General features: G+C 33.0%; 54 protein-coding genes and 1 other RNA gene (1 of these 55 running past the window's edge). 34 read left to right on the top strand and 21 right to left on the bottom strand.

Annotation, left to right across the window (positions count from 1 at the left end):
• The 5 genes from ACWGOQ_RS19445 to ACWGOQ_RS19425 all read left to right on the top strand — a co-directional run.
• Positions 1-3,052: the 3' portion of an RHS repeat-associated core domain-containing protein gene (locus ACWGOQ_RS19445; protein ID WP_452060162.1), read on the top strand. 1,115 nt of this gene lie to the left of the window's left edge; the window shows 3,052 of its 4,167 coding nt (coding positions 1,116-4,167); its start codon lies off the left edge, out of view; it ends in the stop codon at positions 3,050-3,052.
• A 21-nt stretch (positions 3,053-3,073) separates the two neighbouring features.
• Positions 3,074-3,583: a hypothetical protein gene (locus tag ACWGOQ_RS19440; protein WP_452060163.1), complete on the top strand. Its 510-nt coding sequence runs from the start codon at positions 3,074-3,076 to the stop codon at positions 3,581-3,583.
• Between the two features lie 10 nt (positions 3,584-3,593).
• A complete protein-coding gene (locus ACWGOQ_RS19435; RefSeq protein ID WP_452060164.1) occupies positions 3,594-3,767 on the top strand; it encodes a hypothetical protein in 174 nt (57 codons plus the stop codon).
• A gap of 108 nt (positions 3,768-3,875) precedes the next feature.
• On the top strand, positions 3,876-4,064 hold the full coding sequence (locus ACWGOQ_RS19430) for a hypothetical protein (RefSeq protein ID WP_452060165.1): 189 nt from the start codon (positions 3,876-3,878) through the stop codon (positions 4,062-4,064).
• Positions 4,065-4,077: 13 nt separating this feature from the next.
• The gene (locus ACWGOQ_RS19425; RefSeq protein ID WP_452060166.1) at positions 4,078-4,434 is read left to right on the top strand and encodes a hypothetical protein; all 357 of its coding nucleotides are present in this window, start codon (positions 4,078-4,080) and stop codon (positions 4,432-4,434) included.
• Positions 4,435-4,631: 197 nt separating this feature from the next.
• Here the strand turns inward: ACWGOQ_RS19425 and ACWGOQ_RS19420 are convergent, their stop codons facing one another.
• A complete protein-coding gene (locus tag ACWGOQ_RS19420) occupies positions 4,632-5,015 on the bottom strand; it encodes a hypothetical protein (RefSeq protein WP_452060167.1) in 384 nt (127 codons plus the stop codon).
• Between the two features lie 397 nt (positions 5,016-5,412).
• Here ACWGOQ_RS19420 and ACWGOQ_RS19415 point away from each other — a divergent pair, with 397 nt between their 5' ends.
• The 5 genes from ACWGOQ_RS19415 to ACWGOQ_RS19395 all read left to right on the top strand — a co-directional run bounded on the left by ACWGOQ_RS19415 (position 5,413) and on the right by ACWGOQ_RS19395 (position 9,193).
• Positions 5,413-5,568, top strand: coding sequence for an RHS repeat-associated core domain-containing protein (locus ACWGOQ_RS19415; RefSeq protein WP_452060168.1), 156 nt, complete (start codon positions 5,413-5,415; stop codon positions 5,566-5,568).
• Positions 5,569-5,756: 188 nt separating this feature from the next.
• A complete protein-coding gene (locus ACWGOQ_RS19410) occupies positions 5,757-5,918 on the top strand; it encodes a hypothetical protein (protein WP_452060169.1) in 162 nt (53 codons plus the stop codon).
• Positions 5,919-6,107: 189 nt separating this feature from the next.
• On the top strand, positions 6,108-6,506 hold the full coding sequence (locus ACWGOQ_RS19405) for a hypothetical protein (RefSeq protein ID WP_452060170.1): 399 nt from the start codon (positions 6,108-6,110) through the stop codon (positions 6,504-6,506).
• A 117-nt stretch (positions 6,507-6,623) separates the two neighbouring features.
• Positions 6,624-8,822, top strand: coding sequence for a sensor histidine kinase (locus ACWGOQ_RS19400; RefSeq protein ID WP_452060171.1), 2,199 nt, complete (start codon positions 6,624-6,626; stop codon positions 8,820-8,822).
• Positions 8,819-9,193: a response regulator gene (locus ACWGOQ_RS19395; protein WP_452060172.1), complete on the top strand. Its 375-nt coding sequence runs from the start codon at positions 8,819-8,821 to the stop codon at positions 9,191-9,193. The genes ACWGOQ_RS19400 and ACWGOQ_RS19395 overlap by 4 nt, the downstream gene beginning before the upstream one ends.
• Before the next feature lie 58 nt (positions 9,194-9,251).
• On the opposite strand, the gene ACWGOQ_RS19390 is transcribed toward ACWGOQ_RS19395, so the two are convergent.
• From ACWGOQ_RS19390 to ACWGOQ_RS19365, 6 genes are all read right to left on the bottom strand, one after another.
• Positions 9,252-10,604 carry a DUF5458 family protein gene (locus ACWGOQ_RS19390; RefSeq protein ID WP_452060173.1) on the bottom strand — a complete coding sequence of 451 codons (1,353 nt, stop codon included), beginning with the start codon at positions 10,602-10,604 and terminating at the stop codon, positions 9,252-9,254.
• Positions 10,605-10,623: 19 nt separating this feature from the next.
• Positions 10,624-11,073, bottom strand: a complete 450-nt coding sequence (locus ACWGOQ_RS19385; RefSeq protein WP_452060174.1) for a hypothetical protein — start codon at positions 11,071-11,073, stop codon at positions 10,624-10,626.
• Between the two features lie 62 nt (positions 11,074-11,135).
• A complete protein-coding gene (locus ACWGOQ_RS19380; RefSeq protein WP_452060175.1) occupies positions 11,136-13,616 on the bottom strand; it encodes an ATP-dependent Clp protease ATP-binding subunit in 2,481 nt (826 codons plus the stop codon).
• A 308-nt stretch (positions 13,617-13,924) separates the two neighbouring features.
• Positions 13,925-15,034: a DEAD/DEAH box helicase gene (locus ACWGOQ_RS19375; RefSeq protein ID WP_452060176.1), complete on the bottom strand. Its 1,110-nt coding sequence runs from the start codon at positions 15,032-15,034 to the stop codon at positions 13,925-13,927.
• 82 nt (positions 15,035-15,116) lie between these two features.
• Entirely contained in the window at positions 15,117-15,509 is a 393-nt protein-coding gene (locus ACWGOQ_RS19370; protein ID WP_452060177.1) for a hypothetical protein, read from the bottom strand.
• A 207-nt stretch (positions 15,510-15,716) separates the two neighbouring features.
• On the bottom strand, positions 15,717-16,607 hold the full coding sequence (locus ACWGOQ_RS19365; RefSeq protein ID WP_452060178.1) for a DUF72 domain-containing protein: 891 nt from the start codon (positions 16,605-16,607) through the stop codon (positions 15,717-15,719).
• A gap of 92 nt (positions 16,608-16,699) precedes the next feature.
• On the opposite strand from ACWGOQ_RS19365, the gene ACWGOQ_RS19360 reads away from it, so the two are divergent.
• From ACWGOQ_RS19360 to ACWGOQ_RS19350, 3 genes are all read left to right on the top strand, one after another.
• Entirely contained in the window at positions 16,700-17,437 is a 738-nt protein-coding gene (locus ACWGOQ_RS19360; RefSeq protein ID WP_452060179.1) for a LolA-like protein, read from the top strand.
• 74 nt (positions 17,438-17,511) lie between these two features.
• Complete coding sequence (locus ACWGOQ_RS19355) at positions 17,512-20,580, top strand: WD40/YVTN/BNR-like repeat-containing protein (RefSeq protein ID WP_452060180.1); 3,069 nt, start codon at positions 17,512-17,514, stop codon at positions 20,578-20,580.
• A 167-nt stretch (positions 20,581-20,747) separates the two neighbouring features.
• Positions 20,748-21,158 (top strand): glyoxalase, encoded by a 411-nt coding sequence (locus ACWGOQ_RS19350; protein ID WP_452060181.1) that lies wholly within the window; start codon positions 20,748-20,750, stop codon positions 21,156-21,158.
• Between the two features lie 81 nt (positions 21,159-21,239).
• On the opposite strand, the gene ACWGOQ_RS19345 is transcribed toward ACWGOQ_RS19350, so the two are convergent.
• Entirely contained in the window at positions 21,240-22,514 is a 1,275-nt protein-coding gene (locus tag ACWGOQ_RS19345; protein WP_452060182.1) for a tetratricopeptide repeat protein, read from the bottom strand.
• A 27-nt stretch (positions 22,515-22,541) separates the two neighbouring features.
• Complete coding sequence (gyrA, locus tag ACWGOQ_RS19340) at positions 22,542-25,088, bottom strand: DNA gyrase subunit A (RefSeq protein ID WP_452060183.1); 2,547 nt, start codon at positions 25,086-25,088, stop codon at positions 22,542-22,544.
• Positions 25,089-25,472: 384 nt separating this feature from the next.
• Between gyrA and ACWGOQ_RS19335 the strand changes: the two genes are divergently transcribed.
• The 3 genes from ACWGOQ_RS19335 to ACWGOQ_RS19325 all read left to right on the top strand — a co-directional run bounded on the left by ACWGOQ_RS19335 (position 25,473) and on the right by ACWGOQ_RS19325 (position 29,298).
• Positions 25,473-28,028 (top strand): ATP-dependent Clp protease ATP-binding subunit, encoded by a 2,556-nt coding sequence (locus ACWGOQ_RS19335; protein WP_452060184.1) that lies wholly within the window; start codon positions 25,473-25,475, stop codon positions 28,026-28,028.
• Positions 28,029-28,420: 392 nt separating this feature from the next.
• Positions 28,421-28,792, top strand: coding sequence for a hypothetical protein (locus tag ACWGOQ_RS19330; RefSeq protein WP_452060185.1), 372 nt, complete (start codon positions 28,421-28,423; stop codon positions 28,790-28,792).
• 89 nt (positions 28,793-28,881) lie between these two features.
• Complete coding sequence (locus ACWGOQ_RS19325; RefSeq protein ID WP_452060186.1) at positions 28,882-29,298, top strand: hypothetical protein; 417 nt, start codon at positions 28,882-28,884, stop codon at positions 29,296-29,298.
• 34 nt (positions 29,299-29,332) lie between these two features.
• Here the strand turns inward: ACWGOQ_RS19325 and rny are convergent, their stop codons facing one another.
• From rny to ACWGOQ_RS19305, 4 genes are all read right to left on the bottom strand, one after another.
• On the bottom strand, positions 29,333-30,898 hold the full coding sequence (rny, locus tag ACWGOQ_RS19320) for a ribonuclease Y (RefSeq protein WP_452060187.1): 1,566 nt from the start codon (positions 30,896-30,898) through the stop codon (positions 29,333-29,335).
• 55 nt (positions 30,899-30,953) lie between these two features.
• Positions 30,954-31,073: non-coding RNA, 6S RNA (ssrS, locus tag ACWGOQ_RS19315), on the bottom strand.
• 56 nt (positions 31,074-31,129) lie between these two features.
• Entirely contained in the window at positions 31,130-31,420 is a 291-nt protein-coding gene (locus ACWGOQ_RS19310) for a cell division protein ZapA (protein WP_452060188.1), read from the bottom strand.
• Positions 31,421-31,427: 7 nt separating this feature from the next.
• Complete coding sequence (locus ACWGOQ_RS19305; RefSeq protein WP_452060189.1) at positions 31,428-31,718, bottom strand: coiled-coil domain-containing protein; 291 nt, start codon at positions 31,716-31,718, stop codon at positions 31,428-31,430.
• Between the two features lie 178 nt (positions 31,719-31,896).
• Here ACWGOQ_RS19305 and ACWGOQ_RS19300 point away from each other — a divergent pair, with 178 nt between their 5' ends.
• The 5 genes from ACWGOQ_RS19300 (at position 31,897) to ACWGOQ_RS19280 (ending at position 40,197) form a co-directional block, all read left to right on the top strand.
• Positions 31,897-33,585, top strand: coding sequence for a M23 family metallopeptidase (locus ACWGOQ_RS19300; RefSeq protein WP_452060190.1), 1,689 nt, complete (start codon positions 31,897-31,899; stop codon positions 33,583-33,585).
• Positions 33,586-33,598: 13 nt separating this feature from the next.
• On the top strand, positions 33,599-36,061 hold the full coding sequence (locus tag ACWGOQ_RS19295; RefSeq protein WP_452060191.1) for a TonB-dependent receptor: 2,463 nt from the start codon (positions 33,599-33,601) through the stop codon (positions 36,059-36,061).
• Between the two features lie 312 nt (positions 36,062-36,373).
• Entirely contained in the window at positions 36,374-36,514 is a 141-nt protein-coding gene (locus ACWGOQ_RS19290) for a hypothetical protein (RefSeq protein ID WP_452060192.1), read from the top strand.
• Between the two features lie 91 nt (positions 36,515-36,605).
• Entirely contained in the window at positions 36,606-37,358 is a 753-nt protein-coding gene (locus ACWGOQ_RS19285) for a GLPGLI family protein (RefSeq protein ID WP_452060193.1), read from the top strand.
• Between the two features lie 163 nt (positions 37,359-37,521).
• The gene (locus ACWGOQ_RS19280; RefSeq protein WP_452060194.1) at positions 37,522-40,197 is read left to right on the top strand and encodes a carboxypeptidase regulatory-like domain-containing protein; all 2,676 of its coding nucleotides are present in this window, start codon (positions 37,522-37,524) and stop codon (positions 40,195-40,197) included.
• 2 nt (positions 40,198-40,199) lie between these two features.
• Here the strand turns inward: ACWGOQ_RS19280 and ACWGOQ_RS19275 are convergent, their stop codons facing one another.
• Entirely contained in the window at positions 40,200-41,348 is a 1,149-nt protein-coding gene (locus ACWGOQ_RS19275; protein ID WP_452060195.1) for a cysteine desulfurase family protein, read from the bottom strand.
• Between the two features lie 267 nt (positions 41,349-41,615).
• On the opposite strand from ACWGOQ_RS19275, the gene ACWGOQ_RS19270 reads away from it, so the two are divergent.
• Together ACWGOQ_RS19270 and ACWGOQ_RS19265 are read left to right on the top strand one after the other, a co-directional pair.
• On the top strand, positions 41,616-42,614 hold the full coding sequence (locus ACWGOQ_RS19270) for a hypothetical protein (protein ID WP_452060196.1): 999 nt from the start codon (positions 41,616-41,618) through the stop codon (positions 42,612-42,614).
• Position 42,615: 1 nt separating this feature from the next.
• Positions 42,616-43,629 (top strand): hypothetical protein, encoded by a 1,014-nt coding sequence (locus ACWGOQ_RS19265; RefSeq protein ID WP_452060197.1) that lies wholly within the window; start codon positions 42,616-42,618, stop codon positions 43,627-43,629.
• A gap of 3 nt (positions 43,630-43,632) precedes the next feature.
• Here the strand turns inward: ACWGOQ_RS19265 and ACWGOQ_RS19260 are convergent, their stop codons facing one another.
• Both ACWGOQ_RS19260 and ACWGOQ_RS19255 read right to left on the bottom strand, forming a co-directional pair.
• Positions 43,633-44,187, bottom strand: a complete 555-nt coding sequence (locus ACWGOQ_RS19260) for a DUF8465 domain-containing protein (RefSeq protein ID WP_452060198.1) — start codon at positions 44,185-44,187, stop codon at positions 43,633-43,635.
• The gene (locus ACWGOQ_RS19255; protein WP_452060199.1) at positions 44,184-44,405 is read right to left on the bottom strand and encodes a hypothetical protein; all 222 of its coding nucleotides are present in this window, start codon (positions 44,403-44,405) and stop codon (positions 44,184-44,186) included. The genes ACWGOQ_RS19260 and ACWGOQ_RS19255 overlap by 4 nt, the downstream gene beginning before the upstream one ends.
• 90 nt (positions 44,406-44,495) lie before the next feature.
• Here ACWGOQ_RS19255 and ACWGOQ_RS19250 point away from each other — a divergent pair, with 90 nt between their 5' ends.
• The 4 genes from ACWGOQ_RS19250 to ACWGOQ_RS19235 are packed head-to-tail and all read left to right on the top strand — an operon-like array spanning position 44,496 to position 45,804.
• Positions 44,496-44,786: a DUF2752 domain-containing protein gene (locus tag ACWGOQ_RS19250; RefSeq protein WP_458202845.1), complete on the top strand. Its 291-nt coding sequence runs from the start codon at positions 44,496-44,498 to the stop codon at positions 44,784-44,786.
• An 11-nt stretch (positions 44,787-44,797) separates the two neighbouring features.
• Positions 44,798-45,115 carry a CCC motif membrane protein gene (locus tag ACWGOQ_RS19245; RefSeq protein WP_452060200.1) on the top strand — a complete coding sequence of 106 codons (318 nt, stop codon included), beginning with the start codon at positions 44,798-44,800 and terminating at the stop codon, positions 45,113-45,115.
• Positions 45,116-45,132: 17 nt separating this feature from the next.
• Positions 45,133-45,495 (top strand): DUF2752 domain-containing protein, encoded by a 363-nt coding sequence (locus ACWGOQ_RS19240; RefSeq protein ID WP_458202844.1) that lies wholly within the window; start codon positions 45,133-45,135, stop codon positions 45,493-45,495.
• Complete coding sequence (locus ACWGOQ_RS19235) at positions 45,496-45,804, top strand: CCC motif membrane protein (protein ID WP_452060202.1); 309 nt, start codon at positions 45,496-45,498, stop codon at positions 45,802-45,804.
• 112 nt (positions 45,805-45,916) lie between these two features.
• Here ACWGOQ_RS19235 and rocD read toward each other — a convergent pair whose 3' ends face one another.
• The 3 genes from rocD to ACWGOQ_RS19220 all read right to left on the bottom strand — a co-directional run bounded on the left by rocD (position 45,917) and on the right by ACWGOQ_RS19220 (position 48,447).
• A complete protein-coding gene (rocD, locus tag ACWGOQ_RS19230) occupies positions 45,917-47,194 on the bottom strand; it encodes an ornithine--oxo-acid transaminase (RefSeq protein WP_452060203.1) in 1,278 nt (425 codons plus the stop codon).
• Positions 47,195-47,423: 229 nt separating this feature from the next.
• On the bottom strand, positions 47,424-47,810 hold the full coding sequence (locus ACWGOQ_RS19225; RefSeq protein ID WP_452060204.1) for a DUF6768 family protein: 387 nt from the start codon (positions 47,808-47,810) through the stop codon (positions 47,424-47,426).
• The gene (locus ACWGOQ_RS19220) at positions 47,800-48,447 is read right to left on the bottom strand and encodes an RNA polymerase sigma factor (RefSeq protein ID WP_452060205.1); all 648 of its coding nucleotides are present in this window, start codon (positions 48,445-48,447) and stop codon (positions 47,800-47,802) included. Before ACWGOQ_RS19220 ends, ACWGOQ_RS19225 begins: the two co-directional genes overlap by 11 nt.
• A gap of 32 nt (positions 48,448-48,479) precedes the next feature.
• Here ACWGOQ_RS19220 and rlmD point away from each other — a divergent pair, with 32 nt between their 5' ends.
• Genes rlmD through ACWGOQ_RS19205 form a run of 3 tightly spaced genes read left to right on the top strand, consistent with a single transcriptional unit; the run spans position 48,480 to position 51,126 of the window.
• Positions 48,480-49,889: a 23S rRNA (uracil(1939)-C(5))-methyltransferase RlmD gene (rlmD, locus tag ACWGOQ_RS19215; protein ID WP_452060206.1), complete on the top strand. Its 1,410-nt coding sequence runs from the start codon at positions 48,480-48,482 to the stop codon at positions 49,887-49,889.
• Between the two features lie 3 nt (positions 49,890-49,892).
• Complete coding sequence (locus ACWGOQ_RS19210; protein WP_452060207.1) at positions 49,893-50,408, top strand: DUF6452 family protein; 516 nt, start codon at positions 49,893-49,895, stop codon at positions 50,406-50,408.
• Complete coding sequence (locus tag ACWGOQ_RS19205) at positions 50,374-51,126, top strand: DUF6048 family protein (RefSeq protein WP_452060208.1); 753 nt, start codon at positions 50,374-50,376, stop codon at positions 51,124-51,126. Before ACWGOQ_RS19210 ends, ACWGOQ_RS19205 begins: the two co-directional genes overlap by 35 nt.
• A 24-nt stretch (positions 51,127-51,150) precedes the next feature.
• Here ACWGOQ_RS19205 and ACWGOQ_RS19200 read toward each other — a convergent pair whose 3' ends face one another.
• Positions 51,151-52,299: a THUMP domain-containing class I SAM-dependent RNA methyltransferase gene (locus ACWGOQ_RS19200; protein ID WP_452060215.1), complete on the bottom strand. Its 1,149-nt coding sequence runs from the start codon at positions 52,297-52,299 to the stop codon at positions 51,151-51,153.
• Between the two features lie 71 nt (positions 52,300-52,370).
• On the opposite strand from ACWGOQ_RS19200, the gene ACWGOQ_RS19195 reads away from it, so the two are divergent.
• From ACWGOQ_RS19195 to ACWGOQ_RS19185, 3 genes are read left to right on the top strand one after another with little or no spacing between them, the layout of a single operon-like run.
• Positions 52,371-53,102: an SAM-dependent methyltransferase gene (locus tag ACWGOQ_RS19195; protein WP_452060209.1), complete on the top strand. Its 732-nt coding sequence runs from the start codon at positions 52,371-52,373 to the stop codon at positions 53,100-53,102.
• On the top strand, positions 53,102-53,779 hold the full coding sequence (locus ACWGOQ_RS19190; RefSeq protein ID WP_452060210.1) for a ZIP family metal transporter: 678 nt from the start codon (positions 53,102-53,104) through the stop codon (positions 53,777-53,779). Before ACWGOQ_RS19195 ends, ACWGOQ_RS19190 begins: the two co-directional genes overlap by 1 nt.
• A 1-nt stretch (position 53,780) precedes the next feature.
• Complete coding sequence (locus ACWGOQ_RS19185; RefSeq protein WP_452060211.1) at positions 53,781-54,209, top strand: DUF4268 domain-containing protein; 429 nt, start codon at positions 53,781-53,783, stop codon at positions 54,207-54,209.
• Positions 54,210-54,221: 12 nt separating this feature from the next.
• On the opposite strand, the gene trhA is transcribed toward ACWGOQ_RS19185, so the two are convergent.
• Positions 54,222-54,848 carry a PAQR family membrane homeostasis protein TrhA gene (trhA, locus tag ACWGOQ_RS19180; protein ID WP_452060212.1) on the bottom strand — a complete coding sequence of 209 codons (627 nt, stop codon included), beginning with the start codon at positions 54,846-54,848 and terminating at the stop codon, positions 54,222-54,224.
• Positions 54,849-55,111: 263 nt separating this feature from the next.
• Between trhA and ACWGOQ_RS19175 the strand changes: the two genes are divergently transcribed.
• The gene (locus ACWGOQ_RS19175; protein ID WP_452060213.1) at positions 55,112-57,325 is read left to right on the top strand and encodes a tetratricopeptide repeat-containing hybrid sensor histidine kinase/response regulator; all 2,214 of its coding nucleotides are present in this window, start codon (positions 55,112-55,114) and stop codon (positions 57,323-57,325) included.
• Positions 57,326-57,671: the final 346 nt, after the last annotated feature.

Here is a 57,671-nt window from a genome sequence, read left to right as displayed (position 1 = left end):
GGATGAAGAAAATAGAGTGACTAAAGTAACTGCCAGACATCAGGGAGAAACAAGAACATTAGTACAATATACCTATAATGAAGAAGGTGATTTGACCGAAATAATTGATGCGTTAGATCAAGCAACAGTTATGGAATATGAAAGTCATCTGATGATCAAAAAAACAGATCGTAACGGACAAGCGTTCTACTGGAAATATGATGGAAAAAACACTGGCTCTCGATGTATAGAAACGTGGGGCGATCAAGGAATTCTGTCCGGAACTATTGAATACAACAAGGGATACAATATAATAACAAACTCATTAGATCAAGAAAGTATCTATTATTTTAATCAGCTAAATCTTTGTACACAGGTTACAGATCCTATGGGAAATCATATATTTCATGAATATACTCCGTATATGGAACCCTATCGTGATATAGATGAAGAAGGAAATATAACAGGATATAGTTATGACGAGCGCGGAAATTTAACGGGCTTACACCAACCGGACGGTTCCGTCATTGGATTTGTTTATGATGATAATGATAGATTGGTTCTTACTAAAGATCCTTCTGGAGGATCTGTTATAAAAACGTTTGATAATGATCGTTTACACGCCGTTATAGGGTTAGATGGAGGTGTAACTTCATTTGAATATAACGAGGAAGGATTGATTAGTGAAGTAAGAGATAATGCCGGAAACAGAACAAAACTGAAGTATGATGAAGATCATAACTTGCATAAACTTATCCTGCCCAACGGAGCAGAGTCCAACTGGGAATATGATCCTTGGGGAAGATGTTTGCACACCCAAAATGCTGAAAACCATCAACAACAATTCTTCTATGATGAATTAGATCGCATCTATCAAATAAGACAAGCGGACGCTAATATTATTAAGTTAACATACAATGCATATGATGAGGTGATCCAAACGATAGATCAAAAAAAGCGTGAAATCAACTTTGAGTACACACCTTTAGGAAGTCTGAAGATGCGAGAAGAAAATAGTGCCAAAGTGTATTTTGAATATGATACCGAAGAACAACTGAATACAATTACAAATGAACACAATGAGTTTTATCGATTTTCTAGAAATGAAAATGGTGAGATTGTAAGAGAAATTGGGTTTGATGGATTGACCAGAAAATATGATCGTGATCGTGCAGGAAAAGTACTAAAAATAAATCGCCCGGATGATAAATTTACAACATACGAGTATGACCTAAACGGAAGAATCACAAGAGCAGAATATAGTGATGGTACTTGGGAAACCTATAGCTACGACCTTAATGGAAATCTAACCGAAGCCGTTAATGAAAATAGCCGGGTACAACTAATTAGAGATAAGACAGGGCGTATTACTGCAGAGAACCAAGATGGACATCTGGTCGAAAGCGAATATGATGCACTAAGTAATCGAACTAATATTACCAGTAGCCTGGGAGCAAATATTGCCTTATCAAGAAATAAACTTGGACTCGTAGAAGAAGTTAGCGCAAGTAGTAGCTTCTCTCCTTCTCAAAAAGAGAAGTCCGATGAAGGCAGACAGAGAAATACCTGGAACGCGCAATTCTCTCATAACAGTCTGGGTATGGAAGTAGAACGCATACTTCCTGGTGGTATTTCCAATCATGTCGAATATGATCACGCTGGCAGACCTATACAACAGAAAGTGACTTCAAGTAACAGAGAAATGCGCCATCGTACTTATACCTGGAATGTCAATGACCGACTGACTAAAATGGTAGATGAACTAACCAAAGGTGCTGTTACTTACGGCTATGATGAGTTCAACAATCTGGCAAGCGCTCGATATGAAAATAAACAATTTGATTACAAATTACCAGATGAAGTTGGTAATTTATATAGAACTGAAGGCAAAGGAGATCGCAAATACGGAACCGGAGGTCAATTACTGGAAGCAGATGGCAACAAGTTTAAATACGATGCAGAAGGTAATTTAATTACCAAAATTACCAATAAAGGAAATTGGGATTATGAATGGTATGGTAACGGTATGCTGAAATCTGTTACTGATCCTAAAAATAAAGTAACTGAATTTGAATATGACGCACTAGGAAGACGAACCGCAAAAATCTCAGATAACAGCCATAGCGTGTCAAAGGCAAATAAGCAAATAACAAGATTCGTCTGGGATGGGAATGTACCGCTCCATCAATGGAATTATAGTCTTAACCAAAGACCAGAATTAGTAGTTGATGAATATGGTATGCTCAAGAAAAGTAAACCAGAACCTATTGAAAATTTAATTACTTGGGTATTTGATGAAGGCACTTTTAAACCTGCTGCTAAGATAACAACAGAAGACTCCTACTCTATTATAACAGATTACCTTGGTACTCCTGTAGAGATGTATAATAGTAAAGGCGAAAAAACCTGGCAAGTAGAGTATGATATTTATGGAAAAGTACGTAAACTTGTAAAAGGTTCTTTGGAAGATTGTCCGTTTAGATATCAAGGACAGTATGAGGATATAGAAACTGGATTGTATTATAACAGGTTTAGGTACTATGCGCCAGAGGAAGGAGTGTATACCAGCCAAGATCCAGTTCGATTAAGGGGAGGAATAAGCCTATATTCTTATGTTAATGATACTAATAGTTTAATTGATGTATTTGGACTTGCTGGTCAAAGATGGAAAGGAAAGACCAAGAAAGATGGAACACCTTATAAAAAACCAGGACCAAAAACTAAAGGCACAGGAGATCATAATGCTAAAATTTCAGAAATAATAGATAGAGAAAAAACTAAACCTGGAGTTGAGCATATTGGTGGTGGAGATTTGACAGAGATAACCTTAGATACCCAAGGTGGAGAAAAACCTTATCGTAGAATGGATGCCTCATTTAAAAATGCTGATGGATCGGTTTATCATATAAACGTAGGGCGAACATTAGAAGATGGCACAACTGGTATCAAAAGAGAAAGAGTAGCTATTGATGATGTAAAAGCTAAAGGTCATGATGTTAGTTTTGAGGGGTATGGTAAAGATTCTGATTATAGATCAAAACCTGGTAAAAAGATAAAAGGCGGATGCAATTAAATTATATATAATTTTATTAATATGTCATACATAAATTTAGTAATGTCATTTTCTGACTTTATTTCTTATACTTCTGAAATTTTAAATGAAAATAATGCTCGATTTTATATAGAAGAAAGAGATACAGATAACACCATAAATAAACACCAATTAAACAAGGAATATGCAATTGAAGAAAATCGAGATAAAAACCTAAATTTCTACATATCATTAGAAAATATTGCTGATCTCAAGTATAGCTTTTATAGCACTGAAGCTTCTAAATTTGCCATCGAAGGAACAGGAGGAAGAGTATCCAATAATAAAATTGAAAGAATTTCTTTAAGGCTAATTTCGAAAAAACCCGACAAAACAATTCGAAAAGTATTTAATTCAATAAAAAGGAAATTAAAAAAAGATGATTCCATAGGAATAGGAGTTAAAGGAGGCTCCTCCCTTCATGACAATTATTTTTATGAAAAATCACGTATAAATATGGAAATGGTTACAGATATGTTTAACGATAAGGCTCCAGTAATTGAAGTTTTATAATTAAATATGATTGAACTGTCAGAATCAGAACCTAAATCAACCAAAGGCAAATATTGCTATTATCAATGGAAGTTCAAGTACGGAAGCGGTTATGAAAGGAATTGATCCTTCAAAAGGAAGACCTAATCTAGACTTTAATCCTTCCAGTCAAGAAGGTTTTTATGTAACAAATGATCTAGCATAAGCACAATCTTGGGCAAGTAGAAAAGGTGGAGAAGTAATTCATTTTGATATCCCTGATAGTGAATTAGCCGAACTAAATATTAAAACTTTTGATGGAGCAACTGATGAATTGGCAGATACTGTTACTTCTGGAAGAAAGGGAACTCTAAATCATTCGTTTGATGGTATTGATGGACCTATGCTTGCTAATCCTAGAGGAGGAAAACCTAAACCAATAGGTCATCAATTAGCAATATTCACGGACAAAGCTGCTAAATTATTTGATAAACACAATAAAGGAAAAGTTAAGTGCAGTTAATCAAGTTTGGTTTATGAAAAACGATGATTTAAAATTTATAGATAACACAACCCAAGAGGAAGTCACATTTAATCTTCATACATTTTGTGAGATACTAAAAGGCTGTATTAATAAATATTGTAATGTACCTATTGAAGAAGCAGGTAAGTCTGTTGAAAATTGTAAAATATTCAAACCCCCTATTTCTTCCACTAATGATGTATATTTCTTTTCTCATGAACATCCTTATCATTGGGCTATGGTATGTTATTACGGAGATATGTATTGGGAAAATAATCCAAAATTGGTTGAAATACCCGAATCATATGATAATTGGGAGACAGAATTTATTAAGGAAAATAATCTGAAAGAAGAAGTTTTTATTTTTTAATAAAATTAATCAGTTATAACCAGCTCTGCAAAGTTTTCAACTTCGTAGCCGTATGAATAAGCGATAAGAAGTTAAAGAAACAGTTACAGAAATGTAGCTGTTTTTTTTTATAAGCAAGAATGTTTACTTTATGTATGAAAAGAAGCATTTATGCAACTTTTAGAATTTTACGAAAAAAACAATGATTTATATTAGTTCTAAATAAAATTATAGTGTAGCGATATTTTTTTATTGGTTAAATCCAAATCTTCTCTTATAGATTTTATCAGTTCAGTTAAGTGAATATCATGATCAAGATTTTTATCAATGCCTTCATCTTCATATTTTATCAAATTTTTTAAAATGTCTTCGCTTGCTATAATAAAAAGTTTATCCCTTGTAAAAACGTAATCGGCTAAACTTTTTTCGTTATTGTGTTCAATATTATTAGGTAACGCTTCAATATACTTGATATAATGCTCTTCTTTTAATCTTCTTGTTTGTAATAAAATACTGTTTTTGTTAGCTCTCCAAGCTCCTATCAGTGAAACTATCACGGCTGAAAGTGCTCCAACAATAGAAATCAATATACCTGTCTCCAAAATTATGTTTTTGATTAAAGATAACTAAAATCAGTTTATACTTCGAACGCAATGGCAGCTTCGGGCGAAGCTACGGGAGTATTGTACATAATACTGTTATAGCTCCTGACGAAGGAAGTGCGGGTATAACTCGTATTATGTACAATATCGAGGGAAAGGAAGCTGCAGTGACACAGAAGTTGTATTGCTTTTTCTGCAATGCATCTGGGTTGCTGCAGCGCAGAAAATATGCACACTTTTTATTTTACTTTTGAGAGAATAAAAACTATTTTTGAGAAAGTGAAACAAGACGTTCTTTGCTTTTTGTTGGCAAACTCGTGAGGAAAAGGTAAATCTTACCTCTGAATATCGTACAGGTTTTAGATATCAAGGACAGTATGAGGATATAGAAACTGGATTGTATTATAACAGGTTTAGGTACTATGCGCCAGAGGAAGGAGTGTATACCAGCCAAGATCCGGTTAGATTTAAAGGAGGTGATAGATTTTATAGTTACGTGCACGATACAAATGCTTGGGTTGATGTGAAAGGATTATGGGAGACGGCTTTATGAATGGTGCCAGTGCAAAAATTACTGCAGGTAATAATTCACAAGTTTTTAATAGTTCTCCTTCTGGACATGCTGAAATTAATGGAATGTAACTGTTTTTCCGCACCATCAATGGAATTATAGTCTTAATCAAAGACCAGAATTAGTAATTTATGAATATGGTATGCTCAAGCAAAGCAAAACATAACCTATTGAAATTTAATTACTTGGGAATCAAACCTACTGCTAAGATAACAGCTGAAGATTCCAACTCTATCGTTACCGAATATCTAGGGACACCGGTGGAAATGTATAATTCTAAAGGAGAAAAAACCCGGCAGGAAGCAGATGATATTTATGAGGTTAGAGTGTAAAAGGTCTATTAGAACTTTTTAGTGACCGAGTCAGAATATCGCGCTAGACTTTCAGGAGTTCGCTAAAGGCTTCTTTGACAGGCTGTACATTCAGTTATCAAGAAAGGATGTTGAGTAAGTTTTCTGTAGTAATATCTCATTTCATAATCTACAATTGTTATAGTATATTAGAGTACTAATTAACCAACAATGAAAAATCTAAAAATCTGTTATCTTTCTTCTTTATTGTATTTTATTTCGCTAAATGGAAGTGCTCAGGAAAAAACGACCACATATATTGAAACCGAAGCAGTAATACAAAAGATTAATTTCAAAATTAAAAGCCGTAGATCTTCTGCAACTGCAACGGTAGCTTATAAAACTTTAGAAGGAGATAGTCTAACAGGTACTGTAAAATTAGTTCATATCCCATTTATTGAACCGTTTGATGAAAAGGGCGATAGAATTACAATATTATACAACAAGGAAACTCCGCTCTTGCTTACCACAAAAAGTGTGTCTTTTTGGCAATCCTATGGATTGTATGTACTTATTGGGTTTGGTATCTTAATTCTGGCGTATAAATACCTTAAAAAATCACCAGATTAAACCTCCTCCTCCATCTTAACTAAAGCCTAGCAACGGCTAATTCTGTTGATGAAAATCAACGTTTCTAAATATGAATCATTTTTGTAACTTTAAGAGTAGAATTTTCTACCTAGATATATGGCATTTACAGCAGACGAATTTCAGTTTCTCGCAGATAAAACTTTGCTTTTTCTAATAGTCTTAGATAAAGAAGGAAAAGTATATAAAGCGAATAAGCGATGTGAAATTTTATTTTCATTACCAAAAAGTGAAATTATTGGTAAATCAATTGCTGATTTTATCATAGACGAGGATGAAAAATACTTTACTAAAGCTATTACAGAATTATGTGATAAAGTTTCTAAAATTAGTCAAACCTTTCGGTTTGGAACCATGGTATCCGATAAAGTACTATCAGTAAAATTTGATCTCGTTTATAATAAAGACCGTATTTATGCTTCGGGAATGGATGTCACTTTAGAAAATGAAGAACATAGTTTTTTAAAAACTCTTTCTAGATTAACAAAAACTGGCACTTGGCATTATGATCCTATAAACGACCAGTTATACTTTTCAAAAGAATGTTATCGATTACATGACCTTAAACCGGGAACCCCAATAAATATCGAACAGGCGTTACTATATTACCCTGAAGAATCAAGAGTACGTGTAAAAAGTTATTGGGACAACCTAATAAACTTTGGAACAGCATGTGATTATGTAGACCGGTTACTAACTAACACAGAAAAATGGGTGCGTGTTATAGGAGAACCAGTGTTCCACAACGGTAACGTAATATTTATAAATGGTAGCTTTTCTGATATTACCGAAGAGCATAATTATATAGAGCAATTAAAACATAATGAAGAAACAAAAAAACTAGCATTAAAAGGTATCCGATCAGGTCTATTTGATCATAATATTGAAAACAACACTGTCTTTTATAGCTTGGATTTTAGAAAAATGTTGGGTTTACCTCTCCATATTGATTTTGTCCCAGAAGAAATCTTCAGAAAAATGATCCATCCCGAAGATGCTGATCAAGCCCTTAAGCGACATCTTAGCAACCTATCAAAAAGTGGAAATCATTATTTTAACTATTATCGACTTAAACATCTGGACGGAGGGTATCGTCATTATGAAGTATACGGGTATAGGAAAAAGAATGAAAAGGAAGATACAATACGAATGATTGGTAACCTCATCGACGTTCATCAAAAAAAAATAAACGAGCAAACGATAGGAGAAAACCAAAGTCGACTGTTGGCAATGGTTAATAACGGTTTTGTTTATACCATTTTACTTGATATAGAAGGGAGAATAATAATGGCAGATGAACGTTCTATAGAAATTATAAAAAGAGATTTTGGTATAGATCCAAGGACAACTACATCACGCTTTATTGATGTTATGCCTGTTAATTTCAAAAACACTTTTGCTCATAAGTTTAATGAAGCATTAAAAGGAAATACAGTCGAAAAAGAAATTCAAAGAATAATGCATGAAGGTGGGATACAATGGTTGGAATCAAAATACACGCCTATTAAAAACCAAGAAGATCAGGTTAATGCAGTTCTTGTAAGTTTTCACGATATCACAGAACAAAAACTGGCGGAGCAAGTTATCAAAGAGGCACATGTAAAAGAACAAGAATTAAGCAGTCTGAAATCAAATATACTATCTAATTTTAGTCATGAGATTAGAACACCTTTAAATGGTATTATAACGATATGCAATATGATATTACTTGGAGAAGAAAATCCAAATGACCGTAAGAAATTGGCAGCTTATCTAAACGAAAGTAAAGAACGTCTTCTTGATACTATTAATAACCTATCGCACTTCAGTGAATTAGAAACAATTCAAAAAAACCTCAACTATGTTGAGGCGGATATTAATTATACGGTAGAAACTTCTTATCGAGAATATCGCCATTTTGCAAATTCCAAAAATCTTAAATATATCTTAGAATTAGACGAAAGTTGTCCTTCTGCTATGATTGATGAGGATATTTTCCATACTGCAATAAACAACATCATCCATAATGCCATCAAATACACCGATAAAGGAAAGGTATTAGTCAGGGTAAAAGAAAAAAAGAACAAAATTAAGATTACCATAAAAGATACAGGAATTGGCATTGAAAAAGATAATTTAAAGAAAATATTTGACCCTTTTATACAGGAAAGTATAGGGTTAAGTCGCAAGTATGAAGGTACTGGAATTGGCTTAAGCCTATCCAAAAGATATATAGAAATCCTAGGTGGAAAAATTAAAGTTATTAGTAAATTAGATCATGGAACTGAGTTTATCATTACAATACCTGAAAGTATATGAATATTCTTTACGTAGAAGATAATAAAATTAATGCCATGGTCATGAATAAGATGCTATCTAAAAATGCATCTAATGTGATGATTGCGGAAAATGGACCAACCGCATTGAAAATAGTAAAACAATCAACTCTTGATTTAATTTTGGTAGATATAAATCTTGGGTTGAATCAAATGGACGGTTGTGAGTTATTGAAGCGTTTTAAAAAAATCGATGGGTTAAAAAACATCCCGATATATGCGGTTACTGCTTATGCAATGCCAGGTGATCCCCAAAAATTTATTAAAGTAGGTTTTGATAAATATTTTTCCAAACCTGTTAATTTTGAAAAGCTTTTATCAGCTATTTCTAAAGTAAAAACAAATATGAATTAAAAAACGAGTGCTACAACTATAACACTCGTCTTCAATACTTAATAATTGATTTCAATATTTATTGTTGTTCATAATCAGAATCCCAATCTGTACCATCATCACCCTTCTGACCATCCATTTTTATCATAAAGTTTTTAGCGGGAAAATAAGGTTTCATATGAATATCTAGATAAACTCTATCCTTTTGGTTAGGATCCTGCTCGAAACGTTTGATTGAAAAATCCTCAATCAACTGATCTGGACCAGTAATTTCGTCGAGAAATTTAACTATTTGTCCCATCAATTCCTTACGTGTTCTTGCATTAAAGTTTTCGAATGCTCTTCTATTAAGAAAATCCATAAGTACTTTAGTCACATAATCGAATACTCTTACTACAGAATATGTTTGTAGTCCTAAATTATCTCCATTAAATAAAGTTTTTGCAGAAAAAGCCATTACTTTACCATACTCATTAACCATCGGAACTAATCCAAGCTTTTCTAACTGTGCTATTTCGCTCTTCTTTAAGTCAAAACGAACCCCATCTACTTCATTAATTCCTCCGTGCTTCTTACCTGCAGCAACCTGAGACATCAGTGTTCTATAAACCTGTCCGGCCAAGGCACTAGATGGTGGCACATAAAGATCATCTTCTTCTCCTACTTCATCGTGTTTTCCTCTACCTACAAGCCAGTTACAAGCCATCATTACATTAGATCTATATTTATCACCTCCAGTAAGGTTAGCAGCTTCAAACATCTCCATCACATCATCCGGTTCATCAAGGTGCTCAAAATCAGTAATCATCATTACCTTATTTTCGTGAGCGATTTTCGCCCATTTTTCTACCACTTTATTAGATCCAAGATATCCTGGTATCACCAAGATCCCATAGTTATCTCTTAAATCAAGACGATCGTAACCTTGTACCAATTCCTCCTGAATAGCATCAATAAACCTTGTATTATCTAGGTCTTTAAGCTGCTCTAATTCAGCATTCATGATATTAATATTCTTAACTTTTTGTGATTCTGTATTTTTAAAGAACAAAGCCACAGATCTGTATGATTGTTCTAATTCTCTTGTTTGCTCTAAAGCTGCTCCGAGGTTTTTCTCTAAAGATTTTCCTGCAATTTCAGAGCGCTTTTCAGACTCTTCAACCATTACAGAAATATCTTCAGAAGATGATAAAATATCACTCCATATCTCTAATGTCTTTTGGAGTTTAGCTCTTTCCATTTTTTTTGTTGATTCCGTAAGGAAAATCTTTTTACGTGCTTTACGATCAGGGTTCATATTCTGAACGTCATCTATACACGCTTCTAAAAGATCAAATCCACCATATCGGGCTAATTTTTCTTCATTTATCTTTAGTTCCTTTGCCGGATTCTCTATTTTGACACTCTGTTGAGCTTGTTTTCCTGCTGCCATGTATTCTCTGCTTTATCTTTTAACCTTGTTGTAATTCTGCTAATAATGATTGAATGGATCTTATCAATGCTTCTTTTGCATCTGGATCTGCCAAAGCAGTTTTCAAGATCTTATTTGATTTAAGTTGTTTTACAACTTTCAGGTACTGATCTTTTTCGGTATTCAAATCATTTAAAAACTTACTTTGATTAATAATACCCTTCTTTCCAAAATCACCTAAGTGGTTAAATTTCAGCATTTCTTTACTTTCTACTCCATCTGCATCTTCAAACTCTACCTCTACTTCGGGTTTATAGTTTTCGAATACATGATCTATCGAGGTCAATCCATTGACGATTTGTGGTTTGATTGGTTGATCATGTGTCAGTTTTTGAACGAGTAGCGTTTTATTCTGCCCGATTTCCAATATCGCTTCACTGGCATCGGTTTTAACTTCTGTTCCTCCTAATCCATATGTGTTATTACTCATACTTTCTCTAAATAATGATTGTGAATTATAAATATACTAATTTTATTGCAGGATTTGGTTCTTTATTCATAGGACCACTGCATTTTTTCATCTTTAACATCAAGTTTAACCTCATTTCCTTTGCCTATCTTTCCGGTAATCAACATTTTAGATAACGGCCCCCTAAGATCTGTTCTAATTACTCCTCGCAAAGGTCTTGCACCATATTTGGGGGTAAACCCCTTATAAGCAAGGTACTCCTGTGCTTCTTCTGTTAGTTCTAAAGTTACCTCTTGCTTATTTAATGCTTTATGTAGATCTTTTAATTGAATATTGAAAATCTTCACCACATTTTCTTTAGTTATAGGGGCAAAAGGAACAATTTCAGTAAGTCTTCCTAAAAATTCTGGCCTGAAATGCCTTGACATAAGCTCTAAAAGGTCTGAGGACTTTGGTATTTCGCCACTTGTAAAAGATTTTACTACGTGTTCGCTTCCGATATTGGAAGTAAACAAAATAACCGCATTAGAAAAGTCCCCTGTTTTACCAAGCCTATCGTTTAATTTTCCTTCGTCCAAAATTTGAAGGAAAATATCGAATACCGATGGATGTGCCTTTTCAATTTCATCAAAAAGAACAATTGAATATGGTTTTTGTCTTATTTTATTAACTAACAAACCTCCTTCTTCGTACCCAACATAACCCGGAGGTGCACCATATAAAAGAGCTGCAGAATGCTCCTCTTTAAACTCAGACATATCGAATCTGATGATAGCGTCTTCTGTCTGAAATAAGAATTCAGCCAAAGATTTTGCCAACTCTGTTTTACCAGTACCTGTTGGTCCAGTAAAGAAGAAAGATCCAGTGGGTAAACCTGGTTTACTTAATCCTGATCTTGATTCTAATACTGCTTCTGAAATAGTTTTAATTGCGTGGTCCTGTCCAATCACTCTTTTCTTAAGATGATCTTCCATATTTAATAACCTTTCTTTTTCATCAGCTTGAAGTTTTCCAACCGGAATACCTGTTTTATTAGCAATCGTTGCAGAAACATCATTTTTATCAACTAACGTCTTTTCTTCAGAAGCTTTTTTGAAAAAGTGATCCAGAATACCAACAATTTTTGTTTTGTAATTATCAAAACTCTCTTCACCTAAAACCATTTCTTCTTCACCTAATTCTGTAAATAGCAGATAACTAAACTTATTTTTTAGATTGTTATAGATCCAACTTACTGATGACACTTTTTCTGATTCTTCAGACTTCTTTTCTCCAATTTCTTTGACATCTTTTAATAATGCCTCGACATTGTTTGCTGTGGTTTCAATCATATACCTAGAGGCAGACATCGTTCTATCAATTAAATCTATAGCCGCATCCGGAAGGCTTCTATCTTTATTAAACCGTTTAGAAAGTCGTATTGCTTCAGCTATGGTTTCGTCAATAATATCTAGGTTATGATGTGCTTTATATTTATCGATCGTATTAGAGATCATGGTTAGCGCATCTTCTTCTGATGGTTCATCGAGCGCTACTATTTCGAATCTTCTAGTCAATCCTTCATCTGTCTCTATATGTTTTCTAAAAGCATCGTTGGTGACAGTAGCTATAAATGTAACTTCACCTTTAGCCAACTCTGATTTCAAGATATTAACCAACCCTTGATTACCACTATCTTTATCGGTTAAGTTATTGATCTCATCAATCAGCAAAACAGGCTTGTCAAATTCTTTTAAGGCAGTTATAATTTTTTTAAATCGGTCTTCTACTTCACTTTTATAACTTGCTCCTGAAACGAGATTGATAAAATCCAGTTCATAAATTTGCGCATTTTTTAAAGATCCTGGTACATTACCGTTAACAACTGCCTCTGAGAACCCATCCAATAGTACCGTTTTACCAACACCTGGCTCACCTGTTATTAATACATTTGGTTTAGAATGTCTCCCTAATATTTCGGTAATCATTTTTACTTCTGCATCACGTCCAAAAACATCATCTAATTGTTTGTTTTTTGCCGCAAAAGTTTTGTCAAAACAATACGCATCTAATATACCAGAATCACTTGTGGACCCAGAGGTGCTTAAAGTGTTGTTTTTACTTGATTTTCCTTTTGCTGCAACTACTTTTCCTTGTGTTGCCGCAATTAAAACTTCATCCGCTTTTAATGGTAATGTTTTCAATTGCTCATAAGAGAACCCAACACCAGGAGTGCATAACGCAATAAGTAAAGCTAGGGGCGTTATTTCGTCCTTTCCTAGTTTAAGTTTGATTGTATCAGCTTCGTTAAATACTGCCTCAATTGATTTATCTCCTCGAATCGTATCCGGAATATTGACTACTCTGGGTAGTGCTTCTATTCTTACTTCGGACCATTCTTCGTAGTAATAAATATCTCCATCTATTTGGTTAAAAAAATCTTTTAACCCTACATCTTTATGCAACAGTGCTTTTAATAAATGAGCCGAGTTATACTGATCATTATGGTACTCTTTAGCAATAGATTGTGCTATATGTATAGCATTATCTACTTTTGGAGATAATATATAGTCTAATATTTGCATGAAGTTGGTTTTTCGTAAAGTAAATAAATAACCTAGTAATTAGCAAAAAATTATCTATCAGTACCACATAAAGTTAAAATTTTCTTTATGTAAAAGGTATTTTGCTTTTTATTACCTGCTAATTTATACTTTCCTAAGTCAAATATAGCTTGTTTTTAACAATATATACACCTCGTTTTTAGGTAAAACGTTTACCCTGTTTTCAGTGGTTTTGATAGTTTTCTGTAGTTTTAATTAACAGCTGTACCATTATCTTAACTAGTAATTAAAATTCAATGTGCTCTAACGAATAAATAAACCGAATCAAATTATCGAATTTGAGTAAACTTAATCTCCAACTGCTTTTCTAGATCTCGTATGACTTTTAATTCTTGTTTAACTATTAACGCTAATGATAGTCCTGTTTTGCCTGCTCTGGCAGTTCTCCCACTTCGATGTGTATAATATTCCATTTGATCAGGTAATTGATAATGAACTACAAATGCCAAGTTAGCCACGTCAATACCTCTAGCAGCTACATCGGTAGATACTAACAACTCTTGAGAACCTTTTTTAAAAGCTCTCATTACCTTATCTCTATCTTTTTGGGTCATATCGCCTTCAAGTAAGCCCACTTCATAATTTTTAGCTATGAGTTGTTTAGATAATTTTCGAGCTGCAGCCTTGGTTTTAGTAAAAATTATACCTCTATGTATTTTCTGAGATTTCAGAAAATATGTAAGCGTATCTAGTTTATTTGCTTCTTCTCCAACTACAAAATGATGATCAATCCCCTTATTTACGGCATCCTTTTTATCTATGGATACTCTGATAGCATTCTTATCTACATATGAATTAATTATTTCATGAAGTGCGGTTGGAATGGTAGCAGAAAACAGCCATATATTTCGTTGACCTTTGGTTTTGCTCAAAATTGTAGTAAGATCTTTTTTAAACCCCATACTCAGCATCTCATCAGCTTCATCCATAACTATAGTTTTAATCTTAGAAATGTCTACCGCTTTTCTTTCTATTAAATCAATAAGTCGTCCTGGAGTAGCTACAATAATATGAGTGGGTCTTTTTAATCTGGATAATTGAATTTCTATCCTTTCGCCTCCATAAACAGATTCTGTAAAAATCTTATCGGTATATTTTGTAAATTTAAATAGTTGTTTCGCTATTTGCTGACCGAGTTCTCTAGTAGGTGCTAATATTAAGGCTTGAACTTCTTTTTTTTGTGCATTGATATTCGTTAATAAAGGAATACCAAAAGCAGCAGTTTTCCCAGTACCTGTCTGAGCTTTACCAACAAAATCTACACTATTATTAATTAGAATAGGTAATGCTTGCTCTTGAATTTTAGTAGGGACGATAATCCCCATTTCTTTAAGACCTTTATTTAAATCCTTAGGAACACCTAACGTTTCGAATGTCATCCTTATTTAGTTTAGGGTACAAAAATAATGGAATATATTCATTACCCAACAAAAGAACATTACAAAGTACAAAAGTTAGATCCTAGCAGGAAATTTTTATAAAATACCCAAATAATTGCTTTTTTAGCGTTAACCCTCTTTTATGAAAATGAGATTTGTCCATACAAAATCCACCTGAGCAATTAAAATCAGCTCCTTCATCAGACGAAATAATATCAATCAATGAAATATGATTAGAATGAAGGTTATGTAATTTGTCCTGAATTTTGTTTTTGTGAGCACCAGGATGCATCTCTAAATAACAAGAAAAGACTTTCTCACTATGTATATCTTTTTTTTCGGATCTTACAGATATGTCGGATACTACCACATTAGGATTAACTATATTTCCATTAAAAACAACGTTTTGAGCCTGTAATGAGGAAACAAATAAAACAGATAAGAACAATAAAATAGTGTGTAATCGTTTAGTCATATGTATTTATTTTGGCCTGTTAGAACAAATTCAAATAAACGTTGTTCTTAAAACAACCTTTATAAAATCCGAATATTAGCTTTTTAAAACATCGCCAAAATACATATAAATCAGATTAAGTGCAATATATTTTTAAACTTTAACACTTTCTAACACGATTTGACCTACATTCCTACTGATTCTATTACTTTCTCAAGTAAATCACCACTAAAACAAGGTAGCTTCATCAGAGAAATGATTAGGTAAACTAAGATTGGTTTCTAAATCTTTATTTAGTAACTCAATAAAATATCTTGATAAAAGCGGTGATTCTTTTTCTATATTTTGATGAACAAAAAAATGAATATCTTCTATCCCTTGATTTTTCCAAGATTTTAATTTACTGCTCCAATCAACCAAACGTGTATAATCACTTTCGTGATTGGCTCCTACGTACCGAATGAAAGCTTCTTTATTAGTTAGTCTCATATGTAACAAATCTCTTCTTCCGGCAGAATCAGTGATAATGTTTGCGATGTTGTTATTTTCTAATAAATCATACAACTCATTTGCTACAGTGTCGTCATTAAACCAATCAGTATGTCTAAATTCTATTGCCAAACGTATATCTTTAGGCCATCTATCTACGAAATTAGTGACCCGTTCAAAGTATTTAGGAGAGAAATTACTATGCATTTGTAAAAAAATCGTTCCCAATTTTTCCTTTAGATGAATAGCACTGGACAAATATTGGTCTACATAAGGTTGTACATCATCATTGAGTCTTTTAAAATGTGATATATTCTGAACGAGCTTAGGAAAAAACTTAAAGCCTTCAGGTGTTTTGTCATACCATTTTTTAAATTGGTCTTCAGGAAAAATCCTGTAGAATGTAGCATTCAATTCAATACAATTGAACTGCCTTGAATAATAATACAACTCATCTTTGGTTCCTCTTGGATAAAAACCTTTTAAATCTTGTCTATTCCATTTTGCACATCCAACGTATACCGAAAACCCTTTTTTCTTGTCTTTATTCAAAACCTTTAGAGTATCAATGTCATCTATTGGTAATGTAAAATCGATTCTTTCAGGGTGCGCTACTGTTCCAAATTTCATTATTCCAAATTTTAAAAATATTGAGATAAATAGTGTAACAAAAATAAGATTCGAATGACTAACTTTACAGTAACAACAATAAAAAGTTAAAAATGAATACTTTAAAATCACTTATTGTAGCATTAATTATAGCAATTATTGCTCCCGCAAATGCTCAAACCGCAGATGAAATTATTGCTAATTATTTGGAAAACACAGGAGGAAAAGAAAACTGGGAAAAACTAGAAGGTGTAAAAATGGTTGGTGTTATGAAAATGCAAGGCATGGAAATCCCTTTTGAGCAAGTCTCTACAAAAGATGGAAAACAACTTGTAACGATCGAACTACAAGGAAACCGTATGATATGGTCTGCTTTTGACGGAGACACTTCTTGGCAAAGGAACCAAATGACAATGGAAGCTGAAAAAAGTGATAATGAAACCACGGAAAACATGAAAAAGCAAACAAAAGATTTTCCGGATCCATTTTTAAACTACAAAGAAAAAGGATATGAGGTAGAATTGGTTGGAAAAGAAACTGTTGATGGTACAGAAACCTTTAAGGTTAAAATAACAAAAGATCCTATCGTAGTAGACGGTCAGTCTATACCAAATATTATGCATTATTATTTTGATACTGAAAATTTTGTACCAATAATTATGGAAGCTCAGGTTAATCAAGGACCTATGAAGGGACAGACTATAAAAACTTCAATCAGTGATTACCAAGAAGTAAATGGTGTATATTTTCCGTTTACTATCGGAAGTGACTTTCAAACGATGAGTTTTAAAGAGATTAAACTTAATCCAGAAGTTGACAGTGCAAAATTTGCTTTTCCTGAAAAAAAGTAACACTTAAGTTATTGTAATATCTCCCCAATTCGTTGGGGTTTTTTTTTCGCATAAATTACTAATCTAAAGGAATTATGAATAAAAAAATTATAATCGCAGGGCTGAGCATTATATTTTCATTAGGATTACAAGCTCAGGATATTGTTCTTAAAGGTAAAGAACTCTTTGGAAAACTAGAAGCAAGACATATAGGACCTGCTTTGATGAGTGGTAGAATTATTGATTTAGAAAATCACCCAACAAATAGCAGAATTATCTATACAGGCACCGCTGGGGGTGGTGTATGGAAATCTTCCAATGGTGGAGCTAGTTTTGCACCGATATTTGATGATTACGCACAGTCGATAGGGGTTGTCTCTATTGACCCCAACGATCCTGACAATACTATTTGGGTGGGAACCGGAGAAATTTGGACAAGAAATAGTGTTTCGGTAGGTGATGGTATATATAAAACTACCGACGGTGGATCCAACTGGAAGAAAATGGGGCTAGAAAATTCTGAACGTATCAGTAGTATTCAGATCAACCCAAAAAACTCGAATGAAATTTATGTAGGCGTTATCGGAGCATTATGGGGTGATAGTGAAGATCGTGGTGTTTACAAGACCATAGATGGCGGAAAAACCTGGAATAAAATTTTATATATTAATGAGCGAACGGGTGCAAATGAGGTAATTATGGATCCTAATGACCCTAATACGTTATATGCAGCTATGTGGGAATTTAGGAGAACCGCTTGGAATTTTAATTCTGGAGGACCAAACAGTGCTTTATATAAGTCCACTGATGCTGGAAAAACATGGAACAAAATTCATAATGGTTTCCCGAAAGGGGATTTAGGAAGATTTGCAGTGGCAATCGCTCCGTCAAACCCTAAAATTATATATGCCGTTGTTGAAAGTAAAAAGGATAAAGGTTTATATCGTTCTGATGATGCAGGAGCAAGTTGGAAACTACTTAATGGGGATTTCGGACTTGTAGTAAGACCATTTTACTTTGCCAGAATTGTTGTTGATCCTAAAAATCCCGATATCGTTGTTAAAGGAGGTTTATCTGGGTCTATCTCAAGAGATGGTGGAAAAACTTTCAAAAATCTTGGTAATATGCATTCTGACATCCACGATATTACATTTGATATTAATAATTCTGATAGAATGTATGTAGGTACTGATGGCGGTGTCTACAGAAGTTGGGATGGAGGTTCTACTTTGGATATCGTAGACAATTTACCACTATCCCAATTTTATCAGATAAGCACGGACAATGAAGAACCATATAATGTTTATGGAGGTCTGCAAGATAATGGTTCTTGGTATGGTCCATCCTCTTCTCCAGGAGGAGTAGAAGCCCGTGATTGGAAGCGTGTAGGTGTTGGGGATGGTTTTAGAGTATTAAGACATCCCACAAAAAGAATTATTTATTCTGAGATGCAAGGAGCTCAAAATGTCTGGCGATATGATATGGATAAAAACAATACCAAAAATGTAAAGCCATTAGAAGTTAAGGGTAAAGCGGATCTTCGTTTTAATTGGAATGCTCCTATTGCTATCAGTGCTCATCAACCTGACAGATTATATATAGGTAGTCAATTTGTCCACGTAAGTGAAGATATGGGTGACAATTGGAAAATAATCTCTCCAGACCTTACGACCAATGATCCTGCAAAACAAGACAAGGAATCTGGTGGGATATCGACAGATAAGTCCGGCGCAGAAACGCATACGACAATTTTCACAATTGCTGAATCACCCATGGATGAGCAAGTGATCTGGGTAGGTACTGATGATGGAAATGTTCAAATAACAAAAGATGGAGGAAAAACTTGGACAAATACAACACCGAATATCAAAGGCCTTCCTAAAAACACCTGGGTATATCATATAGAAGCTAGTACTCATTCTAAAGGAACTGCTTATGCTGTTTTCGATGGTCATGCACAGAATGACATGAAACCATATGTGTATAAAACTTCTGATTTTGGAAACACCTGGAAATCCCTTGTAACCGATGATATTATAGGATTTACCAGAAACATTCAAGAAGATTACGAAAATGAGGATCTACTCTATTTAGGAACAGAATTTGGATTATTTATAACAATTGATGGTGGAAAAAACTGGTCTCGTTTTACAAATAATATGCCTGCAACCGCTGTTCATTTTATCGATTTACAAAAGAAAACAAATGATTTGGTACTGGGTACCCACGGTAGGGGCGTTATCATTATTGATGATATTTCTCCTCTACGACAAATTAATCAGGAAGTATTACAAAAAGATGTTCATTTCTTTACAACAAAACCAGCAATTATTAAGGAAGAAGGTGGTTTTGGTGGAGGAAGCACAGAGCTTCAGTTTGTAGGAAACAATCCGTCTTCTTCTGGCCAGATTATTTATTATCTAAAGAAGAGACACACTTTTGGAAAAATGACGTTGTCTATTCAGGATACTAATGGGAATGAAATTGTTTCTCTTGTTCCTGGTAAGTCCAAGGGAATTAATATTGTAAACTGGGATTTTAGAACAAAACCACCAAAAGTTGCTGCTGGTAAATCTTATACACCAGGCGGTTTTACTGCTCCAAGAGCTAACAGCGGAATATATAAAGTCATCCTAAAGAAAGGAAAAACATCATATGAAAGTTCGATAAAGTTAGAAAATGACCCTGATTCGAGTATTACTCCTTCCGAAAGAAAAGCTCAATTCAAAACAACCATGGAACTTTATGATTCTATGGAAGAACTAGCCTATTTGGTATATCAAATTAACCAGAATATCAAAAAGGCAGAAGAAATTGAAAAAAATGATCCTAAAGCTAAAAAGATGACATCTACATTGATTAATGACCTGAACTCTTTAAAAGAAACATTAGTGGTAACAACAGGTGATAACTATGTAGCCGAAGCAGAACCTCAACTAAGAGAAGAATTAGCACTACTATATAGTGAGGTTGCTAATCTTTTTGAGAAACCTTCTTTATCACAGCTTGAGAATAAAGAAGTATTGGAAAGCAGGTTACAGAAAGCAAAAGATACGTATCAGAAGATAGAAACAAAACAATTAGCCAATTTTAAAAAGTATTTGGAAAAGAATAATAAAGGTGTTACCGATATGAAGTCTAAAGAAGATTTTTTAAGCAAGTAAAATTGCTTTTCATAGTCACCTTATAAAGAGCTCTTTAAAAAAGAGCTCTTTATATTTTATCGTATAATGTCGTTGCCTGAATAATGTTCATAACTGGTTTAAAACTCCAAACGTCATTATATGTTTTGGATAAAACAATTCTGTATTTTTAGTAAACATTCTTTATTATGGAAAACAGGGAATCAAATTTATTGGCTATACGCCCACAGATTTTAAGTGCTAGGGTTTCTGGAAATATGTCAAATGACGAACAATTTCAGAACAAAACAATCCGACCAATTATCAAACTTCAAGGGGAATTATTAATTGAAGTGTTTAGAAATTATATTAAGAAAAGAAAGAACACTTTTTATGAATTAACGTTAGAAAAGCGTTTTCTATTCATTGATAATGCAATACAAAAGGATATGAAATTTAGAAATAGTCTAAAAGGTATGATCATAGGTCAATTTACTGTAGACGAATATTTGAAGTACGTCCAAAATTCTTCATCTTTAAATAAAAGGATGATGAATATTGTGAGAGAGCGTCTTCACAATGACATCCAGCTATTGGAAAAGCCTTTAATGTCTTATTAAAAATCCTAGTATAAAAAAAAGCGCGGATCTTAATAAGATCCGCGCTTTTTTTATTTCTTACTTTGAAGTTTCGTTAAGGAACTAGTTCCCCCCTTCCAAAGCTTCTAATTTACTTTTCATATCCGCAGCTTTTGGATCATCTAACTGATAAAAAATCTGCATTAGTGTGCGTATTGCCTCTACATTATCAGGCTTAGATTCTAATGCCCCTTCTAAATATGGAACTGCTTTTCTGTATAAATCTTGCTTTTGTTTTTTGAGAACATCAAATCTTTTGTAATCTTCATTTGATCCTCCTAAGCTATTCATTTCTTCATTAAGAGCTGTCTCTCCACTTAAAATGATAGCCGCAATATTGATTTGTGCAGAAGTATAATCTGGCTTTATCTCCAAAGCTTTTTTATAATACTCTATTGCTTGCTCATTATCCCCTAAACGTGAAGCTCCTACTCCTAAGTTGTATAATAAATTAGGGTTTTCAGGATCATTAGCAACAATTGCCTGCATTAGTTCCTGATATTTTTCAATATTACCTAATTTATAGAACATGTTCGCCTCCTCTTGCATTAAAGCAGGATCGTTAGGATTATCTTTTTTGGCAGCTTCCATTGCTTTAATAGCTTCTTCATCCTTACCTTGACTGATATAAATAAGAGCTATATTTTTTGTGATTTCGGATCTTCTAGAATCTGTTTTAGTAACCTCTGGCTTAATATGAGTACCAGCCTTTACAGAGAAATCTCTTAATTCTTTAGAATCAAAAGAATCTACTTCTCCAGTTTCTTTATTGGTCGCAACAAAACGTTCTTCAACACCATTGTATCCAAGATCTACTAATTCATTATAATATTTAATCGCAGTATCATAATCTTTTCCATTAACAGCATTAGATGCGGCAAAATACAAATAAGAAGTATCTGATTTTTTTGTTTTGTAACCTAAATACAATTTATCGGCTGCCTCTTTATTTTTTCCAGCTTCCTGATCTGCAACTGCTTGCTCTATTAAGGATTGACGTAGTATTTGTATTCCTTGATTAGCCTCATCAGAATATTTACTACTACCTGATGCTTCTTCTATTTCTAGAACCTTTGCATATGCATTAGCAGCCGCTTCAATATTCGTTAAGGATTTATCTTTTGATGCAGAAGCAACTTGCCCTTTCAAAAAATAATACTGTGCCTTCATTTTCTCATCTGCAGCCTCCAGCTGACCTTCTGCTGCTTTTAATGCATCATTTGCAACTTCTAGGTTACCAGATTTTAAAGCTTTATCTGCTGATTTTAACGCTTTCTTTTGTGAAAATCCTATCGCACCAATAGTTAGAAAAAATGCTACAATAAATTTAGTTCTCATTACTCGTTTTTTTTTTATGGGATTCTTTTATTCATTAGTTGATTCATCAATAGTCGTGCCATCCGATGTATCATCATCATTTTGCAAAGATATGTCATTTTCTTCAATATCTCCATCAATATCTTCAACATCATCTTCATCTTGCATAACTTTAGCCACAGCTGCAATAGAGTCTTTACCTTTTAGATTAATCAAGCGAACTCCTTGTGTAGCACGCCCCATTACCCTTAAATCTTCTACTGACAACCTAATTGCGATACCAGATTTATTAATAATCATAAGATCATCAGCATCCGTAACATTTTTAATAGCTACTAATTGCCCAGTCTTGTCTGTTACAGAAATAGTTTTAACTCCTTTTCCTCCTCTATTAGTAATTCTATAATCTTCAAGTTTTGAGCGCTTACCGTATCCGTTTTCAGAAACCACCAAAATATTACTCTCCATATCATTAACGGCTACCATTCCAATTACTTCATCCTTGTCATCAGCAAGTCGTATACCTCTAACACCAGATGCTCCACGTCCCATTGGTCTGGTTTTTTCTTCTTCAAAACGAATTGCTTTTCCTGATTTTACCGCTAACATTACCTGACTTTTTCCGTCCGTAAGTTTAGCCTCTAACAATTCGTCATTTTCTTTTATAGTAATGGCGTTTATACCATTCGTACGTGGTCGGGAATACTGTTCTAATGAAGTTTTCTTAACCTGACCTTTTTTCGTAGCCATAATAACATAGTGCGAATTGATGTACTCTTCATCCTTAAGGTCTTGAGTACAGATAAATGCTTTTACCTTATCATCATTCTCTATATTAACAAGGTTTTGTATCGCCCTTCCTTTTGATGTCTTACTTCCTTCTGGGATTTCGTAAACCCGCATCCAGAAACACTTTCCTTTTTGTGTAAAGAACAGCATATATTGATGATTTGTTCCTACAAAAAGATGTTCAAGAAAATCTTCATTACGAGTAGTACTTCCTTTCTGACCAACTCCTCCTCTATTTTGTTTTTTGTATTCTGTCAAAGAAGTTCTCTTAATATAGCCAGCATGAGAAATAGTAATCACTACCTTCTCATTTGGTATCATATCCTCAATGCTTAAATCACCTCCGGCATATTCTATTTGAGAACGACGTGGATCTCCGTATTTTTCTTTAACCTCAAGAAGTTCGTCCTTAATGATATTCATCCTTCGTTCTTTTTTCTCAAGAATATCTTTAAGGTCTTCTATAGTTTTCATCAACTCCTCATACTCAGCACGTAACTTATCCTGCTCCAGACCTGTTAATTGTCTTAGACGCATTTCGACAATAGCTTTTGCCTGAATATCAGTAAGCTTAAATCTGTCGATAAGTTTTTGCCTCGCTTCGTCAGCATTAGAAGAAGCCCGGATCAGTTTAATCACTTCATCAATATTATCCGAAGCAATAATTAACCCTTCTAATATATGTGCTCTTTCCTCTGCTTTCCTTAGTTCATACTTTGTTCTGCGCACGACAACTTCATGTCTGTGTTCAACAAAATAGTGAATCATTTCTTTTACATTAAGTAATTGTGGTCTTCCTTTTACTAATGCTATGTTATTAACGCTAAAAGAAGATTGTAAAGCAGTATACTTATATAAAAGGTTTAGTACTATATTGGGTATCGCATCTCTCTTCAAAATGTAAACGATACGCATTCCTTTTCTATCTGATTCGTCCCTGATAGATGAAATACCATCAATCTTTTTATCATTTACAAGATCGGCAGTCTTTTTAATCATATCTGCCTTATTAACCTGATAAGGGATCTCAGAGACTATAATACACTCCCTACCGTTTACTTCTTCAAAACTAGCTTTGGCACGCATTACAATTCTGCCTCGGCCTGTTTTAAAGGCCTCTCTTACGCCATCGTATCCGTATATAGTACCACCAGTAGGAAAGTCAGGTGCTTTGATATGCTGTATCAACTCATCAATATCAATGTCATTATTTTCTATATACGCAATAGTTCCATCTACTACTTCGCTTAGATTGTGCGGTGGCATATTAGTTGCCATACCTACAGCAATACCCGAAGCTCCATTAATTAATAATCCGGGCACTCTACTAGGTAAAACAGTGGGCTCCTGCAACGTATCATCAAAATTAAATGTATGATCAACTGTATCTTTTTCTATATCAGCAAGCATATCTTCCGATATTTTACGCATTCTAGCTTCTGTATAACGCATTGCCGCAGGACTATCTCCATCTACAGAACCAAAGTTACCCTGACCATCTACCAACATGTAACGTAAGCTCCATTCCTGAGCCATCCGAACCATAGTATCATAAACCGATGTATCTCCATGTGGGTGATACTTACCGAGAACCTCACCCACTATTCTCGCTGATTTCTTATGAGCACTGTTGGCCTTTACGCCTAACTCATACATACCATATAAAACTCTTCTGTGAACAGGTTTAAGACCGTCTCTCACATCTGGAAGCGCTCGCGATACGATCACCGACATGGAATAATCGATGTATGCAGACTTCATCTCATCCTCTATGTTGATAGGTATTAGCTTTTCTCCTTCTGCCATAAAAATTATTTTATTCTTACATTGATTTAATTAAACGGGCTAATTTAAGTAAATTAAGACGGTTTTAACAGACTATAACCTTTCTAATATACGTAATTTATTAACAACTTGAACGACCCATATAGTTAATAAGTCTACTGGTGTAGATTTTGATTATTAATGCTTTTTTTGTCTATTTACTCAAAAAACCTACTTATTGTAAGGATTTGGTTTTAAATAATTCGAAAAAAATGGTAGGTATCCCTAAGGAAATCTGACATTAAGACCATTTTTGTCAGCATATTTGTTAATCATGGTTAAAAGGAATAGTTTTTGCCCATGTAATTTTAAAAATTACTATATTTAGTAGTAGAAGAAACATAGAAAAAGAAAGAAACTAATTATATGGATGATAATTTTTCACCAAGAGTCAAAGATGTTATTGCTTACAGTAAAGAGGAAGCCCTGAGATTAGGGCACGATTTTATTGGGACAGAACATCTAATGTTAGGACTATTACGTGATGGAAGCGGAAAGGCAATTAGTATACTTGATGCGTTAGATATAGATTTAACAAATCTTAGAAGAAAAGTTGAAATTCTTAGCCCCGCAAACCCAAATGTAGCAGTTGCAACAAATGAAAAAAAGAATTTACATTTAACCAGACAAGCAGAAAGAGCACTGAAAACTACTTTTTTAGAAGCAAAACTTTTTCAAAGCTCTTCTATAAATACAGCGCACTTGTTATTGTGCATTTTAAGAAACGAAAATGATCCAACTACAAAACTTTTAAATAAGCTTAAAGTAGATTATGATAATGTTAAAGATCAATTTAAATTTATGATTGCTAACGAAGAAGAATATATAGAAAACCCTAAGTCTGAATCATTTTCTGAGGACGATGACATGACAGGGGACGCATCAAAAGAAAACCCTTTTAACTCTCCCACTGGAGGTGCCAAGGCTAACAAAAAATCTAAAACACCAGTTTTAGATAATTTTGGTAGAGATTTGACGGCCATGGCAGAAGAAGGAAAGCTAGATCCTGTCGTAGGAAGAACCAAAGAAATCGAACGTGTTTCGCAAATTTTAAGTAGAAGAAAGAAAAACAATCCGCTACTTATTGGTGAACCAGGAGTAGGAAAATCAGCTATTGCTGAAGGTTTAGCACTTCGTATTATCAAGAGAAAAGTCTCACGAATTCTTTTTGACAAACGTGTTGTCACACTTGATTTAGCAAGTTTAGTAGCTGGCACAAAGTACAGAGGTCAGTTTGAAGAGCGTATGAAAGCGGTTATGAATGAACTTGAAAAGAATGATGATATTATCCTTTTTATTGATGAAATTCATACCATTGTTGGAGCTGGTGGTGCTACCGGAAGTTTGGACGCATCCAATATGTTTAAGCCAGCTTTAGCCAGAGGCGAAATTCAATGTATCGGAGCAACTACTTTAGATGAATATCGACAATACATAGAGAAAGACGGTGCCTTAGAAAGGCGTTTTCAGAAGGTAATCGTAGAGCCTACTAATATTGAAGAAACTATCGAGATTCTCGAAAATATTAAGGAAAAATACGAAGAGCACCACAATGTTAGTTATACAGATGAAGCTATTCAAGCTTGTGTAAAACTTACCAATAGATATATGACTGATCGTTTCTTGCCAGACAAGGCGATCGACGCTTTAGATGAAGCCGGATCCAGAGTTCATATTACTAATATTGATGTCCCTAAAAAGATTCTTGACTTAGAAAAAAAGCTGGAAGAAGTTCGAGAACTTAAGAACAGTGTAGTAAAAAAACAAAAATACGAAGAAGCGGCTAAACTTAGAGATGATGAAAAAAATCTGGAAAAAGAACTAAGTCAAGCTCAAGAGCAGTGGGAAAAAGACTCTAAGTTACATAAGGAAATTGTAGATGAAGAAAGTGTTGCTGATGTAGTATCTATGATGACAGGTATCCCTGTAAATCGAATCGCTCAGACAGAAAGCAACAAACTTGCCGAATTACCAAATTTAATTAAAGGTAAAGTAATTGGCCAAGATGAAGCAGTTTCTAAGGTAGTTAAAGCAATACAACGTAATCGTGCAGGTCTAAAGGATCCAAATAAACCAATCGGTTCTTTTATATTCCTTGGACAAACTGGTGTAGGTAAAACCCAACTTGCCAAGGTACTGGCAAGAGAACTTTTTGATAGTGAAGATACACTTATACGGATCGACATGAGTGAATACATGGAAAAGTTTGCTGTATCAAGGCTTATTGGAGCACCTCCAGGGTATGTTGGATACGAAGAAGGCGGGCAGCTTACCGAAAAAGTAAGAAGAAAACCTTATGCTGTTATTCTCTTAGATGAAATTGAAAAAGCGCATCCAGATGTATTTAACATGATGTTACAAGTGCTAGACGATGGATATCTTACAGACAGTCTTGGTCGTAAAATTGATTTTAGAAATGCGATTATTATTATGACATCCAATATTGGAGCTAGAAAACTCAAGGATTTTGGACAAGGAGTTGGTTTTGGAACCAGTGCAAAAAAGACACAATCTGACAGTTATGCGAAAGGAGTTATTGAAAATGCATTGAAGAAAGCTTTTGCTCCTGAATTTTTGAATAGAGTTGATGATGTTGTCGTATTTAATGCATTGGAGCGAGAAGATATTCATAAGATTATTGATATCGAATTAGAAAAACTTTACGGGAGAATCAAAGGACTTGGGTATGCTTTATCCCTAAGTGATAAAGCTAAAGATTATATCACCGAAAAAGGGTTTGACAAACAATATGGAGCCAGACCTCTTAAGAGAGCAATACAAAAATATATCGAAGATGCATTGGCAGAAGAGATTATTAGTTCTCAGTTACAAGATGGTGATAGTATTTATATGGATCTGGATAACAACACTAATGAATTGACTATTAATATCAAAAAAGCAGAAAAGTCAACAGAATCATAACAAAACCCGCTGTCTGGTTAAAGATTAAAAAACTTCCTTGTTATATAGGAAGTTTTTTTTGATTACAGTAATAAACTATCCATTGAAATAAAAATATCTCAGAAGCTTTACCTACTGCTTGTATTTCTTTTACTCATTTAGAATATTAAGAAAATATATGTTTTCAGGCTCACAAACCGAACAAAACCAATCCTGTATATAACAGATGTTAGTTTTGAAGTGGTAGATGAATATACTCAATGTAATAATACCTTTTTAGACTAAACCATATAATCTACTACAGATCAACCTTATAAACCTTGTTTTTTCTTTAAATAATTTTTAAAAGTAATAGTTTTATCGTAACTTATTTGAAAATTAACCATACTTAAATAATAGTTTTGTAAATATCGATGACAAAATACTATGATTTAGGTTTCGCTAAAGTTGAAATCCAAGAAGACTTTTTGAAGAATACTATTGTAGAAGGTTTTTTGGTTACACCAGAACATAACAAATTACTGCTTGAATTTGTTAGGAAATATTTTGATAATAAACCTTTCGTTTATATATCAAACAGAGTAAATTCATACGCTGTCGACCCCACAGTATATCACGAGACTGAAAAAATTGACAATCTAATGGGTATCGCTGTGGTCTCAAAAAACTGTAGACAACAAAGACTAACTGAACTAGAAGGTAAATTCTTTGAAAAAAAATTAAAATATTTTACAAATATTAATGATGCATTGAATTGGAAAAATGAGCTATTACAAAAAACATAGAATTTTAACCCATTTTTTTTTTTGTTTCTACTATTCAAATACTATATTTTCGCGCTTAGTTTTTTAAAACCACTATCTAAAAATCCCCCATGATTAGATTCTACGACCTAGACTTTTGCAAATTAGAAATTTATCCTAATTATATGATGGCTATTATGAAAGAAGGTATTGTTGTTTCTGTAGAAAACAATGCTACTTTAATAAAAATAGCTGAAAAACATTTTAAAAAAGCTCCTTTTGTATATATAACACATCGTATTCATTCTTATGCCGTAGACCCAATGGTATATATAAAAACAGCAGAAATCCCGAACCTTTTAGGATTTGTTGTGGTGTCAAAAGATCCAAAACAAGAAACACAAACTATTTACGAAAAGTCATTTTTCAAAAAAGAGTTTCGCAGGTTTGATGATATGGAGTCAGCGCTAAACTGGAAAGATTCACTTATAGAAAAAAATCAAAGAGAAAAAAATTCTTCCTACAAAGAGAAAAAGGGAATCGATTGATTCCCTTTTCTATTACCTTATAGGCAGACAACACTTATTTCGCAATATTTACCGCTCTAGTTTCTCTGATAACTGTAATTTTAACCTGACCAGGATAGGTCATATCTGTTTGTATTTTCTGAGATATTTCAAATGAAAGACTTGCAGCTCTTTCGTCATTTACTTTTTCACTTTCTACAATAACCCTTAATTCTCTACCTGCCTGAATGGCGTATGCTTTTTTGACACCGTTAAACCCAAAGGCTATATCTTCCAGATCCTTCAATCTTTGTATATAAGAATCCAGTACTTGTCGACGAGCACCAGGTCTTGCTCCACTAATTGCATCACAAACCTGTACTATTGGTGATATCAACGCTGTCATTTCAATTTCATCGTGATGTGCTCCTATAGCATTACATACATCTGGTTTTTCACCATATTTTTCTGCCCACTGCATTCCAAGAATTGCATGTGGAACCTCGGTTTCTGTATCTGGTACCTTACCGATATCATGTAACAAACCTGCTCTTTTAGCAAGCTTTGGATTCAACCCAAGCTCTGATGCCATGACTCCACAAAGTTTTGCTACTTCTCTGGAGTGTTGTAATAAATTTTGCCCATAAGAAGAACGATACTTCATTCTACCTATAGTTTTAATTAATTCTGGATGTAACCCATGGATACCTAGGTCAATAACGGTTCTTTTCCCAACTTCTATAATCTCTTCATCAATTTGTTTTCTGGTTTTTTTAACTATTTCTTCAATACGTGCGGGATGTATTCTACCATCAGTTACTAGTTTATGTAGAGAAAGACGAGCTACCTCTCTTCTTACAGAGTCGAAACAAGACAATATGATAGCTTCAGGAGTATCATCAACGATTATCTCTACTCCGGTAGCAGCTTCAATGGCTCTAATATTTCTACCTTCACGACCTATGATACGTCCTTTAACGTCATCACTTTCAATATTAAAGACAGACACACAATTCTCTACAGCTTCTTCTGTCCCAATTCGTTGTATTGTATTAATAATAACTTTTTTCGCCTCTTGCTTAGCAGTTAATTTAGCTTCTTCTATCGTCTCTTGAATCAGTGCCATAGAATCCGTTTTTGCTTGTTGCTTTAAAGACTCTACTAATTGTTCTTTAGCTTCTTCTGCAGACAAGCCCGATATCACTTCCAGTTGTTGCACCTGGCTTTTATGAAGTTTTTTGAGTTCGCTTTGTTTCTTTTCGAGATACTCGTTACGATGATTGTAATCTTTTATCTTCTGCTCTAAATCATCGTTTAACTTTTTTCCTTTAGATAAGTCGTTAGAAACCTGAGATTCTTTATCTCTAGTTCTCTTTTCGGCTTCAGCCATCTTTTTATCACGAGCTAAAATTACTTTTTCGTGCTCTGATTTTAATTCGATAAACTTTTCCTTAGCCTGTAGTATCTTGTCTTTTTTAATAGACTCTCCTTCGCTTTTCGCTTCTCTAATAATGCTTTGTGAAGTTTTTTTAGCGTTTTTGATAATTCCTGAGGCCTTACTGCGCTCTAATAGTTTAGCAATCAAGAAACCTATCACTAAACCTGCAATTGCCGCAATAATCAAAAATATAATGTTATCCATAATCCTAGTTAGTGTTTATATATAAAAAAAGCCTGCACTAGCTTGGGTTTTGTATAAACTCTGTAAAAAACAGGTTTAGGGCTAACAAATTGGTCAAGGATCCGTAATACTGATAAATCAGCACGGCTTGCTTTTACAACTTAAACTCACCCTTTTGAAATAATTCTTGTTGAGTTTATCAAAAAATAACATCTAGTGCAGGCAGTAACCTTAATTTATTTAAATGAACGTTTATGATAGATGATCCTGTAACAAATTATTTAAGGCATTTAACTTATCTGTTACTTGTACCTCATCACTATCTTTATCTATAACCTTTTGTTCTACTTGTGCAGCAAATTGCAGAGCACACATTGCTAATACATCTTGCTTATCTCTCACCGCATAACTTTGCTCAAACTGCTTAATCATAGCCTCAATCTTTTTGGCTGCCTTTCTCAATCCTTCTTCCTGATCAGGGCTGATTGTTAATGGATACACACGATCCGCAACTGATAGTTTGATTTTTAATTTATCTGCCATACTTTAATTATTCAGACAATTGTGCTATACACACATCAATCTCTTTTATTAAGGCATTTATTTTGAGCTTGGTTTCCCTTTTATATTCGTCACTGCCCAGCATTGCGTTTGCATTCTTGAGTGCACTGAATTTTTCTTCCCACTGCTTTAACTGATCCATTTGAAGTTCTGAATTAGACTCCATATCCTTTATTTTCTTCTCAAGATTAGTGTTTTGTTGTTTTAGTAAATCATATTTATGCAACAACTTGCTTATTCTATTCTCAAGAGAATCAACGATTTCAATTAAATCACTCATTATAATTTCACGCAATACTTCGTTACACAAAGTTAACATACCAATTGAAAAAACCCAATAGTTTTTAAACTAATTTTACGGCTTGTATATCTCATCAATCAAGTCTTTAGTTTATAGCGATTTAGTTTTTAATAACATCCCTTTAATTTTAATACTTAAATATTTACTTTTACCTGCTATGCGAGTAATTATATTATTTTTATTTCTAAATTTCACAGTACTATATAGTCAATCTGATATACCGATAGACTATTTTATAAATCCGTTAGATATCCCTCTGGTTACTTCTGGAACTTATGGAGAGCTTCGGTCTAATCATTTTCACTCTGGTCTAGACCTTAAAACAGAAGGACAAGAAGGTTTACCTGTTTATGCGTCGGCCACAGGAACTGTGAGTAGAATTAAAATTTCTCATTTCGGATATGGTAAGGCAATGTATATATCACATCCTAACGGTTATACTACCGTATATGCACATTTGCAAAAATTTTCTCCTGATATTGAAGCCTACATCAAAAAAAGACAATATGCCAAAGAATCTTATGAAATAGCGCTTTTTCCAAAATCCGGAACGTTGTCCGTTACTAAAGGAGATACGATAGCATATAGTGGCAATACTGGTGGAAGTGGTGGCCCACACCTACATTTTGAGATCAGGGATGCAAAAGCAAGACCTATGAATCCGATGCGTTTTGGTATCGAAGTAAAGGATACTAAAAAACCAACAATAAATAGTGTGTGGCTGTATAGTCTTGATGAAACATCCCATGTGAATGGGAATCAGGAACCCGCCAAATTAAGGTTGATACCACAACAGGATGGAAATTTTAAGGCAGCTAATGTACACGCAATTGGAAAAATAGGAATCGGTGTGTCTACCATAGATCAGCAAAATCTAGCAGCCAATAAAAACGGAGTTTACAATATCTCAACTGAACTTAACGGTCAGAAAAATTTTGAATTAGAAATGAATCGTTTTTCATTTTCTGAAACCCGTTATATCAACCGATTAATTGATTATGAATATTATAAAAAGAACAGAAGCAGGATTACTAAACTTTTTATAGAGAAAAACAATCCGCTTACTATCTATAAAAACAGTGCTGATAAAGGGATTATTAGGATAGAAGACAGTTTATCTTATACTGCAAAAGTTTTTGTAAAAGATTTCAAAAACAACACGACCATAATTAGTATCCCTGTAGAAGGAAAGAACATCGCAGAGATTTCTAAAAAACAAGTCGTCAAAACTCCTTATCTCGTAAAACCTACTGAAAATTTTACCTATAATTCAGGAATTTTTGATTTATACATCCCTAAAGGCAGCTTTTATGAAAATGCATATTTAGATATTCAGGCAAATGGTAATACTATAAAAATTCATCAGGATGAAATCCCCTTACATAAAAATATGACAGTCGTCTTTGATGTTTCTAATTATAGTGAGGTAGATAAGAAAAAGCTTTACATAGGAAGATTAAGTTATAATGACAAACATTATCATGTAAAAACTTATAAAAAAAATAATCGTTTTTCAACACGGACAAGAACATTAGGAAGTTATTCTTTATTCACCGATGAAAATAAACCAACTATTGTACCTGTTAATGTTTCAGATAAAAAATGGATGTCCAAAGCAGATTTCTTAAAAATAAAGATTGATGATGCTGACTCTGGCGTTAAAAGTTATCGTGCTACGATCAATGGAAAATTTATCCTAATGGAATATGATTATAAAACTGGGATGCTTGTATATGATTTTAATGACGAAATAATTACGGAAACAGAAAATAAATTTAAACTTATTGTGTTAGATAAAGTAGGAAATAATGCTACATTTGAAACAACATTCTTTAGAAAACCGTAAATAGATATACTCTTTGAAAAATCTTCTCTTTCTTTTTGTTTTTTTTCTAGTTTCCGTAAACCATAGTTTATTAGCTCAAAATTCAGTTGTAAAAGGTGTAGTGCTCGATGCGTCTAACAAACCCATTGTGGGCGCCAATGTATCCTATGAAAACGAAGGAACGCTAACAGATGAAAATGGAGTATATGTACTTAGTATTCCTGCTAATAAAGCGATAACAATTAAAATTAGCCACGTAGGTCTCAAAGATATTGTCTTTACTATCAATCTAAAAGATAATCAGGAATATGAATTAAATCCAGTTTTAAAAACTGACATAGAACAAATCAGTGAAGTAGTTATTACGGGTAGAGAACGAAAAGTGGTAGAAGGAATAGTCACCTTAGACCCTGAAACTATTCGTATTACCCCTTCTGCCAATGCAGGTGTAGAAGGATTATTAAAAACGCTCCCTGGCGTAAGTTCTAATAATGAACTTAGCACACAATATACGGTAAGAGGAGGGAATTTTGATGAAAACCTAGTATATGTTAATGAAATAGAAGTATATCGACCCTTTCTTATTCGCTCTGGACAGCAAGAAGGGTTAAGTTTCGTGAATACGGATTTAGTAAGAAATGTAGATTTTTCTGCAGGAGGTTTTCAAGCAAAGTATGGAGATAAACTTTCTTCTGTGTTGGATATCACATACCGAAGACCTACACGATTTGATATAACAGCGGATCTTAGTTTACTTGGAGGTAGTATATCTGCAGCAGGAATCACCAAAGACAAAAAGTTTGCAGGCATCGTTGGAGCTCGATATCGAGACAATAGCCTTTTAGTAGATGCCCGACAAACTGAAACAAATTTCAGACCTAGGTTTGCAGATGTACAAACATATCTTTCTTATAACTTCTCAGACAAATTCGAGTTAGGTTTCCTTGGAAATATTGCGATTAACAAGTATGATTATGAACCACTGACTCGCCAAACGAATTTTGGAACAATTACGGATCCTATTGCATTAACTGTTTTTTATGAAGGTCAGGAACAGGATCAATATGAGACGTATTTTGGCGCACTTAAAGGAACATATCAGGCAAACGAAAATTTGACCTTAAAACTCATCGGTTCTGCTTACCACACACAGGAACAAGAGTATTTTGATATTTTTGCAGCTTACTTCCTGGGAACGGTCAATACAGATATCGGTAGTGAAGACCTCGGAGATGTCGAATTTAATGAAGGTATTGGTTCCCAACTTACGCACGCAAGAAATGATCTGGATGCGCTGATATTTAATTTAGAACATAAAGGGACCTATATCGCGGATGAACATCAAATCGATTGGGGGATAAAATATACGTCTGAAGACATCAGAGATCGAATTCAGGAATATGAAGTAATTGATTCTGCTGGGTTTTCCATTCGTCCTCCGGGTACATTTATAAATGATCAGCCTTATACCCCTAATGCAAGTCCGATTGTTCCCTTTACCAGTGTTCGAGCTACTAATATGGTAGCAGTAGATCGATTTTCTGGTTTTGCTCAGTACAGCTACCGGTCGACTTTTAACGAACACGAAGTATGGGCAAATGTGGGCGTACGGGCTCATAATTGGAGTGTTTCGGGAGAAGGGATTAACAAAACATCCCAGACTGTGTTTAGTCCTAGAGCACAAATTGCTGTAAAACCTGACTGGAAAGCTGACATGATCTTCAGACTTTCAGGTGGTTGGTATCATCAACCCCCTTTTTACAGAGAACTTAGAGATCTACAAGGTACTGTTCAACCTGATGTAAAAGCCCAGCAATCCATACATTTAGTAGCGGGCAATGATTATAGTTTCAATATGTGGGACAGACCTTTTAAGCTTACCACAGAATTATACTATAAAAAACTTAGCGACGTCAATTCCTATACTATAGAAAATGTAAGAATCAGATACCGTGCTAACAATAATGCAGAAGCCTATGCTGCCGGAGTTGATCTACGATTAAACGGAGAATTTGTTCCCGGAACTGAAAGTTGGGTAAGTCTTGGTGTTCTTAAAACCGAGGAAAACCTTGATAACAGAGGTTATATCGCGAGACCAACTGATCAAAGAATAAAAGTTGGCGTATTGTTTCAGGATTACGTTCCTACAATTCCTAATTTAAAAATGTATTTAAACCTCGTATATCAAACTGGTGTTCCCGGAGGTTCACCTAGCAACGCTGATCCATATGCTTTCCAAACAAGGCTAAGAGATTATAGAAGAGCCGATTTAGGAATTTCTTACATCGTAGTTGATCAGAAAATAAGACGTAAAGAAGGTAGTTTTTTTAATAAATTTAGAGAACTAAATGTAGGGTTAGAAATCTTTAATCTTTTCGACAATCTTAATTCTATTACAAATACTTTTGTAAGAGATGCCGCTTCACAACAACAATTTGCTATTCCTAACTTTTTAACCCAACGGGTTTTTAATGTGCGGTTAGGAATGAAGTTTTAATTCTCAGTTTTTCTATTAATGGCATTTTCATTGTAAATAGTATATTTAAAGGACTCATTGTTTTTTAATTTAACATTTTTTAACAAGACAAAACGGTAACATATCCCTTACTCAAAACACATACTATAGAATCCATTTTTGGGAAAAAAAGAATATAAATTATTATACTTTAAACTTGTTTAAGTGATTTTTCCCTGTAATTCACGTTCAAAATATTAATGTTTAATTTAAAAAGTAATTTTTATTTAAGAAAAAAGTAATTTTAATGGGGCTATTGCTCTTGGAGCGTTTTCTTTTATACCAAAAGAAGACATGGTAAAAGTGGAAAGTGAATCAACTCCTGAAGAAGAACGTGTATGTGTATTGTGGAGGCTCGAGACTACCCAAGGAGAGGATGGGTCCGTGACAACAGTTAGTAGGTGTGTGAAATATAGAGATACAGCAATAGAATAGGTGCTATTAAAATTTTTATTTCACACTATGTAAGATTATGTTACGTAGTGTGAAATATGTTTAGAACTACTAACTTTATTAAAAAAATTATATGAAAAGAATTATATTACTACTATTATTATGTCCTTCCTTATTTTTCTCTCAAAGTTATGAAATCATTTATGAGGAATTTTTTGTGAGTGCAAATGGAGGATCTATAGATAGCTTACAGGAAAGACTAAAAAATAACGATGATTCTACTAAGACTAATCTAACAAGCTACAAAAAATTATTTAGGTACACTGATGGAATTTCTTCTTATAATATCATAGATAAAAGTGAGGAAATAATAGATCAGGAAAAAAGTAATTCGACTGAAATTTATTCCTATAAAATCCAGATGGCGACATATTATAAGAATCAAAAAGAAAATTTATTTCTAAATAAGTATCCAAATTATAGTTCTATGTTATATGGAGAAGATATTTTGATTACAGATACCTTGCTAAAACATGATTGGGAGTTAACTAATATCGAAGAGAATGTATCAGGGTATACTTGTAAGTTAGCTAAGACTGTCGATTATAAAGGTAATTCTATTTTAATTTGGTATACTGATGAAATCCCTATTAATGATGGGCCTAGAGAGTTTTGGGGATTACCTGGTCTAGTTATTCAGTTACAAATAAACGAAGCTGTTTTGGTTGTTGCTAAATCAATCAAAAAACTAGACAAAAAAATTGATATTAAAAAAATTGAAGGTGGTAATGTAATGACCATAAAAGAGTTTTTGGTTTTAAAAAAGGAATTAGAGAAACCTGGTGTAAGAACATTACCAGATGGTACTATGATAAAAGTACATTAAAAAATGATATACACAAAATCAATTTTAGTTGCTTTATTCTTCCCTTTTATAGGAATAAGCCAACATTATAAGTTATCTTATAAAGGATTTTTTTGTTACTATACATAGTGATTTCAAAGGCATAAAAAAATACTTAAAAAAATAAATAGAATAGTATACAATATTGAGAACCTTATTTATACACCAGATATGGAGGTTATTTTTAACCTCCCTTTTTTTACTATTATTATCTATCAAAGGTTATGGCCAATTTACCATTAAGGGCAATATAACAAACTCTGAGAATGCCACTATTGGTTTCGCTACAGTTCAGGTATTGAATAGTGATAAAAATTTAATAGCTTATGGTATCTCAAAAAGTGATGGATATTATACTGTTTCTATTAAAAGCGCAGGTGATTATATTTTAAAAGTCACTCATATTAGCTTTCTTCCAAAAGAAATAAAATTCTCTATTCCTGAAGATACACAAGAGGTTATAAAAAACATTTCACTTAAAAAAAATACTGAAAACCTAGATGAAATAGTTCTAAAAGTAGATCATAAACTTCTCAGAATAAATAACGACACGATTACCTATAATTTAAAAAGGTTAACTAATGGAACTGAAACCACACTAGCCGATGTAATAGATAAATTACCGGGTGTTAAATTGAACAATTCCGGTTTAATCACTGTAAATGGTAAACAAATAGACAAATTATTGATCGATGGAGAAGAACTTTTTAAAAATCAACACCGGATCACCTCAGAAAGTATTACCTCAGAAATGATCAAAGGAATCCGATATCTGGATAAGTATAAAGATTTTGGCAACATTAAGAATTTCAATAACAAAAAGATCAAAGCCTTAGAGATAAGTATTAAAGATAAATTTAAAAATAAAATTACAGGGGATATCAAAGTTTCTGGAGGTATAAAAGAAAAAGGATTGATACATACCAATCTTTTTCGATTAGGGGGTAAATTAAAGGCTGGTTTTATTGGTGATTGGAATAATCTTGGAACTGCATCTATTACTTCTAATGAATACTATAGACTCACTACTGCATCCAATGATAATAAATTAAACAAGAAAGGGTTTAGAAACGATAACTTAAATACGACACCTACTTTTTTAGATGAAAGTTTGGATATCGCAGAAAGGACAAACACGTTTGGAGCATTAAGTCTTATTTATAAACCCAATGAGAAAACAAAAGTATCTTTGCTAAATGTAGTTAACAATACCAGGCAAGAACAACTGCTATCGTTATCCCGTCGGTTTTTTGATCAACAAAATACGCTTCAAGAAGAAACGCGTAAAGTAACTGGTGATTTTCTTTTAGGAACTACCATATTGGATGTAGGCTATCAACCCAATGACCAAAGTTTTTTTTCTTATAATGTAAGTTACATACCAACAAATAACACTACCGATTTCACCATAAATTCAATTATAGAAAACACTAATAATTCTATTGATCAGTTTAGAGAGAACAACGGATATCTTTTAAATCAGAATCTTAACTATTCTGGGGTAATGACTTCTAAAACTTTGTTATCTATTACCGGCGTGCATTCTATAAACAATAAGAAAAACAAGTTGTTGATCAATTCTTCAGAACCTGTTTTGGGTTTACAATTTTCGGGAGACAATAGTATAGACCAATTTTCAACTACAAATGAAACACGAATCGGATACGAACTAAAAACTACTACTAAATTTTCAAAAAAAACTACTTTAGAAGGGTATCAAGGAATTTTTAACTCCACAGATACTTTCATTAACGAGACATTGAATTTTAATCAATTCGATAATGATATTATAACGGACCGGTTCGATAGTTATTTAGGAGGTAGATTTACCAAATTTTTAACTAAAAAAACACGAGTTAAGACGGATATCGAATACAGGTTTTTATCCTTTAAGCGGCTAAATAGAACATTCGAAAAACAATACTTTTTACCAAGTATTAATTTAGAATATAACATAAAACCTACGAAAAGATTAGACTTTGGGTACTCTTTCGATATTGATTTACCTAAAAGTGCTTCTATAAATGATTTGGAAATCATTTCGGATTATTTTTCTAAAATTACGAATAGCATTATCCCTATTGATAAAGTATTTCCGGAACATCAATTTAACGCTACGTATTTTGGTTTCAACGGTTCCAATGGTTCTAGCCTTCTTATATATACTAATCATATAATAACACCTGAATTTTCAGCAATAAATTCTTTTTTCGACAACAACAATATTACCAATATACAGAATGGATTGGGTACAAATAGGGTTCAAACTAATTTTGGAATAAATATGGACGGAAGAATTAAGAAGTTGAAATTAAAAATATTCTCTGAGGCTTCTGCTAGTTATTCTTCCGAAGAAAATAAAATCAACTTTTTAGACAATACTACTAAAACTCTATATATCAAAGAGCGTGCGGGAATTTATTCTAGGTTTAGAAAAGGGATTAACTTTAATACTGGTATAAATATTGAATATATAAATTTCAAAAACTCATTAAATGCTATAGAAACCACGTCAGTATCAACAAAACCATATTTATATATATTTGGAAGTTTTTATAACAAAAAAATTAGTTGGAATTTTGGTGGAGAATACGCTATCTATAAAACCGATGAGGACAACACGGAATTTTTTAATATAAAACCAAGCATACGATATAAAATGACTAATAATTGGGAGTTAAGTCTTACTGGTTTTAATATACTAAATATTAATAATTCTAATATTGCGAACAACATCAATACTTCAAACTATACCGAAAGTAGAATTAGTCAAACGTTAGAAGGATACATAACTTTTGGAATATACTACTTAATTAAATAAATCTACCCTTTAATAAACTTCTTCAAAACAGTAATTACATAATCAACTTCTTCTTTTGTATTGTATTTAGAAAAAGAAAATCTAATAGAAGGTTTTTGCATATCTTCTTCAGACAGTATTTCTGTTAGTACATGAGAGCCTTTGTTACTTCCGCTTTGACAAGCACTTCCTTTAGAACAAGCGATTCCATTGATATCCAGTTGAAACAATAAAATACTTGCTTTTTCTTTCGATACAGGAAGGCACACGTTAATCAACGTATAGGTACTATGACCGACATCACAACAGTTTGCATTGAATTTGACACCATCAATTTGTCCTTTTAATTGGTCAATAAAATATTGTTTTAGGTTAGAAATATATTCTTTTTCTTCGTCCATATGCTCATAGGCTAACCTCAGCGCCTCGTCCATTCCTGCAATATTATGAACTCCTTCAGTTCCACCACGATAACCTCGCTCCTGCTCTCCTCCATAAATTAACGGTTTTAATCCAGAATTTTTCTTGATATATGCAAAACCTACTCCTTTTGGGCCATGAAACTTATGGGCACTTACTGCAGTGAAATCAACATTTAGTTCACTAAGATTTACATTCAAATGTCCTATTGATTGAACCATGTCACTATGAAAAAGAGCTTCATATTTCTCACAAAGCTTTCCAACTTTAGTAATGTCTAAAATAGTACCTATTTCGTTATTCACGTGCATTAAGCTCACCAATGTTTTTTCAGAAGTTGCTTGTAATAACTTTTCCAGATGGTTATAATCTATAGAACCATCGGTATTAATATGCACGTAGCTTACTAATATATTGGTATGGGATTGTATTTCTTGTACTGTATGCAACACCGCGTGATGCTCAATTTTGGAGGTGATAATGTGTGCTATCCCTAAATCCCTTACCGCACTATTTAAAGCTAAATTATCCGCCTCAGTTCCTCCAGATGTAAAAACAACCTCTGAGGCTTTTACACCTAGATATTTTGCAATATTCTTACGAGCTTGTTCAATATGGTTTTTAGCAGATCTACCAAATCCGTGAGTGGAAGATGGATTGCCATAATCCTCTTTTAACACTAAAGTCATTTTATCAATTACCTCAGGTCGCAGTTGTGTGGTTGCTGCGCTATCGAAATAAACCTTTTGCATTAAATCTAAAAAATTAGTTGTTGATAAGTTAAAAAATACGATTCATATCGTAGCTAAGAACATATTTTGTCATATTCTTAGTTTATAACCGCAAATCTAATTCAAATAAAATTATTTTCCTCACCACACCTTATAATCTTTCAATTCCTTTATTTTTGCCATAGCATACCAAGAAAATTCATAAAATAGTAAACATCCAGAAACTTTATTCGTCTTTACTATGTGAAAACCATTTTTGGAACGTTATTAATTTTCAAAATATAGCACGTGAAAAAGCTTTTATATATTTTTATTCTTTTAGGATTGGCGTCTTGTGATGATGGAGATATTATCGTTACTAGTTTCGAGTTTGAAGATGTAGACCTTCAGCTATGTAGGGGAGCAGATACCAATGAATTTGTTTTTTTTAAAATTAATACATCCGTAAATGAAGCGATATCCTATAACTTTATTGACGCAAGGTATTCTGATACAATTCCGACAGAAGATAATATAATTATAGATTTGGCTGATCTTGATAATAGTTTAGTCTATAGAAAATTTAACAGTTCGATCACTGCAGATTACTATTGTAACAATATTCCTGACAGTAATATTATCGTAACAGAAGAGCTCAAGAGCATAAGTGGTGAAGCACAAATAATAAATGAGATCGTAAGTGAAGATGATAATGACGGTGTAGAATCCATTCAGGAATCTCCAAATGGCGAAATTGACCCAGAGGCCGATCCTGATGGAGATGGTGTTCCTAATTATCTTGATGATGCGATGAACGATCCAACCATTGGTGATGTTGATGGATTGATAGAAGAAGGGTATAATAATGATGATGATGACATTCCTAGTTTTAAAGATCAGGATGACGATAATGATAATGTATTAACTAGTGTAGAGTTACCAAACGGTGATCCAAATGATGATAGTTTTTTAGATACTGATGAAGACGGTATTCCGAACTATCTAGATCCAGATGATGATGGTGACGGGATACTAACCAGAGATGAAGATATTGATGGCAATGGTGACCCAAGAGATGATGATACAGATGAGGATGGTATCGCTAATTTCCTTGATAATGATGATAATACGCAACAGAATGAAAACCCTTCTGTTTTGGACAATACAGTAATCACAATCTTTAGAACTACATTAACCATAGATGATCTTATTCTTGATGAGGATAATGAACAATTTACTAATGAGAGTTTTTCTTTCGGTTTTAGAGATCGAACGATCCCTAAGACTACCAAAAAAAATGAAAATTAATATGATGATAAATAAAATAGGGGGGCTATTATGTGCTTTTATGTTAGTTAGCTGTAGTGAAGGTGACATACTTGACATTTCTGTAAATTTCGAAGGAGAAGTTCAAAACTGCGCCAATGAAAATGATAATACTTTTGTTTTTTATAAAACTGATACTTCTATGAATCAGTCATTGTCTGTTAATTTTACTAGTACTACCTTTGATATTACACCAGAGGTTATGGATGTATCGGTCACCCAACCTACCGTGATCACATTGAATGCAACCACCAACCAATTTATATATCGAGAATACGGATCTCCTATCGTAGGAGAAGATTATTTTTGCAATAGCATCCCTCCTTCTGACATTAGTGTTACTGAAGAACTTATTAGTTCTAATGGCATATTAGAAATAAATTATGAAGCATTGTCATCTTCTGAAACACAAGAAAGCTTCATAAGAACCTTGATATTAAGAAACATAACTTTAGAAGGTAATGGAAAAGCTATTAGAAGAGAATTTTTGAATTTAGGTACGGAGGTGGTCGATGTAGATATCTCAATAGATTTTGATGCAGAATTATTAAACTGTTCTGATACCAATGGAACCTCTTTTGTCTTCTATAAATTTGATACAGATTCTAACGCATCACTATCTTTTAATTTTATGGATGCAACGTTTGATATCACTCCAGAAATTAATGATTTCTCTACAGATACACCAACCGTTATCGATCTAAACACTACAGATAATCAGTTGATTTTTAGAGAATTTGATACTGCAATTACAGAAGCTGATGCAGTTGCATATTTTTGTAACAATATTCCCCCTACTGATGTCAACATCACCAAAGAGCTCATAAGCTCTAGCGGTAGTGTAGAGGTCAGTTATGAAGAATCAAATCCAGTAGAAAACCCTAGAAAATTCACGCGTACAGTAACCTTAATAGATACTATTTTTGAAGCTGCTGACGGCAATCCAATTCAAATCGAAAGTTTGGTAATCGGATCAGATGAATTCACAGTGAACTAAAAACTACTTTGGATTTTGTAAAATATATATTTCCGTAGCTCCAAGACCATATTTTTTGTAATCGGCATCTGATATTCTCACATTATCATATCGCCCAAACAAATATTTTAGTTCTTCCTTCAGTATTCCCTGACCAACGCCATGTATAAAAACTATTCTGGGAATGCGTTTGCTAATGGCAAAATCTAATTGCCTTTTTGCAGTATCCAATTGTAACGTAACCATATCGTAATTTGTCATCCCTTTTGTAGACTTTACCAATTTATGAATATGGAGGTCCACTTCCATCGGAGGAACATTTCTTTCTTTTGGTTTGGATATTGGTCTTTTTGGTTTCTTTTTAAAAATTTCTTTTTCCTGAAGGTTTTTTACCACTTCTTCATAAGAAGGCACCAATAAACTATCAGCTGCTTCCTTAACCAACTCGTGTGCAAAAAATGTCATATCAAAACCATCAGTAGTCTCAATAGTAACCTCATCTTCTTTAATTGAAATTACGCTTCCTCTTATAGGTTCATCTAACACAGATACCTTATCGCCTATTTTAATTAGACTCATTTCATCTTTTCTTTATGTTCGTGATAATTTGTTTTAGTTTCTGTTGATCTAGATGCTACCTTCGTATTAACTATAAACACACCCGTCATTAAGCAAATTATACCCATACTTTGCATATAATAATTTTTATAAGCAAATGCAATTTCTACCACTAAAAGAACTGCTCCTAGAAAAATCAGAAAGAAACTAGCACCTTTTTTGAAGCTTGATTTATTCATTGTGCAAAAGTATCAAATATTAGATTTTTTACACACATTAATTTTAGGAATACTCAAAATGTGTATATTGTGCCTTAATTATTTAGAAAAATGTCTTTGGAAGAATATATGTTTCCTTGTCTAAACAAAAAGCTTTTTGGTATTGATTGTTTGGGATGTGGTTTACAAAGATCAATAGTTCTTTTGTTGAAAGGGGAATTTGCTGGAGCTCTCCAAATGTATCCTGCAATTTATCCTTTACTTTTACTACTTTTTTTCTTAGGATTTAATTTTTTTATTAAATTTAAATATGATTCACTTGTAAAGGTGAGCCTAATTATTATATCTGTGCTTACAATGGTTGTAAGCTATCTAATTAAAATGAAATTCATTTTTCACTAATCAACTATTTTATGGAAAAACAAACGTTACCCAACTCAACCCTAATTTTAGTATTTGGTATTTTATCAATTGTAGGATGCTGTTGTTATGGAGTTCTTGGTCTTATTTTTGCCATTGTGGCTTTGGTTCTCGCCAAAAAAGCTACGGCATTATATACAGAAAACCCAGAACTATATGATGGTTACAACAATGTAAAAACTGGAAAAATATTAGCAATAATTGGTTTAATTCTCAGTGCTGTTTATCTGGTGTTTGTAATCATTATGTTCGCAACTATAGGCTATGAAGGTTATATGGATATGGTTAGGGAGCAGATGGGTCAATACTAAATACATAAAAAATTAGTATGTTTATAAAACTGCCTGGACATTTACCAGGCAGTTTTTTGTTTAAACACATATTATGTATGCACGAACTCACTTTTTTTTTAGAGAACAATCTGCTCGTTTGCCCTACCAAAAACTTAATAGGTATAGAATGTTTTGGCTGTGGGCTTCAAAGAAGTTTTATTTTTTTACTAAAAGGAAATTTTTTGAACTCCATAAAAATGTATCCCGCTTTAATTCCAATGATTATTATGTTTACATACTTGGTTAGCCATTTATATTTTAATTTCAAAAATGGAGCAGCTATTCTTAAATACTTTTATTTATTGAATATAATTCTTATTGTTGTCAATTATATAATCAAACAATTTTTATACACCTAAATGGAATACAAACAACCACTACCTAATGCCACACTCGTACTTGTTTTTGGTATTATTTCGATCGTTACTTGCTTTTGTTACGGGATTCTAGGACTAATATTTGGAATCGTAGCCTTGGTAATTTCTAAACAATCAATGAAATTATACGATGAAAGTCCAGAACTCTATCATGGTTACGAAAACCTTAAGGCCGGTAGAATCTGTGCAATTATTGGCATTTCACTAAGCGCTTTATATCTCCTATTTATTCTTGCTTATATCATTTTTGTGGGTGCTATGATTCCTTGGACAGAGATCCTAAACCAATAAAAATATACGACTTATCTTGTAGGTTTTGTTATTGTCTCGAAAAACCTATCATAAAAAAGCACCCGATATAAAGGTGCTTTTTTATGAATTATTTTCAAAGAATAGGAATTGCTTACTCAAATTCTCTAAGCGTTTTCGAAATAATCGCTGTACATTCTAATAACTGCTCTTTTGTCATCACTAATGGTGGTGCAAAACGTATGATGTTTCCGTGTGTTGGTTTCGCCAAAAGACCATTCTCCTTTAAAGCCATACAGATATTCCAGGCTGTTTCACTTTCTTCATCATCATTGATCACAATAGCATTCAACAACCCTTTACCACGTACCAAACCTACTATATTTGATGTTTTAATGTACTCATTCATTTCTGACCTAAATAGCTCCCCAAGTTCATACGCGTTCTCTGCAAGCTTCTCGTCCCGTACAACCTTTAATGCAGCCATCGCCACAGCAGCTGCAATGGGGTTTCCACCAAAAGTACTTCCGTGGTTACCTGGTCTAATTACTTCCATAATATCATCATCTGCCAACACTCCAGAAACGGGATACGCTCCACCGCTTAAAGCTTTACCAAGAATCAACACATCTGGTTTTACATCTGGCGTTCCTGAGCAATTCTTATCACTACAAGAGCAGTTTCCACAGGTAGCTAATAATCTTCCTGTTCTTGCAATACCTGTCTGAACTTCATCAGCAATAAATAACACATTATATTTTTCACATAATGCTTTTGCTTTAGACAAATAGTCCTCAGACGGCACATACACACCTGCTTCTCCTTGTATTGGCTCAACTAACAATCCAGCGACATTTTTATTGTTTTCTAGTACTTTTTCTAGAGCCTTTAGGTTATCATACTCAATTTTGATAAATCCAGCTGTATAAGGTCCAAAATTTTTACGAGCTACAGGATCATTAGAAAAAGAAATTATTGTAGTAGTTCTTCCGTGAAAATTATTCTCACAAACTATAATTTGTGCTTCGTTCTCTGGAATACCTTTCTTCTCATATGCCCATTTTCTACAGATCTTTAGTGCAGTTTCTACAGCCTCTGCACCGGTATTCATTGGTAACAACTTGTCGAAACCAAAATACGCTGAAGCAAATTTTTCATATTCACCTAACTTATCATTATAAAATGCGCGAGAAGTAAGTGTTAGTGTCTGCGCTTGTTCCATCATTGCCCCTACTATTTTTGGGTGACAATGTCCTTGATTAACCGCGGAATACGCACTTAAAAAATCATAGTATTTTTTTCCTTCTACATCCCATACATATACACCTTCTCCTTTACTTAAGACCACTGGCAATGGATGATAATTATGAGCTCCGTACTTGTTTTCTAAATCGATTGCTTGTTGAGAAGTTAATTTTTCTAAAACAGCCATTTTTAATAATTTAAATTGATAAAATAACCATTCCTTCTGTACCTTTATCCTTTCGAAAAGACTCGAAAATTCAGCGTGGGAGAGAAATCATCCCTAAGAGAATTGCAAAATTACTAAATCTTTATTGATTATTTAATTTTCGAGTCTGCAATGCATGCTATTTTTAATTATTCAAAATAATAGGTTTACTCTATTACGATTTAAGAATTTCAAAAGTTAACGTACTTAATTATTTATCATATTTTACCGCTATAGATGAAATCTGTAACTCTAGTCTTTTAATTTCTCGTAATAATGCATTTTTATCCATTTGCATCCAAGAAAACAACTTAAGCATTCCTGTTATCATAATACAGAAAAATCCCGCTGCACTCCACCTTATAAGCTCATTTGTATTATCCGTACTTAAAAACTGAATTAGACAATATATAAAAAGCCCAAATACCACAAGGTTTACAACAAACATCACAATAATAACCCAACTATTTTTTGTTTTGAAAAGTGCACCTACCATTTCTAGCAAGTTTTGCTCATCTAACTCGTCATAAAACTTCGCCTCTTCATTAGTTAATGTTTCTTTTATCAATTGATCAATATCTTCCATTTTATTCTTCATGATTTTTAATTTTTAGAATTAATTTTAATTTTTCTCTGGCGGTAAACAAACGAGATTTTACGGTACCTGTAGAAATGTTCGCTATTTTGCCTATTTGCTTCACACTGTAACCTTCGAGATAAAAAAGATGAAGCACCATTTGTTGATCATTAGGCAAAGTTTTTATAGATTTTTTTAATAATATTATTATACTATCATCCTTACCACTAGTATCATCATCTATAGGATCTTCATATAGATTTTCGTTATAAGAGTCTAAATTCTCTAATTCCTTTTTATTTTTTCGGAGCCAATCATAAGACTTTCTTGTAACTATAGTCAATGCCCAACTTCCGAAGCTATTAGGATCCTTTAGATTATGAATTTTCATCAATATTATACTCCAGCTATCTTGGGCTATGTCTTTAGAAGCCTCTACATCCTTACTATACCAATACGCCTGTTTACATAATTTCTCGTGCCATCGCTTAACAAGAATTGCTGCAGCTTTCTTATTTCCTGATTGGCATTGCAATACCAACAAAGAGTCAAATATTTTATTGGTGTTTGTCATAGTAACCTTTATAATATAGACGTAGAAATATAAATTAGGTTCATTTTTTTTTATTCTTTTTATAAGATATGTGGAATATTTCATAAGTATATAGTTTCTATTCTTATTTTTGCGCTATGGCGAGAAAAAACAGAAAACAAGTTTTTGAAAACATAGAAGTGATTGATGCAGGTGCAAAAGGAAAAAGCATTGCTAAAGCTCCTGATGGGAAAATCATATTTCTTAACAATGCAGTTCCTGGTGATGTAGTTGATATACAAACCACCAAAAAGCGTAAAGCATATTATGAAGGTTCTGCAACTACTTTTCATAGTAAGTCTGATAAACGTGTAGAACCTGCCTGTAAACATTTTGGTACGTGCGGTGGATGCAAATGGCAGTTTATGGGATATGAACATCAACTAGCGTATAAACAGCAAGAAATAGTTAATAATCTAACTCGTTTAGGTAAAATTGAACTACCAGAAGTTTCTCCCATTCTTGAGTCAGAAGATCAGTTTTTCTACAGAAATAAAATGGAATTTTCATTTAGTGATAGCAGATGGTTAACGTTAGAAGAAATCCAAAGTGATACAGAGATCAAAAACCGCAATGCTTTAGGATTTCATATTCCCGGAATGTGGGATAAAATATTAGATATTGACAAGTGCCATCTGCAAGAAGATCCCAGTAATGCAATAAGAAACAAGGTAAAAGCATTTGCTACCGAGCATAAGCTACCATTTTATAATGCAAGGAATCAAAATGGTTTCTTACGCACTTTATTGATTAGAATAGTATCTACAGGAGAGATTATGGTACTTATTCAGTTTTTTCATGAGGATGCTGAAAAAAGAATATTACTGCTGGATTATATTGTATCTGAATTTCCCGAGATTACTTCTCTACAATATGTAATTAATACCAAAGGAAATGATACCATATACGATCAGGAAGTTATCTGTTATCACGGAAAAGATCATATAGAAGAAGAAATGGAAGGGTTACGTTTTAAAATCAATGCTAAATCTTTTTACCAAACTAATTCTAAACAAGCTTACGAACTTTATAAGATAACTAGAGATTTTGCCGGTCTTACAGGAAATGAATTAGTATACGATCTTTATACAGGTACTGGAACTATCGCCCAATTTGTTGCAAAAAAAGCAAAAAAGGTAGTTGGAGTTGAAGCTGTACCCGAAGCGATCGAAGATGCAATAGAAAATGCCAAACGTAATAATATAGACAACGTAGCGTTTTATGTTGGTGATATGAAAAAAGTATTTACTTCAGAATTTATTTCGACTCACGGACAACCAGAAGTAGTGATTACGGACCCTCCAAGAGATGGTATGCATAAAGATGTAGTTGGTCAATTATTAAATATTTTACCCAATAAGATTGTCTATGTAAGTTGTAACAGTGCAACACAAGCAAGAGATTTATCGTTATTAGATAGTATGTATAAAGTTACCAAAGTACAACCAGTAGATATGTTTCCACAAACACATCATGTAGAAAATGTGGTTTTATTAGAAAAAAGATAATTCATGAAATTATATAACATCTTACCCTTTATAATTTGTTGTCTTGTTGTTGTCAATCTGTCTTCCAGTTGTCAACGAGATGATATTTGTGCAGAAGATACTTCTACAACACCATTTCTTATCATCAAGTTTATTGATGATCAAACAGTTTCTGATATAAAACGTCCAAACGAATTACAGGTAAGAGCAATAGGATTCGAAAGTATCATTGATTTTACCGCTGCTAATCAGGATTCTATCCTCATTCCTTTAAGAACAAATGCCACACTTACAGATTTTGAGTTTACCATAGATTCTGATGTAGATGATGGTGGTACCCCCAATACAGACACTCTGAGTTTTCAATATACCCCTGTAGAGGAATATGTAAGTAGTGCTTGTGGTTTTAGGGCAAGTTATGAAGGACTCGGATTCACATTAGTACAGGAAGAAAACGACGGAAACTGGATCAAAAGAATAACCATAGAAGAAGATAACGTAACCGATGAAACAGCTGCACACGTATTTATTTTTCATTAATCTGCTCATTTCGGGTACTATATTAAGTCAAGAAACAAATATTTCTGCTAGAGACACCTTGCCTCCAGCGGAGAAGTACGGATTAAGAGTTGGTGTAGATATTGGTCGATTGATTAGAACTGCTGTCAATGAAGACTACGCTGGTTTCGAAATCAATGGAGATTATAGAGTCTATAGAAATTATTATATCGCTGCTGAAATTGGTAACGAATCCCTAAAAAGAGACGAAGCTAATATTAATGTTGAAGGGTCTGGTAGTTATATACGTTTTGGTATCGATTATAACACTTATAAAAACTGGTATGGAATGCAAAACAATATTTATGCTGGTCTTAGGTATGGTTTCTCTACATTTGATCAAACACTAAATAATTATAATATTTTTACAGGTACCAATTTTTTTAATCCAGACCAAGGTGATCCAGAAAATTTTAGGGATCAAAAAATAGAGGTGAAAGATTTAACCGCTGGCTGGGTGGAACTGATTCTTGGAGTCAAAGTTGAAATCCTAAACAATCTTTATTTAGGAGCCAGCGTCTCCTTAAGAGGCCTTGTTAATGAAAAAGATCCTATAGGTGTGGTCAATGAAGATGATTCTATACAATTTGAAAATCTATTTATCCCCGGTTATGGAAGAACAAATGATTTTAGTGAATTCGGAGTCGGTTATACATATACAATCAGTTATCTGATTCCTTTTGCAAAGAAGAAAAGATAATTTATAATGTTTAGGGCATCGTACCTAGGACTTATTTTGAAACTTAGCTTTTTTGCTTCCTGCATACATTTCATACTTAACTAAACGAGATTCTAGTTTACCATTAAACACTTTAATTTTTCGTGAGGGTCTCAAACCGACATACTTCAGCGCTTCTAAGTTAGAGGTTATAAACCAAGCATTCGTATCGGGGTATTGCTGTTTCAGCGTATCCCCTATTTGTGTATAAAACTTTTCTTCATCCAACTCCAAACGTTCGCCATAAGGCGGGTTAAAAACCATGTGAAGTTTGTTATCTTCTTTTTCTTTTTCACTTTCAAAGAAATTTTCTTCTCTTATCTTAACAAAATCCGTAAGGTTTGCATTTTCTACATTATTCTTTGCTTTTCTAACAGCAGAAGGCGCCTTATCAAACCCTGCTATAGTATGATGAAAATCTCTTGTTTTGTTTAAACAAGCAGCTTCTATTTTTTCGAACAAATCCATATCCCAATCCAGCCACTTTTCAAAAGCGAATTCCTTTCTATTAAGATTCGCAGGAATATTACAGGCAATCATAGCAGCTTCTATCACCAAGGTACCGCTACCACACATAGGATCTAAAAAATCACATTGTCCATCCCATCCAGAAAGTAGTAATAAACCAGCTGCTAACACTTCGTTTATAGGAGCAATATTTGTTGCTGTACGATATCCTCGATGATGTAAAGAACCGCCAGAACTATCTAGAGAAACGGTACATACATCCTGTTGGATATGTATATTGATAGTAAGGTCCGGGTATGCTGTGTCGACATCAGGTCGATCCCCAGTTTCTTTTCTAAATTTATCTACAATAGCATCCTTAGACTTTAAAGAAACAAATTGCGAATGTCTAAATACAGTAGAGTTAACAGTGGCATAAATTGCAAAAGTATCATTTGTGTCTAAATATTCTTCCCATCGAACCGATTGAATAAAATTATACAAATCCTTTTCATTCCGAATTCTTTTGGTGGCTAGTGGTTTCAATATTTTTAGAGCAGTTCTTAAACAAAGGTTTGCTTTGTACATAAAACCCGTATCGCCATAAAAGCTAACCATGCGATTGCCTATTTGCACCTTTTCTGCACCTAGCTCTCGGAGTTCTTTTGTCAATATCTCTTCAAAACCAAAAAACGTTTTGGCTACCATTTTAAATGAATTGCTCACTATCTTTGTATTCGCTATTATTAAACCACAAAAATACATTAATTTTGCGCTCTATGCTAAAAGATTCTACAATGTGGTATGCATCTTGGTTTGATACCCCATACTATCATATTTTATATAAGGACCGAGATCATAAGGAGGCGAAGGATTTTATGGATAACCTGACCAATTATTTAAGCCTTGATCCTGGTGAAAAAATATTGGATCTGGCCTGTGGAAAAGGAAGACATAGTATTTACCTAAATCAACTAGGTTATGATGTTACTGGAGTTGATCTCTCTAAGAACAGTATTGAATATGCTTCACAATTCGAGAATAAAACATTACGATTTAGAGTACACGATATGTCAAAACCTTATACCGAAAAATTTTCGGCGGTTTTCAACCTTTTTACTAGTTTTGGGTATTTTGAAAAAGAAGAATGTAATCTAAATACTATTAAAGCCATAAAATCGGATATCAATGAAAGAGGATTTGGTGTTATAGACTTCATGAACGTGAATTATGTCATAGATAACCTAGTCCCAAAAGAAACCAAAGAAATCTCTGGAATCACTTTTTACATAAAACGATATCTAACAGATGGTTATATTTATAAAGAAATAAAATTTACTGACAATAACGGAGACTTTTTCTTTACAGAAAGGGTAAAGGCTTTAACCTTAGAAGATTTCGAAAACTATTTTGAAGATGCAGAAGTTAATTTACTCGATACTTTTGGAGATTATCAGCTTCAAAAGTTCCATAAAAGTAATTCTCCCAGACTTATTCTGATTTTTAAATAGTGTACAGCTACATCTTTTCCATATCAGCAGTTTTTATAGGTTCTTTAATAGTCTATATCTTTAAACCTAATAATCAAAAAAAGCTAAAACTATTACTAGCCTTTAGTGGTGCTTTTCTATTAGCCATCACTATATTTAATTTACTACCAGAAGTATTCGAAGAGCATAAATACGCCAAACAAACTGGAGTTTGGATTATGATTGGAATTTTATTACAAAAAGTACTCGAATACTTTTCCAAAGGAGCAGAACACGGACATATCCATATTAATAAAGAGACAACCAAAATCCCAAAACTACTTTTTATAAGCTTAGGAATCCACGCTATTTTAGAAGGGTTTCCTATACATCATACAGAAGGTATTCTTATAGGAATTATTGTTCATAAGATACCTGTTGCGATGATTTTGACCACCTTCTTGTTTCGTACAGAAATAAAAAAACCTATCATAGTATTGTTTCTTTTCCTTTTTGCTTTAATGACGCCCATAGGTACATTTATTTCTGAACATTATGAGGCAGTTCAAAAATATTATAAAGAAATTACGGCTTTAGTTATTGGAATATTTCTTCATGTTTCTACGACAATCCTGTTCGAAAGCAACGAAGGTCATAAATTTAATATTACCAAATTAATGGTAATTCTAGCCGCAACAGTTACTGCTTATTTTATATAATATGTTTAGTAAAGAAGAGTCAAAAAAAATAAGACAGGAATTTTGGATCATTTTTGGAACATCCTATCCCAGAAAGTGGCTTTTATACAACACAAAAATCAAAGACGTAACCCTTAAGTTTACATTTACTACAAAACACGCTCAGGTATCGATTGATGTAGAACCTAATGACCCGATAATACGTACATACTACTATGACAAATTCTTAAGTCTAAAAACCATCCTCATTTCTGAATACTTAGATGATATAATTTTTGATGAATTCTATGTGTTAGAAAACGGTAAGGTTATTTCCCGAATTTATGTAGAATTATCAAATGTGAATATACATAATAAAAAAAACTGGGATGATGTAATGGAATTTTTATTTGAAAAAATGTCTAAAATTGAATCCTTCTTTTTGGAATACAAAGACTTTATAGACAGTTAAATTTATATTCTTTTATATTATAAATTTCATTATAAAAAGATAATGAAATATACTACCCGCTAACACAAACACGTGCCATATCACATGATTGAAATATAATCTGTTCAATGCATAAAAGAATATACCAAAGGTGTAAGCTGCTCCGCCCAAAATTAAATAAGCAATCCCATTGTATCCTACAAGATCGTGTAAAGCGGAAATATCCAATACAACCAACCATCCCATTACAAGATATAGAACTACTGAAAAAACTTCAAACCTACCGGTAAAAAAAAGTTTCAAAATTGCGCCAATACCTGCCAGAGACCATACTAAAATAAAAAGAAACCATCCTTTACTATCTAATAATCCAATTAAAGTAACAGGAGTATAAGTACCTGCTATTAAAAGATAAATGCTAATATGATCTAAGACTCTATATCTTTTTTTCAAATCACTATTACACGTGTAATGATACGCGGTAGAAGCAAAATAAAGAACAATCAATGAAATAGCATATAAAAAAATTGAAAAGGTACTATAAGAAGTTTTGTACGTATTACAGACCAATAAAAAAAATAAACCTACGAAAGAAAGTAGCAAACCAAATCCGTGAGTTGCCCAATTCCATCTTTCTTCTGTAGCCGTTTGTATTTTCATAGTTATCAAAAGTAACGAAGTATATAGGTTTAGAAAAACTATTTGATGCAATTCAATATAGACTTGAAACCGAGTACCACGGAACTTGTTAAAAGGTTGCTATTTTAAAATAACGTATTCAAAACTGAACAAAAGTAGGATTTAAGCTACTTTTTAAATATTAAAAAACGTTTATTTTACGTTTTTAACGTACATTAATATACTTTAAACCCGTATTTGTCTATTTTTTTTATATATTTATGCACCCCAAAACCAAAAGCATAATGAAGAATATTAGATTTTCGAAATATTTTATATACTTCCTATATTTAAACATATTTAATCCCACTATTTACGCTAACCAATACGAAGAAATGACATTTTCTGAATTAGAATGTACGATTATAGATACAGAAGATCGTATACATTCTATTGGAAGAGCCAATGGCGTAATGATCATTGAAACCATTATCGATGTAGCTGCCAAATTTAATTCCCAACAAGAATACTATTTAAAAGGGTATTCTTACAATCTTCTTGGAAAAATTCACTTTTCTAACAAAGATTATAAGAAAGCACTAAGGAAATATAAGATTGCGGATTTATTTATAAAAGAATTGGAAGGGCACTCAGAATTAACGATTGATGTAAACAATAATATTGCTTTAGTTTATCTTGAAGGGTTTAATAAACCCGCAAGGGCGTTAAAAAAAATAAAACATATCTACGAAAACTCTGAAAACTTAGATCAGTATTATAAACATATTTTAGAATTAAATCTGGCTAATATTTACTTAAAAACAAGAAACTATAGAAAAGCGTATAGACTATTAAAAAAATGTCAACAATATTTTAGTGATAATCAACAGTATGTTGGAAAGTTATTAATGACGTATGCTAGCTTAGGGGATTATTATAGCATTCATAGAAATTACACCAATGCTATTAAGCATTTTGAAATAGCTGCCTCCATCGCAGAAAAGAATAAAATGTTCCGACAAGCAATGAAAATTTATAAAAAATATGAAAGATTATTGGTTAAAATCGGAAGGCAGGATAGAGCTTATGTAATTCTCAAAAAATACACAAAACATCACGAAACTGCTTTAGAAATCGAAAAATCAGAAACCAATCAATTCAAAGAAAAATTAGTTGTAAGTAATAAAAACAATACGATACAGACACAAAAAGCCAAACAATCTCAAACAGTCTCTATATTCACATTATCATTACTTTTATTATGTTTAATACTATTTTGTTTCTTTATCTATAATCATAGAAAAACAAAAATTTTAGGAGAATCTTTGGCGATTAGAAACAAAGAACTTAAAGTTTCAAAAGAAAAATCTGACCGTCTTGCTGCTGTAAAAACAAAATTTATATCTACAGTTAGTCACGAACTTAGAACTCCTCTTTATGGTGTAGTTGGACTATCTTCTATTCTTATGGAACGAATTAAAGACGAAGAGCATCATAAATTTATAAAATTAATGAAATTTTCAGCAGATCATCTTCTTAACCTTATTAATGATGTGCTTCAGGTAACTAAAATGGAATCTTATGAAATAACTCTTGATAAAACTCCCTATAACATAAAAAACCTCGCAGATGATATCAAAAACTCATTTGAATATCAAGCCGATAAAAACGGTAATACCCTACATCTCAATTTTGATGAAAAAATTCCAAATTCTCTGATTGGCGATCAAGTAAGGTTATCTCAAGTTTTTATTAACCTTATTAGTAATGCTAATAAATTTACCAAAAACGGAAATATTTGGTTAAACTTTATCAATCCAATTATAAACAAGGATGAGGTTAAAATAACTTTCGAAATAAAAGATGACGGAAGAGGTATACCAATTGATAAGCAAGAATTAATTTTCGATAAGTTTTCTCAAGCAGATTCTAAGGATCATACAACTGGTACTGGTCTTGGACTAAACATTGTCAAAAAATTAGTCGAGCTTCACGGTGGAAATATAAAAATAAAAAGCTCTCTTGGTAAAGGTGCTACCTTTTATTTTACTATTTCTTTCAAAATTGATTCATCTACCTTAGAAAATAATCAAATGAGTAATACCAAAGATTGTATTCCACTTATAAACGAAGAAGACTATACTATATTAATTGTTGAAGACAATAAAATAAATCAAATAGTAACTCAAAATGTTCTCAAAACTAAAGGATATAGATCACAAATTGCTGACGATGGTCTTATCGCTATTGATATGATCAAAACCACCCCATATGACCTTATATTAATGGATTTAAATATGCCAAATATGGGTGGAATGGAAGCTACCAAAATAATTAGAGAATTCAATCCTGATATTCCTATAATCGCTTTAACAGCATCAGATACACAAGAAACTGTACAAGCAATTCTCAATCCAGCATCTGGTTTTAGTGATTTTTTACGAAAGCCATATAAAAATCAAGAGTTTTTCAGCAAACTAGAGACAAACCTCAATATCGCAATTTCAAAAGCTTCTTAAAGTATTTGTTTAAAGGCCTAGGCAGCTATTTTTATGGTAATTTTAGCAATTTATGAAAACCATTCAACAGCTAAAAAGACGAATCAAATTACAATAGTCTAAAAAAAATGATTTTCTCAATTTACAATCTACTATTAAATAATTCTATTAAAAAAACAATTGGATTTTCATAATGATCTATACAAAAATCTAATCTGACTCTCGATTATAAATTTAGATTAAATTTATGGTAAAACGTACTGATTTAAATTTATCCAATACTTTTTTTCAACAATAATCATAAAAAAACCCTTCATTATAAATAATGAAGGGTTTTAAAGGAAGGCGGCGACCTACTCTCCCACGA

Source organism: Aquimarina ulvae (assembly GCF_053613295.3).
The sequence above is the reverse complement of the archived record's forward strand: the minus strand, read 5'-3'. Positions and strand labels throughout refer to the sequence as shown.

Excerpts from the sequence above, each read along its gene's own strand:
- ACWGOQ_RS19255 (WP_452060199.1), bottom strand. The coding sequence starts at position 44,405 with ATGAATAAATCAAGCTTCAAAAAAGGTGCTAGTTTCTTTCTGATTTTT.
- ACWGOQ_RS19285 (WP_452060193.1), top strand. The coding sequence starts at position 36,606 with ATGAAAAGAATTATATTACTACTATTATTATGTCCTTCCTTATTTTTC.
- ACWGOQ_RS19370 (WP_452060177.1), bottom strand. The coding sequence starts at position 15,509 with ATGACTAAACGATTACACACTATTTTATTGTTCTTATCTGTTTTATTT.
- ACWGOQ_RS19195 (WP_452060209.1), top strand. The coding sequence starts at position 52,371 with ATGCTAAAAGATTCTACAATGTGGTATGCATCTTGGTTTGATACCCCA.
- ACWGOQ_RS19405 (WP_452060170.1), top strand. The coding sequence starts at position 6,108 with ATGAAAAATCTAAAAATCTGTTATCTTTCTTCTTTATTGTATTTTATT.
- ACWGOQ_RS19175 (WP_452060213.1), top strand. The coding sequence starts at position 55,112 with ATGAAGAATATTAGATTTTCGAAATATTTTATATACTTCCTATATTTA.
- ACWGOQ_RS19200 (WP_452060215.1), bottom strand. The coding sequence starts at position 52,299 with ATGGTAGCCAAAACGTTTTTTGGTTTTGAAGAGATATTGACAAAAGAA.
- ACWGOQ_RS19325 (WP_452060186.1), top strand. The coding sequence starts at position 28,882 with ATGATTAGATTCTACGACCTAGACTTTTGCAAATTAGAAATTTATCCT.
- ACWGOQ_RS19355 (WP_452060180.1), top strand. The coding sequence starts at position 17,512 with ATGAATAAAAAAATTATAATCGCAGGGCTGAGCATTATATTTTCATTA.
- ACWGOQ_RS19380 (WP_452060175.1), bottom strand. The coding sequence starts at position 13,616 with ATGCAAATATTAGACTATATATTATCTCCAAAAGTAGATAATGCTATA.
- ACWGOQ_RS19330 (WP_452060185.1), top strand. The coding sequence starts at position 28,421 with ATGACAAAATACTATGATTTAGGTTTCGCTAAAGTTGAAATCCAAGAA.
- gyrA (WP_452060183.1), bottom strand. The coding sequence starts at position 25,088 with ATGGCAGAAGGAGAAAAGCTAATACCTATCAACATAGAGGATGAGATG.
- ACWGOQ_RS19205 (WP_452060208.1), top strand. The coding sequence starts at position 50,374 with ATGAAACAGCTGCACACGTATTTATTTTTCATTAATCTGCTCATTTCG.
- ACWGOQ_RS19400 (WP_452060171.1), top strand. The coding sequence starts at position 6,624 with ATGGCATTTACAGCAGACGAATTTCAGTTTCTCGCAGATAAAACTTTG.
- ACWGOQ_RS19440 (WP_452060163.1), top strand. The coding sequence starts at position 3,074 with ATGTCATACATAAATTTAGTAATGTCATTTTCTGACTTTATTTCTTAT.
- ACWGOQ_RS19350 (WP_452060181.1), top strand. The coding sequence starts at position 20,748 with ATGGAAAACAGGGAATCAAATTTATTGGCTATACGCCCACAGATTTTA.
- ACWGOQ_RS19290 (WP_452060192.1), top strand. The coding sequence starts at position 36,374 with ATGGTAAAAGTGGAAAGTGAATCAACTCCTGAAGAAGAACGTGTATGT.
- rny (WP_452060187.1), bottom strand. The coding sequence starts at position 30,898 with ATGGATAACATTATATTTTTGATTATTGCGGCAATTGCAGGTTTAGTG.
- ACWGOQ_RS19240 (WP_458202844.1), top strand. The coding sequence starts at position 45,133 with ATGTTTATAAAACTGCCTGGACATTTACCAGGCAGTTTTTTGTTTAAA.
- ACWGOQ_RS19245 (WP_452060200.1), top strand. The coding sequence starts at position 44,798 with ATGGAAAAACAAACGTTACCCAACTCAACCCTAATTTTAGTATTTGGT.
- ACWGOQ_RS19310 (WP_452060188.1), bottom strand. The coding sequence starts at position 31,420 with ATGGCAGATAAATTAAAAATCAAACTATCAGTTGCGGATCGTGTGTAT.
- rocD (WP_452060203.1), bottom strand. The coding sequence starts at position 47,194 with ATGGCTGTTTTAGAAAAATTAACTTCTCAACAAGCAATCGATTTAGAA.
- ACWGOQ_RS19335 (WP_452060184.1), top strand. The coding sequence starts at position 25,473 with ATGGATGATAATTTTTCACCAAGAGTCAAAGATGTTATTGCTTACAGT.
- ACWGOQ_RS19235 (WP_452060202.1), top strand. The coding sequence starts at position 45,496 with ATGGAATACAAACAACCACTACCTAATGCCACACTCGTACTTGTTTTT.
- ACWGOQ_RS19185 (WP_452060211.1), top strand. The coding sequence starts at position 53,781 with ATGTTTAGTAAAGAAGAGTCAAAAAAAATAAGACAGGAATTTTGGATC.
- ACWGOQ_RS19345 (WP_452060182.1), bottom strand. The coding sequence starts at position 22,514 with ATGAGAACTAAATTTATTGTAGCATTTTTTCTAACTATTGGTGCGATA.
- ACWGOQ_RS19385 (WP_452060174.1), bottom strand. The coding sequence starts at position 11,073 with ATGAGTAATAACACATATGGATTAGGAGGAACAGAAGTTAAAACCGAT.
- ACWGOQ_RS19360 (WP_452060179.1), top strand. The coding sequence starts at position 16,700 with ATGAATACTTTAAAATCACTTATTGTAGCATTAATTATAGCAATTATT.
- ACWGOQ_RS19275 (WP_452060195.1), bottom strand. The coding sequence starts at position 41,348 with ATGCAAAAGGTTTATTTCGATAGCGCAGCAACCACACAACTGCGACCT.
- ACWGOQ_RS19260 (WP_452060198.1), bottom strand. The coding sequence starts at position 44,187 with ATGAGTCTAATTAAAATAGGCGATAAGGTATCTGTGTTAGATGAACCT.
- ACWGOQ_RS19225 (WP_452060204.1), bottom strand. The coding sequence starts at position 47,810 with ATGAAGAATAAAATGGAAGATATTGATCAATTGATAAAAGAAACATTA.
- ACWGOQ_RS19305 (WP_452060189.1), bottom strand. The coding sequence starts at position 31,718 with ATGAGTGATTTAATTGAAATCGTTGATTCTCTTGAGAATAGAATAAGC.
- ACWGOQ_RS19265 (WP_452060197.1), top strand. The coding sequence starts at position 42,616 with ATGATGATAAATAAAATAGGGGGGCTATTATGTGCTTTTATGTTAGTT.
- ACWGOQ_RS19375 (WP_452060176.1), bottom strand. The coding sequence starts at position 15,034 with ATGACATTCGAAACGTTAGGTGTTCCTAAGGATTTAAATAAAGGTCTT.
- ACWGOQ_RS19395 (WP_452060172.1), top strand. The coding sequence starts at position 8,819 with ATGAATATTCTTTACGTAGAAGATAATAAAATTAATGCCATGGTCATG.
- ACWGOQ_RS19425 (WP_452060166.1), top strand. The coding sequence starts at position 4,078 with ATGAAAAACGATGATTTAAAATTTATAGATAACACAACCCAAGAGGAA.
- ACWGOQ_RS19365 (WP_452060178.1), bottom strand. The coding sequence starts at position 16,607 with ATGAAATTTGGAACAGTAGCGCACCCTGAAAGAATCGATTTTACATTA.
- ACWGOQ_RS19220 (WP_452060205.1), bottom strand. The coding sequence starts at position 48,447 with ATGAAATATTCCACATATCTTATAAAAAGAATAAAAAAAAATGAACCT.
- ACWGOQ_RS19300 (WP_452060190.1), top strand. The coding sequence starts at position 31,897 with ATGCGAGTAATTATATTATTTTTATTTCTAAATTTCACAGTACTATAT.
- trhA (WP_452060212.1), bottom strand. The coding sequence starts at position 54,848 with ATGAAAATACAAACGGCTACAGAAGAAAGATGGAATTGGGCAACTCAC.
- ACWGOQ_RS19250 (WP_458202845.1), top strand. The coding sequence starts at position 44,496 with ATGTCTTTGGAAGAATATATGTTTCCTTGTCTAAACAAAAAGCTTTTT.
- ACWGOQ_RS19210 (WP_452060207.1), top strand. The coding sequence starts at position 49,893 with ATGAAATTATATAACATCTTACCCTTTATAATTTGTTGTCTTGTTGTT.
- ACWGOQ_RS19390 (WP_452060173.1), bottom strand. The coding sequence starts at position 10,604 with ATGGCAGCAGGAAAACAAGCTCAACAGAGTGTCAAAATAGAGAATCCG.
- rlmD (WP_452060206.1), top strand. The coding sequence starts at position 48,480 with ATGGCGAGAAAAAACAGAAAACAAGTTTTTGAAAACATAGAAGTGATT.